Below are 57,671 nucleotides of genomic sequence, written 5' to 3'. Positions count from 1 at the left end.
CGATGTGCCCGTTCATCGCGGTCCAGTCCCAGTTGCCCGCAAGGCCCTGCGCGAGGATCATCGTGTCGCTGTCGGCCTGGTAGATGATGCGCGTCACGGGCGCCACGCTGCTCGGCACGGCCGTCGTCACCGGCTTGCCCCATGAAGGCTTGCCGGTCGCGTCGAAGCCCGTCATCGGGTAGCGCGTGATCACGTTGGAGCCGTTCAGTCCGGCCCACACGTCGCCGTTGCCGTCGATGTCGAAACCGGCCGTCACCTGCAGCGTCGTGTTGAACGGCTTGCCGGGCAGCGAGCCGGCCGGAATCGCGATATAGCCGCTCGCGGGGTTGAAGTAATAGAAGTTGAAGTTGCCCGGGTTCTGGCCCGACGCGACGAGGATCCGGTTGCCGCCGACCGTCACGAGCTGGCCGAAGTGCTGGCCGCGCTGATAGTCGTTCATGTCGAGGCGCGGGTCCTTCGGATAGCTGAACGGATCGACCGTGTTCGCGACGAACGTGCCGCCCGCGGTGCCCGTATAGACGTTGTTGCCGCTGAAGAACAACGTGCCGTCGGTCGCGGGGTCGGGCGCGGCGATGCCCTCGAAGTTCAGCGCCTGCAGCTTCCATTGCAGCGTGCCGATCGGGCTGTACGAATGCAGATCGGTACTGCCGTTGCGGCCGAGATCCCAGCCGCCGCCCCATGCGTTGTTCAGCACGTACAGGTTGCCGGCGGCATCCTTGCCGAGCGCCGCGACGCGCGTGAAGCGCTTGTCGCCCACCTGCCCCTTGATGCCCGTCGTCGTGTCGAGATAGCCGCCCTGCACGCCGAACGTGCCGATCTGCACCGGTAGCCCGGGCAGCCCGCCATACACCTTGATGTTCATGTCGGGCCCTTCGTCGCCCACCATCAGCCTGCCCATCGACGCATCGAAGTACAGCGACGCCGGCCGCGCGCCGGCCGCCATCTGCAGCGTGTTCATCGCCGCGCCGGTCGCGCTGAATTGCGCGACGACGCCCGCGCTCTTGCGCGCGACCCACAGGTTGCCGGCCGCGTCGAGCGCCAGCGCGCCGGGGCCCTGCACGCCGATGTCGCGCTGCCATACGCCGTCGGTCGTATAGACGCGTACGCGGTTGCCGTAGAAGTCGCTTACGTACAGCAGGTTGCCGCCCGTCGCGAGGCCCGTGATCACGTCCGCATACTGGATGCCCGTCCACGTGCTGACCGGAATGCGCAGGTCGCGCTGGTTCGTGCTCCGGTTGTAGCGGCCCACCGAGCCGCTGCCGAACGTGCGGTTGTAGCCGAGCGCGACGAACAGCGACGTCGAATTGCCGGTGATCGCGCCGCCCTGGAATTCGTCGTGGATGCCGATCGTGCCGAGCGGCTGGCCGTTCTGGTAGATCGCGACGCCGCCCGCGTTCTCGTCCCAGCGCGACGCCGTATAGATCACGCCTTCGGGCGCAACCCACATCGAGCGCGCGCCGTTGCCGACGTGCGAGGCCAGCGTGCCGTACGTGTTCGCGAGCCAGTCGGTCGTGTATTGCGCCTGCGCATGGCTTGCCGGCGCCAGCATCGCCATGCACATTCCCAGCAATGCCGCGCGAATTTGTTTCATTGACATGAATAATGCTCCCAGACGAACAATGGTCGACACTGTAAATCGCGGCGCATGAAATATTGGTGATTCCGGCAATGCGCATTCGCCGTTACTCCGAATTATTCACTCCGCGCCTTTTGCCGTCCGGCGCTTTTTCGTCAACGATCGCAAAATCTGCGAACCCGCATCCCGACGGCCTGCCAGCCGCGCGGTTTCGGCGCATTTCCCGGCATTTTCTTCCGGGTCGTCGAATGCAAGCACGTCATTTTTTCTGACATGACTGCATTCCTTTTCATTCGCCGGAAGCCGTTCGATTATTACAAATCGAAATTTAAATGAAAGAGAAAAAATATTAATCCGGCGCGATCCGCTGTTTTTGCGATTTCGCGCACGGCGGGGAAAGCGGGAGGGAAAGGAGAATGTGGCGGAAAAATGCGCGCCGGCCGTACCGCGCGCGGCGCCGATCGTTCAGTTCGTCGGGTCGAACGTCGGGCCGTCCCAGCCGTCGACGTATTTCGGCAGGGCATCGACGACGTCGATCACGCGTTGCCGGTAGAACAGGTGCATCGTCGGCTGCAGGTCGCCGGGCAATTGCCCGCCATGCGCACGCGCAGTCAGGCTGTTCGGCACGACGCGCATGCCGAGCCGGTTCGTCCCGAACACGATCTCGCCGCACGACGCGCACCACGCGCGCGACATCGACTTCGACGGATGCGGGAACGTCGCGTGGCCGCCGTCGATCGTCACCTGCTCCGGCGGCCATGCGGTTGCGGACAGCATCGGCGTGCCATAGAAATCGCGGCAGGTCGCGCAATGGCAATTCGCACGCGCCGCCGGCTCGCCGCACAGCGTGACGGTCACGGCGCCGCACAGGCAGCGCGCGGAAAATGTTCGGGTCATGTCGTCTCCTCGAAAAGGGAGGCGACAGTACAGGAGCCTGCACACGACGGAGCCCGCAGCGTAGCGGCAGCGGGCCCCGTTGCATGCGCAACGATCGCTGCGTCAGAACTTCTGGCGCAGCCCCAGGCTCACGATTGCCTGCGACCGCGAATCGGACGAATGGCCGTTCGCCTTGTCCGACACCGACGCGGTCGCGGCCACCGGCCGGCCGAGCGCGTCGAGCGTCGTGCCGGACGCATGCTGATACGCGCCGAGCAGGTACACGCTGGTGCGCTTCGACAGGTCGTAGACGGCGCCGAGCGTGACGTTGTGATACTGCGCGCGGTTGTCGATGCCGTCGACGTCGCTGCCGCGCGTGTAGCTGTAGCCGGCGAACAGCTGCGTCTGCGGCTGAACGTTCCAGCGCGTGAACACGCCCGCGACGTTGAAGGTCGCGTGGCCGCTGAACAGCGACTGCGCGCCGCCGCGGTACTGCACGTTGCTGTAGTTCACGCCGACGACGGCCGGGCCGAAGTCGTACGTCGCGCCCGTCGCGATCACCTGCTGCGACTGCGCGCTCGCGTAGCCTTCGTTGATCGACGAATTGAACAGGCCGTCGTCGGTGCTCTGCCACTTGCCCGCCGTCGGATCGGTCGCGCCCGTCTTGCTGTTGTCCGAGCGCTCGTAGCCGACGCCCACGCGCAGCGGGCCGGCCGCGTACGCGGCGCCGACGCTCCACGTGTTGCGCTGCTTCATGCTGCCCGGCTGGCCGCCGAAGCCGTACAGCGCGCCGAACGTGAAGCCCGAGTAGTTCGCGCTCGTGTACTTGATCGCGCTGTCGACGCGCGCGGTCTGGTCGAGATCGTCGATGTCGCCCGGGTGCGCACCGAAGCCGCCGATGAACGACGACGGGCCGACCGGGCTCACGAAATCGTCGAGCGACGTGTACTGGCGGCCGAGCGTGATCGTGCCGTAGCGATCGCTGCCGACGCCGACGAACGCCTGCCGGCCGAACTGGCGGCCGCCCTGGCCCGACGTGCCGTTGGTGATGTCGAAGCCGTTCTCGAGGACGAACAGCGCGCGCATCCCGCCGCCGAGATCCTCGGAACCCTTGATGCCCCAGCGGCTGCCGGACAGGTTGCCGGTCGTGAGCCCGACGCTCGAATGCCCGGTGTATGCGCCCGCGGAGCCGACGCGTTCGTTGCTGCGATAGGTCACGCCCGCATCGACGATGCCGTACAGCGTGACGGAGCTTTGCGCGGCGGCGATACCCGCGAGCGAGAGCAGCAGCGGGGCTGCGATCAGTTGCTTGTTCATGGTTTCATGTCTCCGGGCGGTGAACCCGTTGTTCTGGCTATGGCGAGTAGCGCGCGGGCGCCGACATCCGCCGGCGGTGCGAGGCCGGTGACGTTCGCGCGCGACGAAGCGGCGGGCATGCCCGCTGCGGCCGGTATGGTAGTTGGAACCGGTTCCGTTCCAAAGCGGAATAATGACAACAGTTTCTTGTCAAAATTGAGATAGTCGGATGCGCGGCCGGGCGTGCGGCCGTCGCGCCTGTACAGCGCGGGGCGACGCGGACGATAATCGGCTGCGCGCCTTCCACCGGGAGCTTCTTCATGCATGAAACGACCCTGCTGATCTTCGCCGCCGTCGCGTTCGTCGGCATCGCGACACCCGGCCCGACCGTGCTACTCGCGCTGACCAACGGCTCGCGTTACGGCGTGCGCCGCGCGGCCTACGGTTTCGCGGGCGCGATGCTGTCGGACTTCGTGCTGATCGTCGCGGTCGCGCTCGGCCTCGGCGCGCTGCTGATGGCGTCGGCGTTCTGGTTCTCGGTCGTGAAATGGCTCGGCGCCGCCTACCTCGCCTATGTCGGCATCCGGCTGCTGATGTCGAAGGGATCGCTCGACGTCGCGGCCGCGCAAGACGGCACGGCCTCCGGACACCACGCGTCGATCTTCGCGAAAAGCTTCCTGACCGCGGTGACGAACCCGAAGGGCTATCTGTTCTTCTCCGCGTTCCTGCCGCAGTTCCTCGATCCGCAGGCGCCGCTCGCGCCGCAATACGTCGCGCTCGCGGTCACGTTCGCGCTGCTCGACGGCGTCGTGATGTTCGGCTACGCGCTGCTCGGCGCACGCGCGGTGCGACTGCTGAAGCGCTCGGGCGCGCTGTGGCTCGAACGCACGTGCGGCGCGATGCTCGTCGCGCTCGCCGGGTCGCTGGCGCTGTACCGACGCCATGCCGCGTAGGCGCCGTCCGATGAGAATCGCCGCACCGCCCCGCTCCGGATTCCCCGGCCTGTCGCTCCGGCAACTCGAACGCGCGGACCTCGACGCGTGGTACGCGTATCTGTCGAATCCCGACGTCGTCCGTCACACGAGCTGGAACCTGCGCTCGCCCGACGATCTGCTGCCGCTGTTCGACGACATCGAATCGGCCGATCCGGATTCGGTCCGGCGTCTCGCGATCGTCGACACGGCGTCGGGCGCGCTCGCAGGGACGATCGGGCTGCATACGGTGTCCACCGTGAACCGCTCCGCGGAGATCGCGTACGACCTCGCGCCGTCGCACTGGGGGCGCGGCATCGCGAGCGCGGTATGCGAAGCCGTCACCGCGTGGGCGTTCGCGCACGGCGGCTTCATCCGCATGCAGGCCGTCGTGCTGACCGGCAACGCGGGCTCCGCGCGCGTGCTGCAGAAGTGCGGCTACCGCTACGAAGGGCTGCTGCGCGCCTACAAGATGGTGCGCGGCACGCCGGGCGATTTCGCGATGTACGCACGGCTCGCGACCGACTGACGCGCCGCCCGCGGCCTCGCGCGCCGACGCCGCGACGCGATTGGACGGCCCGCGCCGAATTGCGCGACAATCGCCGCTCCCCTCATCGACGCCCCGCCATGAAAATCGCCGCGCTGTCCGACATCCACGGCAATCTCGCCGCGCTCGACGCGGTGCTCGACGACGTCCGCCGCCGCGGCGCCGACGTGATCGTCAATCTCGGCGACATCGTGTCGGGCGCGCTCCATCCGGCCGAGACGGCCGACCGCCTGATCGCGCTCGGCCTGCCGACCGTCAAGGGCAATCACGAACGGCAGTTGCTCACCTACGATCGCGACGCGATGCGGCTGTCCGATCGCTGGGCGCACGACACACTGCGCGCCGACCAGCTCGACTGGATCGCCGCGCTGCCCGAACGCCTGATGCTCGACGGCGACGTGCTGATGGTGCACGGCACGCCGGCCAGCGATCTCGTCTATTTCCTCGAAACGGTCACGCCCGACGGCTGCCGCGCGGCCACGCCCGACGAGGTCGCGCAGCGCGCGGGCGACACGGCGGCGTCGCTGATCCTGTGCGGCCACACGCACGTGCCGCGTACCGCGAAGCTCGACGACGGCCGGCTGATCGTCAATCCGGGCAGCGTCGGGCTGCAGGCGTACGCGGACGACCTGCCGCATCCGCACCGGATCGAGACCGGCTCGCCCCATGCGCGCTACGCGATGGTGTCGCGCACGGCGGCCGGCTGGACCGTCGAATTCCATGCGGTCGAATACGACTGGCACACGGCCGCCGCCGTCGCGGCTTCGCGCGGCCGCGACGACTGGACCGTCGCGCTGCGCACCGGCCGCTGCTGACGCGCATCCGCAACGCGTACGACGTCGCACACATCGCACACGTCACACGCATCGGCCCGCGACCGAAACCGCGACGCTCGCGCACCGCGTCGCGTCATCCCGCGCTTCTCAGCGTCAGCCTCGCTTCGAGCCCGCCGCCGTCGGGCCGGTTGTTCAGCGTGAGCGTGCCGCCCATCGCAAGCGCGAGTTGCCGCGCGATCGCGAGGCCGAGCCCCGTGCCGCCCGTATCGCGATTGCGCGAGGTCTCCACGCGCCGGAACGGCTCGAACACCGCGTCGAGCTGATCGTCCGGAATGCCGGGCCCGCGATCGAGCACCGCGATCACCGCGCCGCCGTCCGGCGCCGCCTGCACGTCGATCTCGGCCGCGCCCGCGAACTTCAGCGCGTTGTCGACCAGGTTGCCGACGATGCGGCGCAGCGCCTTCGGCCGCGTGACGAGCGCGAGCGGCGCGCGGCTGTGCAGCGCGACGTCCTGCCCGGCATCCGTGTAGTCGTACACGATGCTGTCGAGCAGCGCGTCGAGATCGATGCGGCGCGCGGCTTCCTCGGTACCGTGCAGCGTTCGCGCGTACGCGACGCCCTCCTTCACCAGATGCTCCATCTCCAGCAGGTCCTGGCGCAGCTTGGCACCCTGCGTGTCGTCGTCCATCACGTCGACGCGCAGCCGCATCCGCGTGATCGGCGTCTGCAGATCGTGCGAGATCGACGCGAGGATCTGCATGCGCTCGGCCATGTACTGCGCGATGCGGTCCTGCATCGCGTTGAATGCCCGCGCGGCGCGCGCGACTTCCGACGGCCCCTCTTCGCTCAGCCGCTCGCCTTTCAGATCGGGGCCGAGCGCGTCGGCGGCCTGCGCGAGCTGCTTGAGCGGCCGCGTGGCGAGCCGCACCGCGAGCCAGCAGCACGCGGCCAGCACCGCGAGCTGCACCACGAGCACGGCCGGCAGCCAGCCCGACAGCGGCACCGTCGACATCGGGTGGATGTCGATCGTCAGCGGCGATCCGTCGGTCAGCCGCAGATGCACCTGCAGATGTTCGCGGTCGCCGGGGATCGAATTCGCGGTCAGCGGGTAGTCGCCGCCGATGCCGTCCGAAATCGAGCGCTCGACGCGCGCCGACAGCCGCGCCTCCGGCGGCGTGCCGGTTTGGCCGGGCCCGAGGATGAACGCATAGCTGCGCCGCGCAAGGCGCGGCAGCCACGCGGTGCGCTCGGCCGGCGGCAGATGGTCGAGCAGCGCGACCGAGCTCGCGACCTCGCGCTCGATGTAGCCCATCATCAGGTTCGTGGTCGCCTGGTCGCGCTCGGTCACGGTGAGCCAGAACGACAGCGTCTGCGCGAGCGCGAGGCCCACGCACAGGATCAGCGCGAGCCGCGCGAACAGCGAGCGCGGCCAGCGCCACGGCATGCGCGCGCTCATGGCGTACCGCCGACGGCGGTCACGGCCGACGAGAACACGTAGCCCTCGTTGCGCAGCGTCTTGATGTAGCGCGGTTCGCGCGCGCCGTCGCGCAGGCGCTGGCGCAGCCGGCTCACGAGCAGGTCGATCGAGCGGTCGAACGGGTCGGACTGGCGCCCTTGCGTGAGGTTGAGCAACTGGTCACGCGTCAGCACGCGCTGCGGGTTGTCGAGGAACACGCGCAGCAGCCGGTATTCGGCGCCGCTCAGCGCGACCAGCGTGCCGTCGGCGTCGAGCAGGTGGCGCCCGGTCGTGTCGAGCTGCCATTCGCCGAACGCGAGCAGCGCGGCCGTTTCCGTCACCTGCATGCCGGGCGGCAGCATGCGCGCGCGGCGCAGCACCGAGCGGATCCGCGCGAGCAGCTCGCGCACCGCGAACGGCTTGGCCAGGTAATCGTCGGCGCCCATCTCGAGGCCGATGATGCGGTCGGTTTCCTCGCCGCGTGCGGTCAGCATCAGCACCGGCACCGTGCGGAACTTGCCGGCGCGCAGGTCGCGGCACAGCGTCAGGCCGTCCTCGCCGGGCAGCATCAGGTCGAGCACGATCAGGTCGGGCGCGCCGTCGTCGAGCACGTTGCGCATCTCGCGGCCGTTCGCGGCCAGCGACACGCGCATGCCGTTCTTCTCCAGGTAGTCCGCGATCAGTTCGCGGATCGCGCGATCGTCGTCGACGATCAGCACGTGGTCGATCTTTTCCATGAGTCGTTGTCGGTATCGGTGTCGGGTTCGTTCGGGCGGGCGATGTCCGCTTTTATACCGCACGGCGGCCGCGCGTTTGTATCCCAATGTATCGCGCCGCCGCAGCGACACACAACATTGCACATGCGCGGCCGGCCGGACACATCGCAGATACGTCGGCGCCGCCTAATGGGGCCTGTCGAAACCCGTCCCGGCCGCCGCCATCGCGCCGCGGCCCCCAAAGATCAGGAGAACGCCATGCTGCCCCGACTCAAGACCGCCGCCCTCGTCATCGCCCTCGCCGCCACGGCCGGGCTCGCCGCCTTCGCCGGCACCCGCGACGACGCGGGCGTGCAGGCGTCGCCGGCCGGCACGACGGCACCCGGTTTCACCGGCATCGACCGCTGGCACAACAGCCCGCCGCTGACGCTCGACCAGTTGCGCGGCAAGGTCGTGCTCGTCGATTTCTGGACATACTCGTGCATCAACTGCATTCATACGATCCCGTACGTGAACGACTGGTATCGGAAGTATCGCGACCAGGGGCTCGTCGTGGTCGGCGTGCATACGCCGGAATATCCGTTCGAACGCGACGCGAAGAACGTCGCCGATGCGATCAAGCGCTTCGACATCCGGTATCCGGTCGCGCAGGACAACCGCTACGACACGTGGCGCGCGTACGGCAACCAGTACTGGCCCGCGCTGTACCTGATCGACGCGAACGGCAAGATCGTCTATACGCGGTATGGCGAAGGCGGGTACGACAAGACGGAGGCCGCGATTCGGGGGGCGCTTGCGCAGGCGGGAGAAGGTCGAGCACGACAGCAATAGATGGTATGCAGCCGCGGGGAAACTAATTCGGAAACGTCAAACCCACCCACCTGGGATGCATGAGTCGCAGTGGGTGTGTTTCCTCCTGACAATTACCGCTTTAAACGTGCGTGGTTCAAGGAACCCTATCAATATCGAGATGCGCTATTGCGCGACACGGCTACGATGACGGCTTTCCGAGAGGGCCGATCAATGAAAAGAAGAATTGCAGTCGTGGGCGATAGTCTTTCAAGCGGTGGGACGGTTAACGCATACGACGGCCCGCCGTTTCTTGTACACGGGCATCAAGCCGCCCTGATCGGGGGTAACGCATTCTGTACCGTGTGCCAAAAAGTCGGCACCATCGCAAAAGCCGGCGGCCCATACCGGATCAAGCTTCGGGGAGAGGTCGCGCTGGATAACGACGTCGTCCTGTGCGACTGCGCTACTCCACCGCACATCGTTGCATTGCTTGCCGGCGAAGCTTGGTGCAATGACGGGATAAAAGGTCTCGGGGAAGTCATTTCGTGCCGCACGCTGACAGGCGGAATCACATCGATCAGGAAAGGCGCTTTCGACGAGCGGGTAAGGGCGACCAAGGAGGTAACGGAAGGATTGCCCTACTATATCGAAACGTCTGACGGTCGTATGCATTTCGGGCGTCTTGATTCAAGCGGAAAACTTCCCCGCATCCATACCGGTAACGAGGCAAGCGATTACACCGTCTACTGGGGTGATGACGCGCTGTCAAAGCGAAACGGGGAGTAACCGATGCCACACACCGAGCCCACGAAAATCCGGACTACCGACACGAAAGATTCTGAGAAAGAGGTGCCATTAGCAGGAGTCGCCTTCAAAGAGCTTTGGGATAACTTCCCGGCCGGCAATCCGTACCGCGATCCGACGTATGCCAATCAATGCGCCATTCGCCTTAGCGTAACTCTGCACCGTGTCGGTATCGGAATGAAGTCGTTCAATGCAAGGAACGTCAAACCGATGTCGGGCGCAAAGACGATCGGCCGTATCTTGCTTGACGGGAAGCCCACCGCAACACGTGCTGATGAGCTGGGTGCATGGTTGCAGCTACAGCCGTTCGCAGGTCTTCCTAAAGCCGAAAACATTACTGGGAAGGATTGGGAGTCGAAGGTCAAAGGCCGCACCGGCATCATCCACTTCTCAAGATACTGGACGCGCAGTGGCGAATCGGCCGAGAACGCGAGTGGTGGCCATATAGATTTATGGAGCGGATCACGACTGACCGTCAGCAGCATACCCGGTGTTGTAGCAACGTTTGGCCGGGCCTTCGGTTTTCAGGCGTTCTTGCCTGGAACAGATTTTGGTTGGTCCGACCTCCGCAACGCTAAACAGATCCATTTTTGGGAAATCAAATGATGCGACGCTTTCTCGCCGCAGTCGCTTTCGCTATCTCTGGCTTTATCAGCGTCGTTGTATGGGCGGCGATAGACGCGCGCATATGCGCCAGTTTTGCACGATTTTGTGCACCTCACCCTGGCGAATGCGGTGGTGGTGTTGACGCATGCGCCCCCACCCTTCATTCGACTCTCTTGCTGTTTATCCATGTGTTCGGACCACCCGCCATCTTTGCAGCATTGGGTTTCGGCCTGTTCGCTCGCCGCCGTCGCCCGGAAGTCATCTTCGGATATTTTGCAATCGCCGTCTCAATACATTGGCTTTTGACATTCCTGAGCGTACGCATACTGCATATCTGATCTCAGCGACGGCCGCCCTCATCTGGCGGCCGCCCAGTTATTCGTTCTTGTAGTCGGCTTCCGCCAGCATCGCCTTCCCGATCGCGAGATTGCCGTTCGCGACCAGCGCTTCGCCCGCGCCGCGAATATCGGCCTCGGGCTTGTTCTGCCCGAGCTTGCGCTTGCCGATGAGCTGCGTGATCTTGATCTGCAGCCCGACAATCGATTGCAGCATCCCGTCCATGAAGTCCTGCGGCGCGTCGCCCATTTTCCACGGCACCGGCTGCGACGCTTCGTGCGTGCGCGTCAGCCGCGCGACCACGCCGCGCACGAACTTCTCGTCGTCGCGCGCCGTGACGCGGCCGTGCGCATGCACGACCCGGTAGTTCCACGTCGGCACCTCCCGGTGCGTCGCCTGCTTGCTCGGATACCAGCCCGGCGAGATGTATGCGTCGCCGGCACGGAAGATCGCGAGCACCTCGTCGCCGTCCGCGACGTCCTGCCAGACCGGATTCGCACGCGCGACGTGTGCGTGCAGTTCGCCGAGCCCGCCGTCCTCGTCGGGCATCAGCACGAACGGAATATGGATCGCGTCGAGCCCGTTCTTGCCGTGCGTGATCAGGCTGCCGAACGGATGCTGCACGATCAGCTCGCGCAGCGCGTCGGGGTTGGGCTCGTTGTAATCGGCAGGAATGTACATGTCGGCTCCACGGTCGTACGGGGTGGGAAATGGCGCGGGGGCTGGCCCGTCATGGTTCGATTGTGGCTGCAAACTGGTTTATCCTGTAGAGCCGGTTTAAAACAATTTCAGCAGACCAGAATCATGGCAAGAACGGCCCGGATCGTCGAAATCCCGTCGCTCGGCGCGCTCGACCGCGCAGCCGGCGACCTGAGCCGCCAGCTCGCGCAGGCGCTGCGCGACGCGGTGCGCCGCGGCGACGTCCGGCCCGGCGACGCGCTGCCTTCCACGCGGCTGCTGGCCGCGTCGCTGCAGGTGGCGCGCGGCACCGTCGTCGACGCGTATGCGCAGCTCGTCGCCGAAGGCTTTCTCGAATCGCGCGGCGGCGCGGGCACGCGGGTCGCGAACGCGCTCGCGGAGGCGGCGCCCGGCACCGAGCCCGAGCCGCCCGCCCGGCGTCGGCGCCCGGTGCGCGACGGCCTGCCCGAGCCCGCCGCCACCTTCGCGCGAATCGCCCACGAATTCAGTCCGCTGCCGGCCATGCCGTTCGCGATCTCGGTGCCGGTCGGCCTCACCGCGCCCGACGACATCTGGCGCCGGCTCGGCAATCGCCTGCGCGCCCGCGGCGCCGGCGCGCCGTCCGGCTATGCCGATCCGCAAGGCGCGCTGCCGCTGCGCGAGGCGATCGCCGACTACGTGCGCCGGTCGCGCTCGGTGCGCTGCGATGCCGGCCAGGTCGTGATCACGAGCGGCACGCAGCAGGGGCTGCATCTCGCGAGCCAGGTGCTGCTCGGCGAGAACGATCGTGCGTGGGTCGAGAATCCGGCCTATCGCGGCATCACCGCGCTGCTCGAAAGCACCGGGCGGCGCGACGCGATGGTGCGCGTGCCGGTCGACGCCGACGGCCTCGACGTCGACGCGGGCGTGCGTCTCGCGCCCGATGCGCGCGCCGCGTTCGTCACGCCGTCGCACCAGTACCCGCTCGGCATGCCGCTGAGCATGGCGCGGCGCAATGCGCTGCTCGCATGGGCGGGCGCGCACCGCGCATGGGTCGTCGAAGACGACTACGACAGCGAATTGCGCTACGAAGGCTATCCGTTCCCGTCGCTGCAGGGCCTCGCGCCCGACCGCGTGATCTATCTCGGCACCTTCAGCAAGATCCTGTTTCCGTCGCTGCGGCTCGGCTACGTGATCGCACCCGACGATCTCGTGCCCGCGTTCTGCGGCGCGCGCGCGCTGATGGACCGCCACGCGCCGACCGCCGACCAGCACGTGCTCGCCGCGTTCATCGCCGAAGGCCATCTCGATCGCCACATCCGCCGCGTGCGCGGCGTCTATGCAGAACAGCGCGCGCTGCTGATCGACACGCTCGGCGCGCGGCTGCCGCGCGAGCGCGCGTGGGTACAGCCGGGCGACCAGGGGATGCACGTCGTGCTGTGGCTCGCGGCGGGCATCGACGATCTCGACGTGGTCGCGCGCGCCGCCCGGGCCGGCGTCGCGGTGCGTGCGGTGTCGCCGATGTTCGCACCCGGCACGGCGCGCCCCGGGCTCGTGCTCGGCTTCGGCGGATTCGGCCGCGCGCAGATGGAAGCGGCCGCGCAGCGGCTCGCGGACGTGGTTTCGTCGGTGGAATCGCGGCCCCGCGCGCGATAAAAGGTTGGCGGCGGGCAACAAACGTAATCGTCTGTAAATCCTGCAAGCAAACGGCCGTTTCGGCGGCCGGCGCGCGGGTTCCGTTTGCTAGGATCGCGCGTCTTCGTTCCGCGCCCCTGCCGCCTTGAATCGCTTCGTGCCGTTTCTCCGAGATGCGTGGCTCCGTTGCCGCGCCCGTGTCGCGCCGCTCGCCGCCGCGTGCCGCACGCGCGTGCGCGCACTGTGCGCCGGCGCGCTGCATCGCCTGCGCCATCCGACCCGGCGCGGCGTGGCGCTGACGCTCGCCGCGATTCCCGTGCTGGGCCTGCTGGTCCTGCTCGCGTTCGTTCCGTTCACGCCGAGCATCGGCGACATCCGCAAGGCGCGCATCGACCGCCCCGCGCGTGTGCTGTCGGCCGACGGCCAGCTGATCGCCGAATTCCGGCCCGTGAACCGCGAATGGGTGCCGCTCAAGCAGATCTCGCCGCACATGGTCGACGCGCTGATCGCGACCGAGGATCACCGCTTCTATGCACATCACGGCATCGACTGGCGCCGCACGCTCGCGGCCGGGCTGCAGACGTTCTCGGGCAACCGCCAGGGCGGCTCGACGATCACGCAGCAGCTCGCACGCAATCTGTACCCCGACGAAGTCGGCCGCGCGCCGACGCTCACGCGCAAGATGAAGGAGCTGATCACCGCGTTCAAGATCGAATCGGTGTACAGCAAGGACGAGATTCTCGAAACCTACCTGAATACCGTGCCGTTCCTGTACAACGCTTACGGCGTCGAAATGGCCGCGCGCACCTACTTCGGCAAGTCGGCGGACCAGCTCGACATCGCGGAAAGCGCGACGCTCGTCGGGATGCTGAAGGGCAACAGTTACTACAATCCGGTGCTGAATCCGGAACGCGCGGTCCAGCGGCGCAACATCGTGCTCGGCCGGATGGCGCAGATGGGCATGCTGTCGCCGCGGCAACTCGCGAAACTGCAGCACCAGCCGCTGCGCGTCGACTTCGAGCCGCAGACGGCGCAGCCGGGCCTCGCGCCGCATTTCGCGGTGCAACTGCGCAAGTGGCTGATCGCGTGGGCCGACCGCAACGACCACGATCTCTACTCGGACGGCCTCGTCGTGCACACGACGCTCGACGCGCGACTGCAGGATATGGCCACGCAGGCGCTGACGCGGCAGACCGAACGGCTGCAGGCGATCGCCGACGGCGCGTGGCGCGGGCCGGCCGGCTGCGGGCTGCGCAACGATCTGTTCCGCGGCTTCATGCGCCAGACGCCCGAGTATCGGCAGGCACGCGACACCGGGCTCGCCGACGGAGTTGCGCTGCAGCAGCTCGGCGCGAATCGCGCATTCATGCGGGCGCTGTGCGAGCGCAAGACGCAGGTACAGGCCGGCTTCGTCGCGATCGATCCGCGCAACGGCGCGATCCGCGCATGGGTCGGCAGCCCCGATTTCGGCAGCGCGCCGTTCGATCACGTCGCGCAGGCGCGGCGCCAGCCGGGTTCGACCTTCAAGCCGTTCGTCTATGCGGCCGCGTTCGCAGACGGGATGCGGCCGGGCGACACGTTCGTCGACCGCCCCGTCGCGATCCCGATCGATGCGCACTCGGTGTGGCGTCCGACCGATGCGGAGCCGCCGACCGGCGAGCCGATGACGCTGCGCGACGGGCTGGCGCTGTCGCGCAACCGCATCACCGCGCAGGTCATGCAGCACGAAGGCGCCGCGAAAGTCGCGCAGCTCGCGCGCGCGATGGGTGTGCGCGACAGCCCGCTCGACGCGGTGCCGTCGCTCGCGCTCGGCACGAGCCCTGTCACGCTGAAGGAAATGGTGTCCGCGTACGGCACGATCGCGAACCGCGGCGTGTACGTCGCGCCGCAGATGATCACGCGCATCGAGGATCGCGACGGCAAGGTGCTCGCCGCGTTCGGCAGTGCGCCGCCCGAGCGTGCGTTACCGGTGGCCGCGGCACAGACGCTCGTCGACGCGATGCGCGGCGTCGTGGATTACGGCACCGGCGCCGACATCCGCTCGCGCTACGGAATTCGGATCGACGTCGCGGGCAAGACCGGCACGACGCAGGACAACACGGATGGCTGGTTCATCCTGATGCATCCGCAACTGGTGGCCGGCGCGTGGGTCGGCTTCGACGACGGCAGCGTGACGCTGCGCAGCGACTACTGGGGCGCGGGCGCGCACAGCGCGCTGCCGATCGTCGGATCGTTCTACGATGCGGCGCTGCGCGCGCATGCGATCGATCCGCACGTGCAGTTCTCGCCGGACTTCCGGCCGCGCAGCGCACCGGCGCCGAGGCGGCGTGCGGCGCAGCATCCAGGCCTGTTCGACTGGCTGCGGTTCTTCCGTTGATCGTGCCGGCGAAGGGCTGAGCCAGGAAACGCGTTCAACCCGCCGCGAGCGCTGCAGCGAGCGCATCGAACTCCGGGGACCACGCGGCACGCCACGCAGCCTTCGTTGCATCGTCGACCCACGCGCCGTCGATCCCGTTCAGCATGAACTGCTTCAAGTCGGCCACGGTGAAGCCGAAATGACTGAACATCAGTTCCCACGCCTCGCTCGGATCGACCTTGTGCAACGTCGGATCGTCCGTGTTCGGATGAATCTTCAACCCGAGGCCAGGCATCTTGCGCATCGGATGCCGCTCGGCCCACTGCTCCGGCGGCAGCGTGCGCAGATAGTACGAATTCGTCGGCACAACGGTAAACACGATCCCGCGCTCCGCGTAGCGCGCGCACAGCTCGGGATTGTCGACGATCGTATAGCCGTGATCGACACGGTCGACCTGCAGCAGATCGACGGCCGTCTCGACGTTACGCCACGGCATCCCGAATTCGCCCGCATGCGCGGTCGTGCGAAAGCCGGCCGCGCGTGCATTGCGGTACGCCTTCCAGAACAGCTCGGGCGGCCGGTCGTTCTCGCGATAGTCGATGCCGAGCCCCGCGACTTCGTCCGCGCGATTCGCCTTCATCCATTCGACGACCGCAACCGCTTCGTCGGGATCCTGCTCGCGATCGATGCTCGGAATCAGGCGCGCGCCGATTCGAAAATCGCGCGCGGCATCGCGGATCGCGGTCACGATCGCGGCCTGCGCGTCCGCATACGCGATGCCCGATACCCGCACCGTTCCCGTCGGATTCCAGAAGAACTCCGCGTGCCGCACGTTGTGCGCGGCCGCGTCTTCCAGATACTCGTATGCGATTCGTCGCAGGTCGTCGGGTTGCGTCAGCAGATACCGGTCGAGCGCGCGCAGCACGTGCAGCACGCCGACCGGCTTCTCGCCGCGCGCGTAGAACGCGTCGATCTCCGCACGCTCGATCGGCGCGCCGCTGCGTTCGGCCAGCGCGACGAACGTATCGTGCCGCACCGCGCCGAGCAGGTGGCAATGCAGCTCGACCTTCGGCAACGCGTGGAAGAAGGCCCGATGGGCCGGCGTGATCTCGATGCCCGTGCGCGCGGCCGGGACGTTGCCTGGTGTTCCCTTCATGTCAGTCTCTTTTGCGGTAGTGCGATGCGTCGCGCAAGCCGTCTCTCAGTGCGGCTTCACGACGGTCCAGAAGTAATAGCCGAGCGGGATCGCGAGTACGACGAGCCCCCACGACACGTCGCGCCAGCGGCCGGCCAGCAGCTTGACGAGCACGTAGCACAGCAGCCCGCCGGCAATGCCGGTGCCGAAGCTGTTCGACATCAGCGTGAGCAGTACCATCGACATCACGGGCAGCGTATCGGTGAAGTCGTCGAAATGCGTATGACGGATCGTCGCGAACATCGACAGCCCGATCAGGATCAGCGCCGGCGCGGTCGCCTCCTTCGGGATCGCGAGCGCGGCCGGCACGAACAGCAACATCGCGGCGAACAGCACAGCCGCCGCCAGCGACGACAGCCCGCTGCGGCCGCCGGCTTCGACGCCTGCAGCCGATTCGATCAGCGCGGTCAGCGCCGGAATGCCGAACACGGGCCCGAGCGTCGCGGCGAGCGAATCGACGAGGAACGGCCGGTTGATGTTCGGCAGGTTGCCCTGTTCGTCGAGCAGGTTCGCCTTCGCGCCGACCGCGAGCGCGGTGCCGAGCGTCGAGAAGAATTCCGCCGCGAAGAACGCGAACAGGTACGGCGCGGCGGCCAGGCTCAACGCGCTGCCGATATCGAGCTTGAACGCGATCGGCGCGATGCTGTGCGGCAGCGACACGAACGACGCCGGCAGATGCGTGACGCCGAGCGGCACGCCGGCCGCGGCCGCGACGAGGATCGCGATCAGGATCGCACCGGGCACCTTGCGCGCCTGCAGCACGATCGCCGTCGCGAGACCGATCAGCGCGACGAGCGCGCCCGGCCGCGAGAAGTCGCCGAGCGCGAACGCGTTGGTCTTCGCGTTCGCGACGACCATCCCCGCATTGCGCAGCCCGAGCATCGTGACGAACAGCCCGATCGACGCGCCGAGGCCGAGCTTGATCTGCACCGGAATCAGCCGCACCACGACGCCGCGCGCGCCGAGGATCGTCAGCAGAAAGAACAGCACGCCCGACACGCACGCGATGCCGAGGCCCGTCTGCCAGCCGACGTGCTCGGTCGTCGCGAGCGTCACGCCGATGATCACCGAGCCGCCGATGCCGGGGCCGACGAGGAACGGCAGGTTCGCGTACAGCCCCATCAGCGTGGTGAACAGCACGAACACGACGATCGTCGCGGTCGTCGCCGCGCCGCGCTCCATCCCGCCCGTCGCCAGCAGCGACGGGATCACGACGAGCAGGTACGCGGCCGCGAGGAACGACGTGACGCCCGCGATCGTCTCGGTGCGCACGCTCGTGCCGCGCGCGGCGAGCGCGAAGCGGCGTTCGAGCCAGTTGGCCGGCGCGCGCGCCGGCATCGTGTCAGTCGCTGACATGGTGGTTCTCCTGTGATTCCGAATATTGTCCCGTGTCGGTTCGTGCAGCGCGGCCTTATACTGCCGCGTACCGCATCCCGACCGTTATTGCCCGATGTCCGACCGCTCGTCGCTGCTCCCCGCGCTCACGCTGCGGCAGGTCCAGCACTTCGTCGTCCTTGCGCATGCACGCAGCTTCACTCAAGCCGCGCAGGCGCTGTCGCTCACGCAGCCGGCGCTCACCGCGTCGATCCGCCAGATCGAGTTCCTGCTCGGCGGCCGCCTGTTCGCACGCACCGCCCATCGACTCACGCTGACCACTGCCGGCGAAGCCGTGCTACCGCTCGCCGAACGCCTGCTCAACCAGGCGCGCGGCACCTTCGACGACATGACGCGGCTCATCGGCGAACGCATCCAGACCGTGCGCATCGCGTTCATTCCGTCGGTCGCGGGCCGCCTGCTGCCCGCGCTCAACGCATTGCGCGGCACGCATCCGACGTTGCGCTTCACGCTCACCGATTTGCCGAACAGCGCGCTCGTCGAAGCGGTGCGCGACGGCGTCGCGGATCTCGGCATCGGCGTGCGCGAACCGGACACCGACGACGGCACGCTGCGCTACCGGCAGCTGTTCGAGGACGAGATCGTGATCGTCGTGCGGCACGACGATCCGCTCGCCCGCGCGAAGAGCGTCACGTGGGCGAAGCTCGTCGATCGCGAACTCGCGGTGTTCGTGCGCGGCAGCGTCAGCGAATCGCTGCATCGCACCGGCGGCGCCGGGAAGCTGCGCCTGAACGTCACGTACCGGATGGAATACACCGAGCCGCTCTATGCGCTCGCGCGCAACGGCCTCGCGATCGCCGTGCTGCCGAGCCTCTACACGATGCATCTGCACGATCCCGAACTCGTCGCACTACGCGTCGACAAACCGCGCGTCACGCGCGCGATCTCGCTGATCTCGCTCGCTGCCGACGATCGCGGCCCGCACGTGCGCGCGTGCCGCGAATGGATTGCGAAGCACATCTGATGCCGCGTTCGCCGCGCTTGCCGAGCGCGCTCAGGGCAGCTTCGCGATGCGCTCGACGAGCGTCGCGTAGAAGCGGTCCGCGTCGACCTCGTTGATCCACGTCGCGTTCGCCGCACGGCCGCTGCGCCCGTTCCAGTCGACGATCGTCTCGCCGAGCGTCCACTGCCCGGTCGTCTCGACCACCACGTTCACCTTGCGTCCGCCGAACAGCGTCGGATCGACGAGATAGCCGACGGCCGTCGGGTCGTACATCGGCGCGTCGTCGATCCCGCGCCGCTTCCTGTTGTATGCGAGCTCCGCCTCCATGATGTCCGCGACGATCGCGCCGCAGCGGTTGCCGAGCGCGCGGAACGGTGCGACGCGCGCCGGCGTGATCGGCGCCTTCACCGCGACGTCGCGCGGCAGCACGACGATCGGCACGCCGCTGCCGAACACGACGTCGGCCGCCTGCGGATCGACGTAGACGTTGAACTCGGCGGCCGGCGTGATGTTGCCGCGCTCGAAGAACGCGCCGCCCATCAGCACGATATCGCGCAGCGCGGCGCGAATCTGCGGCGCTTCGACCAGCGCGGTCGCGATGTTCGTCAGCGGGCCGAGCGCGCACAGCGTCACGCTGTTGGGCGCCGCGCGGCTCAGCGTATCGACGAGGTACGACACCGCGTGACCGGCGGCGAGCGGTGCGCGCGGCGCGTGCAGTTCGACGCCTTCGAGCCCCGTCTTGCCGTGCACGTTCGCGGCCGTCACGAGCTCGCGAACGAGCGGGCGCGGGCAGCCCGCATACACCGGCAGCGTCGTCGTGCGGCCGGCCCAGTCGCGGACGATCCGCGCATTGCGTTCGGTCAGGTCGAGCGGCACGTTGCCCGCCACGGCCGTCAGCGCGCGCACGTCGAGCCGGTCCTGCGCGCCGAGCGCGAACAGGATCGCGATGGCGTCGTCCTGCCCCGGATCGGTATCGATGATCACCGTGCGGCGCGCGGCAGCGTCGCCGGCCGCGAATGCGCCCGTTTCGGGCAGCAGCGCGGTGCCGGCCAGCGCGGCGGACAGTTTCAGGAAGGTGCGGCGGGATGCGATCGGATGGCTCATGGTCGGGTGCTCAGAAGACGTGCCGGACGCCGAGCGTCGCCATCATCTGGCGCGTGCCGGTCGAACGCGCATACGCGAAGATCTGCGCATGATCCGCGTCGCCGGCCGCCTGTTGCGCGATCACCGTCAGCGCGACGTCGGTGCGTTTGGACAGGAAGTAGTCGGCCTGCAGGTTCACCTGATGCCATTTCGGACGCTTGTCGATCACGTCGTACTTGCCGTTCGTGAACGCATACGCGGCGCCCAGAAAGAGCTGCGGCGTCATCGTGTAGACGACGTTCACGCCGAGGTTCTGCAGGTGCAGGTGCGAATTGTCGAGGTAATCGTAGCGCACGTCGGTGAACATCGCGGCGAACTGCGCGCGGCCGATCGTGTAGAAGCCGCCCGTGCCTGCGATCCGCTGCCGGCTCGCATACGCGGCGGGCGTCATCGCGCTCTTGCTGAAGATCAGCAGCGGCGACGCGTAGTCGTTCGCAATCGCGCCGTCCTGGTTCGTCGCGCTGTAAGGATGGTTGTACTGCGCATAGACCGCGCTCCAGCGCAGCGGGCCGCGTTCGTAGCCGAGCCCGAAGCTGTACGCGCTGTTGTTCGCGAAACCGGTCGCATTGCTGAAGCCGTACAGCGCGGTGAACTTCAGCCCGTAGTAGACGGGGCTCACGTACTTCACCGAGTTCTGCACGCGAATGTCGTTGTAGCCGTTGTCGTTGTCGCCGATGTTCACGCCGTTGCTCGCGATGATCACGGGCCCGATGTAGTCGTGGATCGCGTCGTACTGGCGACCGAAGGTCAGCGAGCCGTAAGTGCGATCGGCCAGGCCGACGTACGCCATGCGCCCGAACTCGCGGCCATTCTGCGCGGCCGTGCCCGTCATCACGTTGAAGCCGTTCTCGAGTTGGAACACCGCGGACAGCCCTTGCCCGAGATCCTCCTTGCCCTTCAGTCCCCAGCGCGGGTTCTGGTTCGTGCCGGACAGCGCCTGCCACGCGTTCTTGCCGCCCTGGTTCGTCGCGAACCCGACACCGGCCGAGATGAGACCGTACAGTGTGATGCTGCTTTGCGCACAGGCATGGGTCGCGAAGGCGCCGAGCATCGCGAGCGGAGCGAGCTTGTAGAGAGTTTTCATGCGGGTCGTGTGGTCGGTGGTGGTCCAGGCGCGGCAGGGTTCCGCGAAACTGGCCTCGACTATACGAACCCGGATCGGATAATAAAAGTTTGCTTTCTTTATATCTCGATAAAACGGATTTATTCTCATCCTCGCGCCACCCGCGTTCGGCGCACCGGCGCTCAATCCGCCGTATCGCCACCCTTCGGCAGCTTCGACCATGCGCCGCGCCCCGGCATCGGCGACCACGCCGGGCGGGTCTTGCGGGCGCTGTCGATCACGACCAGATAGCGGCCCGCGATCGGCGTGACGTCGCGATCGCGACGCAGCACCCACAGCGACTTGCCGGCCTCCACGCGAGCCTGGTAATCGTCGTCGAGCAGGCCGTGCCGGTCGAGGAACGTGTTCAGCGACGCGGGAATCCGCACGCACCCCTTCGAGTGCCGGATGCCGAGCAGCGCCTCGAGCCGGTCGGGATCGGTCGCATGCATCTGGAAGCGCATCGGCGACACGCCGCCCTTGCCCCAGCCGCGCTCGCCGTCCACCCAGCCGAAGTCGTAGATGCGCATGTCGCGGCGCCCGTAGCCGCGAATGCCGTTCTCGTTCGTCGTCCCTTCCGCGCGAAAATCCATCGTGTCGGGCGAGTGATGAAACACGCCGAGCGGTGTCAGGAAATGGTCGTACTGGCCCGGCAACCCGGTGCCGACCGGCGATGCGCCGATCATCAGCCACGCATTGGCCGGCGTCGCGCGGAAATAGATGAACAGCGCCTGCACGTTCGGCGCACGGTCGACCATCGCGACGTATTCGCCGGCGAGATCGCCGAGATCCGCATCGGCGAGCGCTTGCTGGAGCCGCTCGCCATACGCGCGCTGCTCGCTCGCCGGCACGTTCAGGCGTCGCGTGACTTCCTGCGCGAAACGCTTGCGCATGTCGAGCGCGCGCGTCGTCGCGTTCTGCGCCTCCTCGGCCGACAACGGCGGATGCCGGCGCGGCGGAGTGGGTGGAGCCGGCTCGGCCTCGCTGGCCGGCGTGCCGGATGCGGCCGACGCAGGCGCGGTGGCCGACGCGGCGGATGCAGCCGACGCACCCGATGCCGCGCTCGCGGGTTCCGCGCGATTCACGTGATTCGCTTGTGACGCGGTGGATGTCGGCGCGGCGGCCGGTGCGCCCGACGCTGCCTGCGCGGACGAAGCGGGATGCGTGAGAGAGGCCGCCGATGCAGGCGACGCACCGGATGACGATTGCACGGCCGACGACGGCGCGTCGGGCGCGGCAAAGGCAGGCCGTTCGGCGAGAACGGAAATCGACACCGTCGCAGCGAGCCACACATATGCGGCGACTGCGCGGTGACGGCAACGCGGCTTTGCAAATTGCCGCGCCAGGTGGGCAAGAATCATACGTTCGAAGCCATCGGCCGATCCGGCCGCCGCAGCGTGCTGTTGCGAGCGGCGCATCTTCCGCGCAAGCCATCGACACGTCCGGCGCATCGCGTGCGCCCGGCGCCGACGCCTCTTCGCGGCGGAGCCGTTCGCCGATGCAACGCGGGCGCTCCGATGGCGGCTAATGAGTCGTCAGGCCCTTCATTTTACTCGTCCATATGCGAATCGGCTGCGATGGAAATCGCGATTTCACGGCGAAATTGCGCTTCGTCACGCTTTGTTTCAACTCGTTGCCGCTTGCGTATTCGTAGCGTGGCAAGCTCGTGTGTTGACGTTTCGTCTGCGGCCGAGCGCGTGCGAGATCGAGCCGGTTCGATCGCACTTCCCGGTTGATTCGCACAACAAAGTAACTTGGCGACCGGACGGCCCAAACCGGAAACCTGTGACCGCCTCGCACGCATGCCGCAACGAACCGTGCGACACGCGTGCGCACCTGCCCACTACTTCGAGATGGTTTCGAGCGCGATGCCCTTCGTGCGCGGCCCCATCCAACCGATTGCCGCCATCACGATCACCATCGCGCCCGCGATGAACGCGAACACGCCGAACGTGCCGAAACCGCGCAGCACGGCCGCGATCACGAACGACGAGAAGATCGCCGAGAAGCGGCTCCACGAATAGACGAAGCCGACGGCGCGCGCGCGAATCGACGTCGGGAACAACTCGGCCTGGTACGCGTGGAAGCTGTACGACATGATGTTGCTCGCCAGCGTGAGGCCGATGCCGAGCACGATCAGGAAAGCACCCACCTTCGTCTGGCTGAACAGCAGCCCGCAGACGACGATCGCCGCCGCCATCGCGACGATCACCGACTTGCGCTCGAAGCGGTCGGCGATCGCGAGACCGATCAGCGGGCCGATCGGCGCCGCGAGCGCGATCACGCTCGAATACATCAGGCTCGACGTGATCGTGATGCCCTGCTTGATCAGCAGCGTCGGCACCCAGTTCGCGAAGCCGTAGAAGCCGACCGTCTGGAACACGTTGAAGATCGTCATCATGATCGTGCGGCTGCGATACGGCGGCACCCACATGTCGCGGAAGCTGCCGCGCGGCGGGACGGGTTCGGCTGGTGCCGGCGGCGGCAGCGGCCGGCCGTATTCGGCTTCGACCTTCGCCTCGAGCACGCGCATGATGCGGTCGGCTTCGTCGACCCGGCCCTGCTGCGCGAGCCAGCGCGGGCTTTCCGGCAGTTCGCGGCGAATCCACCACACGAACAGCGCGCCATGCGCGCCGATCAGCACGACCCAGCGCCAGCCGTCGAGGCCGAACGGTGCGTGCGGCACGAGCAGGTAAGCGAGGAACGCGACCACCGGCACCGCGACGAACCCCACCGCCTGCTCGCACGCGAACGCGCGGCCGCGAATCTGCTTCGGCACGAGTTCGGAGATGTACGTGCCGATCGTCACCATCTCGACGCCGAGGCCGAGACCGACGACGAAGCGCCAGAAGTTCAGCCCCGCCGCGGTGTCCTGGAACGCCATCACGATGTTGGCGGCCGTATACCACAGCAGCGACCACGTGAAGATCGCGCGGCGGCCGAAGCGGTCGGCGAGAAAGCCGCACGCGATCGTGCCGATGAAGAGCCCGGAAAACAGCGCGGCGATGAAGCTCGCGACGCCGGTGGTGCCGAACAGGCCGTGCGTGGTCGCGGAAAGGATGCCGCTTTTCACGAGGCCCGGCGCGATGTAGCCGCTGTACAGCAGGTCGTAGAGTTCGAAGAAGAAGCCGAGGCTCAGCAGCACCACGAGCTTCCAGACGCTGCGCGTCGCCGGCAGGCGGTCGAGGCGGGCCGAAATGGAACCGGGGTCGATGGAGGGGGATTGGGCAGGTGCCTGGTAAAGGCTGTCCGTTGAGGCCATCTTGGGCGCGTCTCCTGATCGTGTCGTGTTGTGCGTCGTCCGCCGAACCGCCGCCGGGCGGATCGCTGCATTGTACCGGCACGCCCGTTTGACGCATGGGCAAGGCAGCCGGCCGGACGCGTTCCAGGCGCCGAAACAATCCGATGCCCCATTTTCCCGCCTGATAATGTGTAACTTGCGTAACCGTGTGTCGGGCACGGAAAGCGCGTCCGCGCGGCGCTCCGGTGCCATCGGCCGCGCGCGCGGGCCGGTAACGACGGGGTTGCCGCGCTGTTTCGCGCAGGCACGCGCCGCCGATATCGCTGCGGACGACGAGACGCAATCGGTACAACCACGCGCTCCGCGCCCCGGTAACATGCTAGCGGGCCAACTACCGGCTTCCGGCTGCCTTTCGGCAACCGGCATTGTCGGCAAATCGTAAGCATTCCATGTCCATACAACGACTATCCACGTACGCCCGCCGGATCGCGCTGATCGCGCTGCTGCAGTTCGCGGCCATTGCGACCGCGTCGGCATTCCCGGCCGCCGCTTCCGCTCCCGTCGCGAGCGGCGTCGGCGCATCCGTGCCGGCCATCTCGCTGCCCGACGCCGTCGCCCAGCTCAAACAGATGCAGGCGGAGCTGGACCGCATCAAGCAGCAGACCTCGACCACGTCCAACAGCAAGGAGCTGGACGCGCTCGACGATTCGGCGCAGGAACTGAGCGCCGATGTCGCGAAACTGCAGAGCGATCTCACGCCGCAACGCGCGCAGGTCCAGGCGCAACTCGACGTGCTCGGCCCGCCGCCGGCCGAGGGCGCCGCACCGGAAACGCCTGCCGTCGCGAAGCAGCGGGCCGCGCTCGACGCGCGCAAGACGCAGATCGATGCCGCGCTGAAGCAGGCCGCCGACCAGAAGGCGAGCCTCGCGAACCTGACCGAGCAGTTCGCGAAGCTGCACCGCAGCCTGCTGAAGAACCAGCTCGCGTTCCGTTCGGGCAGCATCTTCAGCGCGCAGTTCTGGCTGCCGCTGTTCCACCTGGCGCCGGACGATCGCCAGCGGCTCGATGATTTCAACGGCGAACTGCTGGATATGCTGCATTCGTCGTGGGTGCCCGGGCAACGGGCGATCACCACGCTGCTACTGATCACCGCATTCGCCGCATGGCTCGGCGGCCGCCGGCTCATCGAGCGCGGGCTCGCGTGGATCGCGCTGAACCGTCTGCCGCCCACCCGCTTGCGCCGCAGTGCGCTCGCGCTGTCGACCGCGCTGTCGACCTTCCTCGCGACGGCCATCGCGATTCAGATTTTCTACCTCGCCGTCGCGCGCCACTACGAACTCACGCCGTCGCTGACCGATCTGTGGGACCAGTTCGCGAAACTCGCCGCAACTTGCGCGTTGATCGCCGGGCTCGGCCGCGCCCTGCTCTGCACGAAGCATCCGTCGTGGCGACTGCCTGCGCTCGCCGACCCGGTCGCGCTCGCGATGAAGCCGTTCCCCAGCATCCTGGCCGCGCTGCTGCTGGTGTCGGGCACGCTCGAATCGATCAACCGGATCGTCGATACCAGCCTGTCGGTCACGCTGCTCGGCCGCGGCATCGTATCGCTCGTCGTCGCGCTGACGGTCGGCGCATCGCTGTTGCGCGCGAACCGCGCGCGCAGCGCACTCGCGGCGGCAGGCGAGGCACCCGAGCAACGCTCGACGCTCGCCGGCCTGATCCATGCCGGCGTCACGCTCGCGATCGTCGCTTCGTTGATCGCACTCCTGATCGGTTACATCACGGTCGCGCGCTTCATCACGTACGAGCTCGTGTGGTTCGAGATCGTGCTGTGCGCGACCTACATCCTGATTCAGTTGACGCGCGACGCGAGCGAAAGCCTGTTCTCGTCGAGCCTGTCGTCGGGCCAGCAGATCAAGCATCTGTTCGCGCTCGAAGACCGCCACCTCGACCAGGCACGCACGGTCCTGTCCGGCTTCGGCACGAGCCTGCTGATGCTGATCGCGGCGATCGCGCTGCTGACCGGCGGCTTCGGCACCACGCCGAGCGACCTGCTCGACAGCGCGGTCGCGATGATCGGCAGCCAGCGGCTGCAGAGCCTGAACATCATGCCCGACCGGATCATGAACGCCGTGATCGGCTTCGCGATCGGCTTGTACCTGCTGCGCTCGCTGCGCCGCTGGCTCGACGGCGAGTTCATGCCCGCGCTCGGCATGGATACGGGCATGCGCGTGTCGCTGATCACGCTGTTCACCAACGTCGGCTACGTGTTGCTCGTGCTGATGACGCTCGGGCTGCTCGGCGTCAGGTGGAACAATCTCGCGTGGATCGTCAGCGCGTTGTCGGTGGGGATCGGCTTCGGCCTGCAGGAAATCGTGAAGAACTTCGTGTCGGGGCTGATCCTGCTGACCGAGCGCCCGGTGAAGGTAGGCGACATGGTCAGCATCGCGGGCGTCGAGGGCGATATTCGCCGCATCAACGTGCGCGCGACCGAGATCCAGCTGAGCGACCGCTCGACCGTGATCGTGCCGAACTCGCAGCTGATCTCGCAGAACGTGCGCAACGTGACGATGGGCAACAGCACGCAGGGCGTCGCGACGCTGGTGCTGACGTTCCCGCTGAACACCGATCCCGAGCAGGTGCGCGACCTGCTGCTCGATGCGTATCGCGAGCACCAGGCGATTCTCGAGAAGCCGGCGCCGTCGGTGACGTTCAGTCAGCTCACGCCGGACGGGATCACGCTGAGCGTGACGGGTTACGTGTCGAGCCCGCGAATCGCGAGTTCGACGAAGAGCGATCTGCTGTTCGAGATCCTCAAGCAGTTGCGGGCGGCGGGGATTACGTTGTCGAGCCCGCAGATGCTGGTGGTGCAGAACATGCCGGCGAACGATGGTTCCACGCGGCACGAATCGTAAGTCGACCATCGAGCGGGTACGCTCGCGATCGATCGGCGCGCCGCGCGCCACGCAGTAAGCGAAATGGGCCGGTTACCGCTTCCACGGCAACCGGCCCATTTCATTCAACCGTCGAAGCGCCCAAGCAGGGCGCCTGCACTTATACGTCGAACTTCACCCCCTGCGCCAACGGCAACTGCCGGCTGTAATTGATCGTATTCGTCGCGCGACGCATATAAGCCTTCCACGCATCCGAACCCGACTCGCGCCCGCCGCCCGTTTCCTTCTCGCCGCCGAACGCGCCGCCGATTTCCGCGCCGCTCGTGCCGATGTTCACGTTGACGATCCCGCAATCGCTGCCGGCTGCCGACATGAACTGCTCGGCTTCACGCATGTCGTTGGTAAAGATCGCCGACGACAGCCCCTGCGGCACCGCGTTGTGCACGGCAATCGCGTCGTCGAAATCGTCGTAGACCATCACATAGAGAATCGGCGCGAACGTCTCGCGCTCGACCACCGCCGTTTGCTTCGGCATCCGCACGATGGCCGGACGCACGTAGTACGCATCCGCGTGACCGACGTCCACGCGCTCGCCGCCCTTCACTTCGCCGCCCTGCTCGCGCGCGTCGGCCAGCGCCTTCTGCATCGCGTCGAACGACGCACGATCGACCAGCGGGCCGACCAGCGTGCCTTCCTCGAGCGGGTTGCCGACCTTCACCGACGCATACGCCTTCTCGATGCGCGGCAGCAGTTGCTCGACGAGGCTGCGATGCACGATCAGGCGGCGCAGCGTCGTGCAGCGCTGGCCGGCCGTACCGACCGCCGCGAACGTGACCGCGCGCACGACGAGGTCGAGATCCGCGCTCGGCGCGACGATCATCCCGTTGTTGCCGCCGAGTTCGAGGATGCCGCGTGCAAGGCGCTGGCTCAGCACCTTCGCGACTTCCTGGCCCATCCGCACGCTGCCCGTCGCGCTGACGACCGGCACCTTCTTCGACGCCGTCAGCACCTCGCCGACATCGCGCATGCCGAGCACCAGTTGGCTCAACTCGGCCGGTGCGACGCCCGGATGCGTCTTCTCGAACTCGCGCAGCGCCTTCTGAAGCAGCACGTGACACGCGATCGCGGTGAGCGGCGTCTTCTCGGACGGCTTCCACACGACCGAATCGCCGCACACGAACGCGAGCGCCGCATTCCACGCCCACACCGCGACCGGGAAGTTGAACGCCGAAATCACGCCGCACACGCCGATCGGATGCCACGTTTCCATCATCCGGTGGCCCGGACGCTCGGACGCGATCGTGAGGCCGTAAAGCTGGCGCGACAGGCCGACCGCGAAATCGCAGATGTCGATCATTTCCTGCACTTCGCCGAGGCCTTCCGACGTGATCTTGCCGGCTTCGAGCGTGACGAGGCGGCCGAGCTCGGCCTTGTGCTCGCGCAGCACGTTGCCGAACACGCGCACGAGTTCGCCGCGCACCGGCGCCGGCACCGTGCGCCACTTGAGGAATGCGTCGTGCGCGGCGTCGATCTTGCGTTCTGCGTCGGCGGGCGTGTCGACGGCCAGCGTCGCGAGCGTCGCGCCGTCGAGCGGCGAACGCGCGGTCAGCGCGTTGCCCTTCCACTGGGCGAGATCGATGTCGAGCGCGGCAAGAATGTCGTTGAATTGCATCACTTCCTCTTCAGGGACAGATTGATCGGTGCGGCGGCAGCGCCGCCCGCGTGATTCGATTGGAGCGCGTTCGAGCGCCTTGTGCAAGCGGATGCGCCGCGCGGCGGGCCCGGTGCGCCATCCTGCGCATCGCGCTGCGCCGTCGCCGGAAAGCCGGGCCGGACGGCACGCCCCAGCCTCGCGAGGCACGATCCATGAAACGCATTGTCGATGGCCACAAGTCGGGCCGCTATTGATATTAACTCACGACTTCATTCCAAAAACGCAAGAAGTAAGCAGGCCCGCCACCCCCGTTTCCGTGCCGATATGGGACGCTTCACAAGCCCGTAACCGGGCGCTCGGATGTGTCTCGACACGACACAAGTTGATGACCATCTCGCATCACCCTGTTCGGAAATATCGTTTGCCGCCGGTGCACCGGGCACACACAATCGGTGCGACGTCGAGGTGCAACGCACCCGGCGCGCCGCCGGCCGCCACCACGGCAGCCGGACGACCGACGAAGGCGACACGCACCACGGCCCGGCTCAGCGGGCCCGTTCCGCACCGCATCACCGCTACCCGGCCGCGGCCGGCAACGCGTCGCGCTTCGTCACCGAAAAAACAATCCCGGAGACAGCGCCCAGCGCACGCCATGCATTCAGATGCCCGCCCCGATTCGTCCCGTCCGTCCGGCTCGCCGCCCGCGAAGCCGTCCCTCCACCGCGCGTTGCAGGCCCGCCATCTACGGATGATCGCGATCGGCGGCTCGATCGGCACGGGGCTGTTCGTCGCATCCGGCGCGTCGATCTCGCAGGCCGGCCCCGGCGGCGCGATGCTCGCGTACATGGTGATCGGCCTGATGGTCTACTTCCTGATGACGAGCCTCGGCGAAATGGCCGCGTTCATGCCGGTGTCCGGGTCGTTCGCGACCTACGGCGCGAAGTTCGTCGACGAAGGCTTCGGCTTCGCGCTCGGCTGGAACTACTGGTACAGCTGGGCCGTGACGCTGGCCGTGGAGCTCGTCGCCGCGCAGCTCGTGATGCACTACTGGTTTCCGGACGTGCCGGGCGTGTGGTGGAGCGCACTGTTCCTCACGCTGATCTTCACGCTCAACGCGCTGTCGGTACGCGGCTTCGGCGAAGCCGAATACTGGTTCGCGTTGGTCAAGGTGCTGACGGTGCTCGCGTTCGTCGGCGTCGGCCTGCTGATGATCTTCGGGATCATGCAGGGCGGCCCGAGCGCCGGCTGGGGCAACTTCACGATCGGCGACGCGCCGTTCGTCGGCGGCTGGGCCACGATGCTCGGCGTCGCGATGATCGCGGGCTTCTCGTTCCAGGGCACCGAAATGATCGGCGTCGCGGCCGGCGAATCGGAAAATCCGCGCACGACGATTCCGCGCGCGGTGCGCCAGATCTTCTGGCGAATCCTGCTGTTCTACGTGTTCGCGATCTTCGTGATCGGCGTGCTGGTTCCGTACACCGATCCGAGCCTGCTGAAGAGCGACGTGACCGATATCGGTGTGAGCCCGTTTACGCTCGTGTTCCGCCACGCGGGCCTCGCGTTCGCGGCCGGCGTGATGAACGCGGTGATCCTGACGGCCGTGCTGTCGGCCGGCAACTCGGGCATGTATGCGTCGACACGGATGCTCTACAACCTCGCGGTCGAAGGCCGCGCGCCGAAGTTGTTCGCGAAGCTGTCGCCGGGCGGCGTGCCGCGCAACGCGCTGTATGCGACCACCGCCGTCGGCGCGCTGTGCTTCCTCACGTCGCTGTACGGCGACAAGACCGTCTACCTGTGGCTGCTGAACACGTCGGGCATGGCCGGCTTCATCACGTGGCTCGGCATCGCGGTCAGCCACTACCGGTTCCGCAAGGGCTTCCTGAAACAGGGCTACCGGCTCGACCAGTTGCCGTATCGCTCGAAGTGGTTCCCGTTCGGTCCGCTGTTCGCGTTCGCCCTGTGCGCGGTCGTCGCGCTCGGCCAGGACTACCGCGCGTTCCTCGCCGACAGGATCGACTGGACGGGCGTCGCCGCGACCTACATCGGCCTGCCGTTCTTCCTCGCGATCTGGCTCGGCTACGCGCTGGTGCGTAAGTGCCGTCTGGTGCGCTACGAGGACATGGAAATCGCGCCGTGGATCGACCGCAACGCGACACCCGACGCCACCGAAAAGGCCGACGCCGGCTATCCGGCCTACGTCGCCCGGCCGGTCAACCCGACGCCGGGCGCCTGAAGCCCGGTGACGCGCAGGCGGCCGCCCGATCGCGGCGGCCGCTGCGCTGAAAACCCCATTCGACGCGGCGCGCGCGTTCAGGCAAGATCGACGCCCGCCGTCCGTTTTTCCGCCGCCACGAATCACCGAAAACGCATGCAGAACTTCTACGAAGCCACCGTTACCCGCCAGCCCTACCCGCAACTGACCGGCACGACCGATACGCAGGTCTGCATCGTCGGCGGCGGCCTCGCCGGCCTGTGCACGGCGCTCGGCCTAGTCGAGCGCGGCGTGCGCGACGTCGTCGTGCTCGACAGCGAACGGGTCGGCTTCGGCGCGTCGGGCCGCAACGGCGGCTTCGTGTTCGGCGGCTACAGTCTCGACAACGCCGACCTGCTGCGCACGCTCGGCCGCGACGAAGGGCGCCGGCTGTACCGGCTCACCGTCGATGCGGTCGACCTGATCCGCGCGCGCATCGCCCGCTACGGGATCGACTGCGACATCGTCGACGAAGGCGTGATGCTCGCGAACTGGTTCGACGATCCGTCGCGGCTCGACGGTGTGCGCGCGCTGATGAAAAACGAGCTCGGCGTCGAGTGGGAACCCGTCCCGACCGGCGCGCTGCGCGAGCGGCTGAAGACGCAGCGCTATTACGGCGGCCTGTTCGAGCCGAACGCGTTCCACTTCCACCCGCTCAAGTACGTGCTCGGCGTCGCGGCGGCCGCCTCGCGCGGCGGTGCGCGCGTGTACGAGCGTTCGGCCGCGCTGGGCATCGCGCGCGACGGCGCCGGGTACGTCGTGCGCACGGCGCAGGGCGCGGTACGCGCAAAGGACGTCGTGTTCGCCGGCGGCGGCTACGCGCGCGGCGTGTCGCCGCGCATCGAGCGCGCGGTGCTGCCGATCGCGACCTACGTGATCGCGACCGAACCGCTCGGCACGCGCCTGCCCGACGCGATCGACGCGCCGTACGCGATCTACGACACGCGTTTCGCGTTCGACTACTACCGTCCGCTGAAGGACACGCGGATCCTGTGGGGCGGCCGGATCTCCGTGCTCGACCGCGGCCCCGACGCGATCGCGCGCCTGCTGCGGCGCGACCTGCTGCGCGTGTATCCGCAACTGGAAGGCGTGAAGGTCGACTATGCGTGGGGCGGGTTGATGAGCTACGCACGGCACAAGATGCCGCAGATCGGCCGCGACGCGGACGGCGTGTGGCACGCGATCGCTTTCGGCGGCCACGGGATGGCGCCGACCACGGTGGCCGGCGAGGCGCTCGCCGCCGCGCTGGCCGAAGGCCGGCCCGTGCCGGAGGGCTTCGCCGCGTTCGGGCTCACGCGCACGTTCGGCCTGGCCGGCCTCGCCGCCGCGCAGCTCACGTATACGGCGTACCAGGCCCGCGACGCGCTCGCGTCCTGCCGCCGCTGAGCGCCCGCGGCCGCCTTGCCGATTAGAGCGGAAGGTCGGCCGGGCGGGCATTTCCCACATGCTAGAATGGCTTTTCCAAGCCGCCGCGAACCACAACAAAGTCACATGAAAGCAGGAAGCAAGGCCGCCACGTCCGACACCCGCGCGCTTGCGTCCGACGCGCGGCGCAAATACGATCCCGAGCAAACCAAGCGCAACATCCTCGACGTCGCCACGCAGGAATTCTCCGCGATGGGCCTCGCCGGTGCGCGCGTCGACGCGATCGCGGAGCGGACGAACACGACGAAGCGGATGCTCTACTACTACTTCGAAAGCAAGGAAGGCCTGTACGAGGCCGTGCTGGAGAAGGTGTACGGCGACATCCGCGCGCTCGAGCAGGAACTGCACGTCGGCGACATGGAGCCGCGCGAAGGCATGCGCCGTCTCGTCGAATTCACGTTCGACTATCACGACAAGCATCGCGATTTCGTCCGTCTCGTGTCGATCGAGAACATCCACGGCGCGAAATACGTCGAACAGCTCAAGTCGTTCAAGAACCGCAACGTCAGCATCATCAAGACGCTCGAGGAACTGCTCGAGCGCGGCGCAGCCAGCGGCGCGTTCCGCAAGGACATCGACGCGTTCGATCTGCACCTGCTGATCAGCTCGTTCTGCTTCCATCGCGTGTCGAACCGCTACACGTTCGGTGCCGCGTTCGGCCGCGATCCGTCGGCGCCGCGCCTACGCGCGCGGCATCGCGACACGATCGCCGACGCGGTGCTCCGCTACGTCGCCGCGTAAGCGGCGGCATCAGCCGACCGGGGCGCGACACGTCCGCGCCGTTGGCACTGCAACGTTTCGGCGCATCAGTCCGTCGGCTCGGTCGACGCCAGCGCGATCCGCGCCTTCTGTTCGGGGCTGCCTGCCACGTAATACTTCTTCGCCCAGCTCGAATCGGGCGCGAGCGCGAGCCGCGCATGCGCGCCCGTGCCCCGCTGCTTCGCATTGATCGCCAATGCGCGTGCGCGGTAGTGCTCGTAAAGCCGCAGGAATTCCGCGAGATACATCGCCGCGATCCGCTTGTCGCGGATCTCGAGCAGGTTCTCGTCGTTGTACTGCTCGGAGTTGCGGCTCATGTTCGCCGAGCCCGTATAAACGACCGGATTCGCGCCTTCCGCATCGATCACGATGAACTTGTGATGGATCACGACGGGCGGAAAGGCCGGCGCCGGCTCGCCCGGGAAGAGCCGCAGCTCCGGCTCGAAGCCTTGCGGCACCGTGGCCGGCGAAAAATACGACGCGTCGATCACGTCATGGTTGTCGCGGCTGCGGTGGTACAGCTCGAGGTTCGCGAGCGTCGCCGCATCGAGCGACTGGCCGCCCTGCTGCGCGGCATCGGCCTTCGTCGCGCTGCCCGCGTTGATCCGGTTCACGAGGCCGAACATCATCAGCCCGCGGTCGCCGGCCGCGAAACACGCATCGCGCAGCGCCGCGTCGGTCGGCATGAACAGGCAGAACGACACCGAATGCTTCGCGGCCGCGATCGCGGCGACGATCGTATCGATCTCGGTACGCTGCCCCGACGGCTCCGGCGAGTACGCGACGCGTACCTGCGCGCTGCCGATCGTCATCGGCGCCGACCAGCCCGGCGACAGCCGGGCGGTCTCCGCAATCGACGGATTCCCGGCCAGCGCGTGGGCGCGTTCGTTGTACAGCGCGGCGAGCGCGGGCGAATCGAACGCGTGCAGCACGTTGGCCTGCTCGGTCAGCCCCTCGGTCGTGAAGTTTGCGGAACCGGTCAGCACGCGTGCGGGCGCCGGGCTGGACGGCGCATCGGTCACGATGAACTTGTCGTGCATGATGTGCGTCCGGTCGCGCGGCGCGAGCGTCGCGAGGCCCTGCAGCGCATCGACGGCCGGCTGGTTCGGCGACGGCAGCGGCGGCTTGCCCTTGCGCGCCGTCGTATGCGCGTCGTAGACGATCGCGAGCGACGCTTCGCCGTGCCGGCGGCCGAACGCCTCGAACGCGGGCAGCGCCCACAGCGTGTCGGTCAGGTGATAGACGGCCGACACCGCGCGCGACGCAGGATCGAGCATCTCCGCGAACACCTGTTCCATGTCGTTCGCGAGCCACGTGCGCAGCTTCAGCGCCTGCTCGGCGCTCGGCGCCTCGTTCGGCGCGAGGCCCAGCGCCGCGACCTGCTTCGCGAACGCCTGCGAGCTGACCACCGCGCGGTTGAACCACGTGCCGATGCCGTCCTCGACGTGCGCGGGCAGCACGACGTCGCACACACCGGCTTGCGCGTCGAGCACCTGCAGGTTCGCCGGCGTGCCGACGACCGGATAGACGTCGTAGCGGAACGACGCACCGCGGTCCTGCGGATCGATGCGCGCGTCCCACCACATGAATTTCTGAATCGGCGCCTGATCGGTCGGCGCATCGCCCTGCGTGTCGGCGGCCGGGCCGTCGAACGTCAGGCGATTGGGCAGCCAGCTGTCCGGCGCACGCGTCTTGCCGTCGGCCGACCAGAAGCCGGGCGTGCGCCGGATCGCGAAGCCGAGGAAATCGGACCGCGTCGCCGCATCGGGCCAGTCGAAAGCCAGCAGGACCAGGGTGGGGGAAAGATAGCTGCGCACGCTGACGGTCATTCGTTGCTCCCTGGCCCGGCGGCCGATCGAGATGAATGGGTCAGTCTTGACGACGGTTCTTCCCGCACGATGACCGTTCGATGAACCTTGTATGTCGGACGCGCGTCAGTCGCACACGAGCAGCTCGATCCCGCGCGCCGTCAGCGCGCGCCGCACGGCCTTGTCGGGCGCGCGCTCGGTCACCAGATAGCGGGCGGCGGCCGCGCCGTTGATCCGCACCGGCGTCACGCGGCCGAATTTCGAGTGGTCGGCGACGATGATCGCCGTACCCGCCGCCGCGATCATCCGGCTGCGCACTTCGGCCGCGAGCCGGGAGTAGTCGGTGCACTCGCCGTCGGGCGTGATGCCGCCCGCGCCGACGAACGCGAAATCGACGTGGTATTGCGCGAGCTGATGGATCGTGTCGAGACCGAACGTGGCGTCCTCGTCGTCGGACAGCTCGCCGCCGAGCAACGTCACGCGGTTGCCGTTGCGCCGCGCGAGCACGAACGCGGTACGCCAGTCGTTCGTGTAGATCGACAGCCGGTGCCGATCGGCGAGCGCCAGCGCGACCGCGTGCGGTGTGCTGCCCGAATCGATCAGCACCGATGCATCGTCGGGCACGAATTCGGCCGCGCGCCGCCCGATCGTGCGCTTCGCGTCGGCGTTCGCGGCTTCGCGCTCGGACAGGCTCGGCTCGCGGCGATCCGCGGCCAGCGCGCCGCCGTGCGTCATCACGAGCAGGCCGCGCGCGGCCAGCGCGTTCAGGTCGCGCCGCACGGTTTCGCGCGATACGTCGAGCGAACGCACGAGTTCCGCGACCGACAACGCGCCCGACCGTCCGAGCTCCGACAGGATGTATTGATGACGTTGTTCCGCCAGCATCGCGTGTACGCCCGAGGCGACTGGTAATGGGTAAGCCGGCCATTGTATTACGGACGTTTGACGACCATTTGACCGCGCCGGGTAATGCAACCGGGCGGCGGCCGGGCGCGCCTCCCGAAAGCGAAATTCTGTATTGTCTGGCGCGCGCGAATCCGCGCGGCGCCGGTTGCTACACTTTGCGCTTCGCCGAACGAACGACCGACAAAGGGGCTCGCGCCATGTATCGCAAAGGCAGTGTGATCGAAATCCAGTTCCCGCCGGAACGCCTCAACGACGCGGCAGGCGATCCGTACTGGATCGACCTGACGCTCGACGAAGCGCGCCGGCTCTACGAACAGCTCGCCGCGCGCTTCGCGACCGACGCGCGCGCCAACCAGCCGCTCGACACGTTCTCGATCGACTGACCGTCGCCGCGGCGCGCCCCGTCCGCGCCGCGCCGTGCGGCGGCTGCTCGTCCCCGCCGCCCCGCCGCCCCGCACACCGGCGCGATGACCGCCGGCACGACGGCACGCCGCGCGGCCCGAGTGCAGGATTCGACAAGACGCCGGCGCCGCTTCGGCCGATACTGGCCGGCTTCCCGGTTCCGTCCGGCCGCCTCGCGGCCCGTCACGCATGCTTACCTCGATCGTCGCCGCCGCTTTCGTCGCGCTCTGGTCCACCGGCTTCATCGTTGCCCGGGCGATCAAGCCTTACGCCGATCCGAACCTGTTCCTGCTCGCGCGCTTCGCGGGCACGGCCGCGCTGTTCGGCGTGGTGGCGCTCGTCGCGCGCGCGCCGTGGCCGGCCCGCCGCGAATGGCCGCGCCACCTGATCGCCGGGGCGCTGCTGCAAGGCGTCTATCTCGGTGCGAGCTACTGGGCCGTCGCGCAAGGGCTGAATGCGGGCGTGATGGCGCTGCTCGGCGCGCTGCAGCCGCTTGCCACGGCCGTGCTCGCGGTCCCGCTGTTCAACGAACGCCTGCCCGCACGCGGCTGGCTCGGCATGGCGCTCGGGCTGGCCGGCGTCGCGCTCGTGCTCGCGCCGAAAGTCACGGGCGGCGTCGCGCCGCCGCCTGGCGCGGCGCCTGAGTGGCTCGTCGTCACCGTGTCGGTTCTGGCGGTCGGATCGATCACCGCCGGCTCGCTGTACCAGAAAGGCAAGCTCGCGCAGAGCGATCTACGCACGGCGGTCGCCGTGCAGAACTTCGGCGCGGCGATCGTCGCGGCCGCCTTCGTCGTGCTGCTCCATGAAACCCGCTGGATCGGCGCGCCGGCGCTGTGGATATCGCTCGTGTGGGGCGTCGTGTTCCTGTCCGGCGGCGCGGTCACGATGCTGATGTGGATGCTGCGGCGCGGCAACGCGGCGCGCGCGACGTCGCTGCTGTTTCTCGCGCCGCCGCTGGCCGCGCTGCAGGGTTACGGGCTGTTCGGCGAAACGCTCGCGACGATCCAGCTCGCCGGCTTCGCGCTCGCGCTGGTGGGCGTCGTGCTCGCGCGGCGCTGACCCGGCCATCGGGCGCCGCCCGGACGCCCTTCGCGCCGCATCCCGCCCCCGCCCGGCGCACCGCGCACCGCGGCTGCACCGCGTCTCGCCGAAGCAACGCGAAACCGCCGGATCGCAGGCCCGGCGCGGCGGCACGCCACGATTGCGCTTATGATGTGCGCCTTGCATTTCGTTCCGGAACTTCACTCATGACATCCGCCGATTACGCCAGCCGCCAACGCGCGATCATTGCCGAACTGAACGTCGCGCCGCACTTCGACGCCGAAGCCGAAATCGATCGCCGCGTCGATTTCCTCGCGCAGTACCTTCGTTCGACCGGCCTGCGGACCTACGTGCTCGGCATCAGCGGCGGCGTCGATTCGTCGACGGCCGGCCGGCTTGCGCAACTGTCGGTCGAGCGCCTGCGCGCCGAAGGCTACGATGCGCGCTTCATCGCGATGCGCTTGCCGAACGGCGTGCAAAACGACGAAGACGATGCGCAGCGCGCGCTCGCGTTCGTGCGCGCGGACGAGGTATTGACGGTCGACGTGAAGCCGGCCGCCGATGCGATGCTCCGTTCGCTGGTCGCGTCCGGCCACGCGTTCGACACGCCCGCGCAGCAGGATTTCGTGCACGGCAACATCAAGGCGCGCGAGCGCATGATCGCGCAGTACGCGGTGGCCGGCGCACGGCGCGGCATCGTGATCGGCACCGACCACGCGGCCGAATCGCTGATGGGTTTCTTCACGAAGTTCGGCGACGGCGGCGCGGACATCCTGCCGCTCGCGGGCCTGAGCAAGCGTCGCGTGCGCGGCGTGGCGCGCGCGCTCGGCGGCGACGAGCTGATCGTGATGAAGGTGCCGACGGCCGACCTCGAGGAGCTGCGCCCGCTGCGCCCCGACGAGCACGCGTATGGCGTGACCTACGACGAGATCGACGATTTCCTCGAAGGCAAGCCGGTCGCCGACCGCGTCTACGAAACGGTCCTGCGCTTCTACGACGGCTCGCGCCACAAGCGCGCACTGCCGTACACGATGTTCGACTGGCCGGTCGCGCAACCCGGCCACTGCGGCTGATCAACGCCGCGGCGCCACTGCGCCGCGCAAACCCGAACGGTTTCGCGCGGCACGGGCGCGACCGGCAGCGCTACGCGTTGCCACCCGTCTTCTTCGCCTGCAGCGCACGAATCCGCATCCGCGCGCCCGTATCGCTGACCGTTGCGTCATACATCGTCGCGAGATCGCGCTTGAGCGCGGTGCGCGAACCACCGTCGAGATACACCATGTGCCCCGACGGATAGAACCGCGCGGACAGGTTCTGCCGCACCTTCTGGTCCTCCAGCGGCATCTGCTGGAGATCGATCACGGTCTGGTAGAACGGCGTGACGAAGTCGTAGAGGCCGTTCGCCGACAGCACCTTCAGGTCGACGTTCAGCGCCATCACCGCGGCGAGGTCGCCGGCCGTGTAGAGGATCACGTTCCCCTTCGCGTCGATGCCCTGCTGCGCGCCGGTCGGGTCGATGTGGCTGAAGTCCCAGTTCTGGAACGCCTGATCGTTCAGGTCCGTGAACGCGGAATTCGACGTGAACTTCAACTGCTCGTTCAGGTAACTGTTCCACATCGCCGTATAGACACCCGTCACGGCCGTCATCGTCGGATCGTTGCCTCCCGAATTCGGGTCGATCTTGCCGGCGATGCCCGACGAGATCCCCGTCACGCGGCCGTCGTACGAACCGAGCGCGAGCCCCTGCGCATGCAGCAGCGTCGTCAGGAACAGCGAGTTGCCACGCGTGTCGTAGCCCGCGATATCGAGCCCCCACGATTGCAGCGTCGCCGTATCGATGCCCGTGTATTGCGACAGTTTCTGCACGGTGGCCGGGTTCGCGTGCGGCGCCGCGCGCAGCGCGGCTAGGTAGTCGGTGCGCGCGAACTGCGCGACTTCCTCGACGAACGCGCCGAGATCGCTCGGCGGCGGCTTGATGCCGAGTTTCTTGTGATACCACGCGTCGGCCGCGGCGGTCGGCAGCGCGCCGACCGGGTTGCCGGCCTGCCGGTAATCGAGGATCGACGATTGCAGCGTGACGCCGTTCAGGTCGACGCCATCCTCGTGCAGCTTGTACGCGAGCACGCAACTGCGCGCAGTGCCGTACGATTCGCCGAATAGATATTTCGGCGAATTCCAGCGGTTGTTCTTCGTCAGGTAGCGCTTGATGAACTGCTTCAGCGAATTCGCATCCTGGTCGACGCCCCAGAAATCGCGGTTCTTGTGCGGCGCGACGGCCGCCGAATAGCCGGTGCCGACCGGGTTGATGAACACCAGGTCGCTGTGGTCGATCATGCTGTCCGGGTTGTCTTCGATCTGGTACGGCGCAGGCGGCGTGAAACCCGGCATCGACGTCTTGATGCGCTTCGGCGCGAACGAGCCGAGCAACACGAACACCGACGACGAACCGGGCCCGCCGTTATAGAAGAACGTCACGGGCCGCGTTTCTTCCTTCGCGCCATCGGCCGTGAACGCGACGTAGAAGATCTTCGCGGCCGGCTGCGAGCTGCTCGGATCGACCGTCACGAGATGGCCGACCGTCGCCGTGTACGCGATGCGCTTTCCGTCGATCAGGATCGTGTGGTGCGTGATCGCGGCCGCTTCGGTCGTGTCGGTCACCGAGTCGTCCGGGCCGTTGCCGTACGCGACCGGATCGAAGAACGGCTGGTCGCGGCCGTGGCTCAGCGCGACCGGGTTGATGGTCGGCGGCACGCCATGCGAATTGTGGTCGCCGTGATGCAGCGGATACACGCCGCCGGAAGATGCGGAATCGATGCCCATCGTGCTGCTCCTGGAGGTGAAAAAAGACGCGGGCAGACCACCCGCGTCGAACGGAAAGACGTGCGCCGGCGCGTCAGCTCGACGGCTTGCGCGCGAGGATCGCGGCGAGCTGCGCGCCGTTCGGGCTGCCGAGGCCCGTGCACGCATCCCAGCCCGACGCGGCCGCATACGTGCCGTTCGATCCTTTCGTGATGTCGCGCAGCGCGCCCGGGTTCTTGTACAGCGTCGGATTGATCCAGCCGGCCGATGCGCCGGCCGCCGCGTTGATCCGCGCGATCAGCGCGGCCCACAACGGCGCGACCGCGCTCGTGCCGCCCATCACCGCCGGGGTGCCGGCAATCGATACCTCGTAGCCCGTCTGCGGCGACGCGTCGCCGGCCACGTCCGGCACGCCGCGCTTCGCGAGCGGTGCGCTGCTGCCGTCGGCGTGCGCAACCGAGAGCCCCTGCTGCCATGCCGGCAGGTCGAACAGCGAACTGACGCCGCCGCCGCCCGCACCGCCGCCGGACGCCTCGTCGTTCCACGTGACTTCGCTGCGAATGCCCTGCCCGGGCAGCGCGTCGAGCTGCGTGCCGCCGCAGCCGAGCACGTACGGGCTCGACGCGGGGAAATCGACGTGATCGGCGCCATCCTGCAGCCCGTCGCCCGAGCCGCTGTCGCCCGACGCCGCACAGACGGTGATCCCCTGCGCCGCGGCCGCCTGCAGCACGCGGTTGAATGCGTGTGCCGACTGCGCCTGCCAGATCGCTTCCGGGCCGCCCCAACTGATCGAGATCACGGAAGGCCGGTTGGTCTTGTCGGTGACGGCCGCGTTGACCGCCTGGATGAAGCCCGCGTCGCTGTTCGGCGCGAAGTACACCGCAAGCTTCGCGGCCGGTGCGATCGCGCCGGCGATTTCGATGTCGAGCGCGACTTCGCCGTCCGGGCCGTTCGGCTCGCCGGTCGGCGCGTTGCGGCCGGTGCCGACGTTTACGTCGACGAGCGTCGGCGGCGTCGCGATCCCGAGCCCGCGGAAATACTGCTGGATGTCGGCCGCGCGATAGCCGCCGCCGAGCTCGACGATCGCGATGCATTGCCCGGCGCCGTCGCCGGCCGGGAAGTCGTACAGCGACGCAAGCTGGAGCGGCGTGAACGTGACGGCCGCCGCGCCGCGCGCCGGCCTGAACGGCGGCCGGATCCGAAAGTGCGGCCGCGCCTGCGGCCGGCTGTCGAGGCCGAGCACGGCCGTCACCGCATCGCCGAGCTCGTCGGGCAGCGCGATTGGGCCCGAGCGGCCGCGATACTGACCGATCGCCCGATGCTCGAAACGCTCGAGCTTCACGCTGAACGCGGTTTCGAACTGCCGGATCGTGCCGGACAGCACGACGACGCTTTCGACCGGGTCGACACGATCGACCGTCAGTTGATGACGATGCGCGAATTCCTCGGTCTTGCGGATATCGTCGGGATTGGCGGAGAAGCGCTGCGCGAATGCATCGCGCGACAGCGGTTTTGCGTGCGCGTCGCCGGTGGCGAGCTGGTGAACCAATGCATCGAGTTGCCCCTCTTCCTGCCGCCGCAACATGATCGTGACGTGGATGCGTTCTGCCGGATCGCACTGGCCGAGACACTTGGACTCGGCGACGATGCGGGGTTCACGGTCGGCTTGAAGATGCCTTGCCATGTTCAGACCCTCCTTGGTACCGCGTTGCACGGAACAGCCAGGAAATCGGACATAGCCTGCGGAAGACGGTTCCGTTCGGTCAGTCGGTTCGCGCCGACGCGTTGGCGACGGCGCGTTGGCGACGGCGCGTTCGCGATCGCGCGAAGCTAGAGGAAGTTTAGAACAGTCAGACGATTTGCGCGCACGCCCTTCTGCGGCAACGCGCACGAGCGCGAGCCGGCATCGCGCGCGGCCGGCGTCGATCGTCGCTTGGCCGCCGCCACGTCGGTCGACCCGCGCGGTGGCCATGCGAAGGCCACGCTCAGTCCATCGACAGCCGCAGTGCGAAACCGATCAACGCCGCGGAAAAGGTCCAGCGCTGCACCGTCTGCGCCAGCGGATGCGCCCGCATCCATGCCGCGATGCGCGACGCGCCGAACACGCATGCGAGGTCGAAGCACACGCCGGCCGCCACCAGCAGCGCGCCGAGCTCGAACATCTGCCAGACGACCGGCCCGGCCTCGGGCCGCACGAACTGCGGCAGCAGCACCGAGCAGAACAGCAGCGCCTTCGGGTTCAGCAAGTTGGTCAGCAGTCCCTTCACGAACGACTGCCGCAGTTCGCCCGCCGCCGCATCGCCGTCGCCGAGCGCGAACACCGGCGAGCGGAACACCTGGATCGCGACATACGCGAGATAGAGCGCGCCGCCGTAGCGGATCGCCTCGTACAGCCACGGCGCGCTGCGGATCAGCGCCGCGACGCCGCACGCCGACAGTGTCACGTGCACGGTGCGCGCGAGCGACAGGCCGGCCGCCGCCGCCATCCCCGGCCGCACGCCGCGGCCGATGCTGGTCTGCAGCACGAGCGCCATGTCGGGCCCCGGCACCGCATAAATGGCCGCCAGCGCGGCAAGATAAATCAACAGCAAATGCGTGGAAATCATGGTCTGCCCCGTCCTCCAATGACGATATGTTGCCGTTGAAGGACGAGGGATTATTGGCCATCTTTGGCGAATAATTGGCGATTCGTAGGGGAATCCGCCACAATTCCGAGATCGAAATAAGGATTCCGCCAACATGATCGACCTCGATAAAACCGACCGCGCGATCCTCGCTGCGGTGCAACGCGACGGCCGCCTGCCGATCGCGCGGCTCGCCGAATCCGTCGGGCTGTCCGAGACGCCTTGCGCTCGTCGCCTGAAACGCCTCGAAACCGACGGCTACATCGAACGCTACCGCGCGCAGCTGTCGCGCCAGGCGCTCGGCTTCGGCGTGGTCGCGTTCGTGCTCGTGCGGTTCGCGACGCACGACCGCAAGGTCGCCGACCGGTTCGAACGGGAAGTGCTCGGCATCGAGCGGATCCTGGCCTGCCACAACGTCGCGGGCACGGCCGACTACCTGCTGCAGGTGGTCGCGCGCGACCTGGACGACTACGGCACGTTCCTGCGCGATTCGCTGCGGATGTTGCCGGGCGTGACGTCGATCGAATCGGCGCTGTCGCTGCGCGAGGTGAAGCACGACGCGGGGTTGCCCGTGCCGTGATGCGCGCCGGAGCGGCAATCTGCCCCGGTGCAACGCTCGTTCACATTGTTGGCGGCCCCGCCGTCATGCGAAGTCGGATGACTGATGCGCGCGCTCGAGATCCTCGAGAAACGCCTCCACGAGCGGATTCCCGCGGCCGTTGCGCGCGACGACCATGTGGAACGTCACGTCGTAGCGCAGTTGCTCCGGATTGAGCGGCGCGAGCAGCCCCTGCGCGACGTACGGCGCCGCGAAATGCTGCGGCAGGTAACCGAGATGGTGGCCGGACAGGATCAGCAGCGCGACGGCTTCCATGTTGTCGGCGGTCGCGGTCACGCGGTCGGGCGTCGTCGACAGTTGCGCCTCGGGCAGCGGATACGAGCGCCACGCCCATTCGAAGCCGGCGACGTCGGCCGGCGTCAGCGCGCCCGCGCCGTCGAACAGCGGATGGCCGCGGCCGCAATACGCGACCTGACGCTCGACGAACAGCGGCGTGTAGTGCAGCGACGGCACGCGATGCCAGAAGTAGCCGACCGCGATCTGGATCTCGTCACTCAGCAGCTTCTCCTCGAGATCGCCGGGCGCACGCACCGATATCGAAAAGCGCACGGCCTCGTCGCGGGTACGGAACGCGGCGATCGCCTCGGCGATCCGCGCATTCTGGCTCACCGGCGTATGGCCGATCAGGCCGATGTTCAGCGTGCCGACCAACTGGCGGTCCATATGCCGCGCGGCCATCCCGAATTCGTCGAGCGCCGCCAGCAGCTTGCGGCTCATCGCGTGGAACCGCTCGCCCTTCGGCGTGAGCCGGAAGCCGCTGCGGCCACGTTCGCAGAGCCGATAGCCGAGCCGCGTCTCGAGCGACGACAACTGCGCGCTGATCGTGGACTGGCCGACGTTCAGCACGGCCTGCGCGGCCGACACGCCGCCCGCGTCCGTGACCGCGAGAAACACGCGGATCAACCGCAGATCGAGGGTCGACAGATTCCCCAGCACGTTCATCCCCTTCCATACATCGACGACGATCGATGTTTACGTCGATATCTTCGCATTCTTCTTTCCCGACGGAGCGCGTAAAACTGTGCGCCAGACCGCGTCGCATGATACGGCAACCCCACCCCGGAAGAGACACCCCATGAACGACCACACCCATTTCCAGCCGCTCGGCGGCAATGAAATGCCGCGTTGCGGCGGCATCGCGACGATGATGCGCCTGCCGCACGTGGCCAGCGCCGAAGGCCTCGACGCGTGTTTCGTCGGCGTGCCGTTCGATCTCGGCACGTCCAACCGCACGGGCGCGCGCTTCGGCCCGCGCCAGATCCGCACCGAATCCGTGCTGCTGCGCCCGTACAACATGGCCACGCGCGCCGCCCCCTTCGATTCGCTGCAGGTCGCCGACATCGGCGACGTCGCGATCAATCCGTACAACCTGCACGATTCGATCGCCCGCATCGAGGCCGCGTACGACGCGATTCTCGAGCACGACTGCAAGCCGATCACGCTCGGCGGCGACCATACGATCGCGCTGCCGATCCTGCGCGCGATCCACCGCAAGCACGGCAAGGTTGCATTGATCCACGTCGATGCACACGCCGACGTGAACGATACGATGATGGGCGAAAAGATCGCGCACGGCACGCCGTTCCGTCGCGCGGTCGAGGAAGGCCTGCTGCACGGCGACAAGGTCACGCAGATCGGCCTGCGCGGCACCGGCTACGCGGCCGAGGATTTCGACTGGTGCCGCGAGCAGGGCTTCCGCGTCGTCCAGGCCGAGGAATGCTGGAACAAGTCGCTCGCGCCGCTGATGGAGGAAGTGCGCGCGCGCGTCGGCGATACGCCCGTCTACATCAGCTTCGACATCGATGGCATCGATCCGGCCTACGCGCCGGGCACCGGCACGCCGGAAATCGCGGGCCTCACGGTGCCGCAGGCGCTCGAGATCATCCGCGGCGCGAAGGGGCTGAACATCGTCGGGTGCGATCTCGTCGAAGTCGCGCCGCCGTACGACCCGTTCGGCACTACGGCCCTGCTCGGTGCGAACCTCGCGTACGAGCTGCTGTGCGTGCTGCCGGGCGTCGCGTACCGCGACTGATCCCCGCACCGCCACTATTCCAAATCAGAGGATTCCAGAGGAGCACGCATCAAGATGGGGACTTCCGTCAAACAACCGAAGCGGGCGGCGCTCGCTTCGTTCGTCGGCACCACGATCGAGTGGTATGACTTCTACAGTTACGCGACCGCCGCCGCCATCGTGTTCGGGCCGCTGTTCTTTCCCGGCGAAAACCGCTTCATCAGCCTGCTCGCGTCGTTCGGCTCGTTCGCAGTCGGCTTCTTCGCGCGGCCACTTGGCGGCGTGATGTTCGGCTACCTCGGCGACCGCTTCGGCCGCAAGCGTTCGCTGCTCGCGACGCTGATGCTGATGGCCGTGTCGACGGTCGCGATCGGCCTGCTGCCGACCCATGCGCAAGCCGGCGTGATCGCCCCGATCCTGCTCGTGCTGATGCGCGTGCTGCAAGGGATCGCGGTCGGCGGCGAATGGGGCGGCGCGGTGCTGCTGGCCGGCGAGCATGCGCCCGAAGGCAAGCGTACGTTCTTCGCGTCGTTCGCGCAGCTCGGCAGCGCGAGCGGCCTGATCCTGTCGATGCTCGCGTTCGGCGCGATCAGCACGCTGTCGAAGGACGACATGATGAGCTGGGGCTGGCGCGTGCCGTTCCTCGCGAGTTCGGTGCTCCTGATCGTTGGCTTCGTGATCCGTGCGAGCGTGTCGGAGTCACCCGAGTTCGAGGAAGTGAAGCAGAGCGGCAACATCGCGCAAAAACCGCTGCGCGAAGCACTCAAGTACTGGCCGCTGCTGCTGCTCGCGATCGGCGCGAACGTGTACGGGATCGCCGGCGTGTATTTCAGCAACATCTTCATGATCAGCTATGCGACGCAGTTCCTGTCGCTCGACCGGTCGATGGTGCTGCATTGCATGACGATCGTCGCGGTACTGCAGTTCGTCGTACAGCTTGCGGCCGCGTTCCTCGCGCAGCGCTTCGGCACCACGCGCGTGCTGCTGATCGCAGGCGCCTGGGCGATGATCGTCCCGTTCGTGATGCTGCCGCTCGTGCACCTGGGCACGCCGGTGTCGATCACGGTCGGCGTCGGCCTCGCGACGCTCGCGGAATCGGGCTACTACTCGGTGGTGGCGGGCTTCGTCAGCGGCATCTTCGTCGCGCGGATCCGCTATACGGCGATCTCGATCGCCTATCAGGTGTGCGGCGCGCTCGCCGGCGGCCTCACGCCGCTCGTCGCGACGCTGATCGCGCAGAACACGGCCCCGCAATGGTGGCCGCTCGCGATCCAGTACACGAGCGCCGCCGCACTGTCGTCGCTGTGCGTGTGGCTGATCGCGCGCCGCGTCGGCATCGACGATGCGGGTGCGCCCGGCAAGACGAACGACGCGCTGCCGCGCGGCACACGCACCGCGTAGCGCGACGCGGTACGCAAATGCATGCGTGACGAAAATCGGCCCGCTTCTTCCGCGGGCCGATTTTTTTCCGTCCGATCGTCGATCGCGACGGCGCCGCCCAGCGCCCGCTGCGTGGTTAGCGCATCTGATTGCGCAGCGTCTTCGCGGCGGCGACCATGTTCGTCAGCGCCGGAATCACTTCCGCCCATTGGCGCGTCTTCAGCCCGCAATCCGGGTTCACCCACAGGCGTTCCGCCGGAATCCGCTCGGCCGCCTTCCTCATCAGCCCGACGATGTGATCCTGCGTCGGGATGTTCGGCGAATGGATGTCGTACACGCCCGGCCCGATCTCGTTCGGATACTTGAAGTCGTCGAACGCATCGAGCAGCTCCATGTCCGAGCGCGACGTCTCGATCGTGATCACGTCCGCGTCCATGTCGGCGATCGACGCGATGATGTCGTTGAACTCCGAATAGCACATGTGCGTGTGGATCTGCGTATCGTCCTGCACGCCGTTCGCGGCGATGCGGAACGACTCGACCGCCCACCGCAGGTATTCGTTCCATTGCGCGCGGCGCAGCGGCAGCCCTTCGCGCAGCGCCGCTTCGTCGATCTGGATCACGCGCACGCCGGCCTTCTCGAGATCGAGCACTTCATCGCGGATCGCCAGCGCAAGCTGGTAGCACGATACCGAGCGCGGCTGGTCGTCGCGCACGAACGACCAGTTCAGGATCGTCACGGGGCCCGTGAGCATGCCCTTCATCGGCTTGTCCGTCAGCGACTGCGCATAGGCGATCCATTCGACCGTCATCGCCTTCGGGCGGCTGATGTCGCCGAACAGGATCGGCGGCTTCACGCAGCGCGAACCGTACGACTGCACCCAGCCGAACTGGCTGAATGCGTAGCCGTCGAGTTGTTCGCCGAAGTATTCGACCATGTCGTTGCGCTCGGCTTCGCCATGCACGAGCACGTCGAGTTCGAGCGACTCCTGTTCGCGGACACTGCGCTCGATCTCGGCCCGCATCGCCGTGCGATAGCCTGCTTCGTCCAGCGCGCCGGCCTTGAACCGGCTGCGCGCCTGGCGGATTTCGGCGGTCTGCGGGAACGAGCCGATCGTCGTCGTCGGGAACGCCGGCAGGTTCAGGCGCGCCGACTGCTTCGAAACACGCTGCGTATAGGGGCTCGCGCGGTTGCCGAGCTGCGCGTCGATGCGGGCGATCGCAGCCTTCACCGCCGGGTTGTTCACGCGCGGCGAGCGGCGGCGCGAATCGATCGCGGCGGCATTCGCGACGAGCGCGTCGACCACCTTGTCGCGACCTTCGTTCAGTGCGGTCGCGAGCACCTTCAGCTCGTCGAGCTTCTGCAGCGCGAACGCGAGCCACGAGCGGATTTCCGCGTCGAGCCTCTCCTCGCTCGCGAGATCGACCGGCACGTGCAGCAGCGAGCACGACGGCGCGAGCCACAGCCGGTCGCCCAGTTGCTTCGCGAGCGGCTCGAGCCAATCCAGCGTCGCGTTCAGGTCCGTCTTCCAGATGTTGCGGCCGTTGATCGCGCCGACCGACAGCACGCGATCGGCCGGCAGTTCACGCACCAGCGCGTCGACTTCGTCGCGTGCATTGATCGCGTCGATATGCAAGCCGTCGACCGGCAGCGACGCCGCGAGCGTCAGGTTGTCCTGGAGCTGTCCGAAGTACGTGGCGAGCAGCAGCTTGATGCGGCGAGTTTCCAGCGCCGCGTACGCGGTACGGAACGCGTGGCGCCATTCGGCATCGAGCTCGGTGACGAGAATCGGCTCGTCGATCTGCACCCATTCGACGCCTTGCGCGGTCAGCGTGTCGATCAGCGCACCGTACACCGGCAGCAGCTTCGGCAACAGCGCGAGACGATCGGAATCGTCCTTCGCCTTGCCGAGCCACAAGTACGTGACCGGGCCGAGAATCACCGGCTTCGCGTGCACGCCCTGCGCGTTCGCTTCGGCCAGTTGCTGCAGCAGACGCGACGGATCGAGCGAGAAGTTCGTGTCCGCATGGAACTCCGGCACGATGTAGTGGTAGTTCGTGTCGAACCACTTCGTCATTTCGCCGGCCGCGACACCGCCGCAGCACGCGGCGTGCTCCTGAGCCGACCGCGCCGAACGGCCGCGCGCGACGCGGAAATAGTTGTCGAGCGCATCGCCGTGGAAATCCTGCACGCGTTTCGGCAAGTTGCCGAGCGTGAAGCTCATGTCGAGCACTTGGTCGTAGAACGCGAAGTCGCCGATCGGCGCGAGATCGAGATCGCGCTGATCGTGCCAGTGACGCCTGCGCAGTTCGGCGCCGAGTGCCGTCAGTTCGTCGCGCGACGATTCGCCGTTCCAGTAGCGTTCGAGACCGAACTTGAGTTCGCGCTTCGCGCCGATGCGCGGAAAACCGAGGTTGTGTGTCGTGACCATGAAGCTGCCGTCCAGAGAAAAGGTGAAGATCCGGCAGCCATCATAGGGATTTCAAACCATGAAATAAAATGGCATTATTTCATTCATCCATTAATATTTCTCATGCATTGGCTGCATGAGCGCGATCCATGCTGGAACGATTCCATCTCGTCGTCATTCGCGAAGTCGAGCGCCAGGGCTCGCTGACCGCGGCGGCCAATGCGCTGCACCTCACGCAATCGGCGCTCAGCCATACCGTCAGGAAAATCGAGCAGCAGCTCGGCACGCCGATCTGGGACCGGGAAGGCCGCGGCCTGCGGCTCACGCAGGGCGGGCAGTATCTGTTGAAGCTGGCAAACCGGCTGCTGCCGCAGTTCGAACTCGCCGAGGAACGGATGAAGCAGTACGCGAAGGGCGAGCGCGGCACGCTGCGCATCGGGATGGAGTGCCACCCGTGCTACCAGTGGCTGCTGAAGGTCGTATCGCCGTACCTGTCGTGCTGGCCCGACGTCGACGTGGACGTGAAGCAGCGCTTCCAGTTCGGCGGCATCGGCGCGCTGTTCGGTTACGACATCGACGTGCTCGTGACGCCCGATCCGCTGAACAAGCCGGGGCTGCGCTTCGATCCCGTGTTCGACTACGAACAGGTGCTGGTGGTCGCGGATTCGCACCGGTTCGCGAATGTCGACTACGTGAGCCCCGAGCAACTGACGGACGAGATCCTGATCACGTACCCGGTCGAAACCGACCGGCTCGACATCTACAACCAGTTTCTGACGCCGGCCGGCATCGTGCCGCGGCGGCACAAGTCGATCGAGACGACCGACATCATGTTGCAGATGGTCGCGAGCGGGCGCGGCGTGGCCGCGCTGCCGCGATGGCTCGCCGACGAGTACGCGGACCGGATGCCGGTCGTGCCGCTCAAGCTCGGCAAGCAGGGCATCGCGAAGCAGATCTTCCTCGGCATCCGCGAAGCGGACGCATCGATCGACTATCTGGCCGCATTCGTCGCACTGGCGCGCGAATCGACGTGGAGCGCGCCGCGCATGCTGCGCTAGGCGCGTCCGGTTGTCCCCGCGTCAGGCGGCGCGCATGCCCGCGCGTTCGCCGCGCTCGACCCACGCGCCGAACAGCAAGCCGATCGTCGTCCACATGATCACCTGCATGCCGATGGCCGCCACGCGGAATTTCCACAGCAAGGCCGCAGGGAAATCGGCCGGCAGTTCGCTGACCGACGGCAGCCCGATCTGCACGGCCGCGATGATCGCGACGAACACGAGCCCCGCGACGATCGACGCGTTCCACTGGCCAAGCTTCGCCAGCAGATGGCGGCGCACGCCGACCGAGAACACCATCGTCGCGACCGAGATCGCGATCATCAGGAAGAACAGGCCGGTGCGATAGCCGATCGTGTCGGGGTCGCCGACCGACGGCGGGTTGGCCGGGTACTTGAGGTTCGGCACGATCACGAGCGCGACGAACGCCGCCAGCGCGAGCCACGCGGCCAGCGGCCGTGCCGGCAGGCGACTGCCTCGTCCGTATGCATACGCGAAGACCAGCGAAAACAGCCCGCCGAATGCCGCGCCGTAGGTCACGACACCCGTCAGCAACCCGAGGCCGGCCTGCGTGTGACGGCTGACCAGCTCGGGTTCCGGCGCCTCGCCTTGAGCGGCGGCGGTTTTTTCCTCTAGGGAGATCGCCTGATCGACTTGCGGTTCGCCGACCATTTTCGCGAAACCGAACGTGAGGAGGCCCGCGGCGATGCCTGCGAGCATCCCGCGCATGAGCAGCTTTCCGACCATCTTTTTACTCCGCGTCAGTGGCAGGGAAAGCCGAGCAGATGGCGGCCGTCGTGGACGAATTCGTGAACGTACATGCCCGGCACGAGCGACGTCGCGCCCTGTTCCGCACCGACGAAATAGAGTGCGAGCAGCAGGATCAGGCCGACGAACACGGCCCACGGCAACAGTTCACGGACGGGAATGGGCGCCGGCACGACCGCCGGCTTCAGCACTGCTTCGCTCATGGATGCACCTCAGGGGAATCGCGCCCCGACAAATGATGGATGGGTACGAAGGCAGGTCTGGCTTCCGGGATCGTCGATTCCCCGGTTACAGTGGCGCGACCGCGCCGGAATTGCACCGGCTTCCGCGCTTCGTATCGGGCGAATTGTACGCGCGAACGTTCGCGTATTGAAGCGATGACATCCGGCAAGTGCGCACCACTCCCGATCGTCCGACAACCGACATGACCATGCATGCCTCGCTGCGCCTGATCGCACACGCCTCGACCCGCGCAATGCGCGCCGGCACGTTTCCCGACGACGATCCGCTCGACGCGCACGGGCTGGCCGAAGCCACTGCGCTGCGCGGCCGCTGGACGGGCGGTGCCGGCTCGCTCGTGCTGTGCAGTCCGGCGCGCTGCGCAAGGCAGACCGCCGACGCACTCGGACTGCAGGCCGATATCGACGATGCGCTGCGCGACATCGATTACGGCGATTGGTGCGGCAAGCGGCTGCACGATCTCGCGCGCGACGTGCCTGACGAACTGGCGGCGTGGATCGGCACGCCGTCCGCGTCGCCGCATCGCGGCGAATCGTTCGACGCCGCCGCGCATCGCGTCGGCACATGGTTGAGCGCACTGCCGCCCGATCGCGACGTCGTCGCGATCACGCATGCGCCGATCGTCCGCGCAGCCATCGCGCATGTGCTGCGGATGGGTACCGGGGCGGCCACACGCCTCGACGTCGCGCCGCTGTCGTGCACGACGTTCGTCGCGTCACCGGCCGGCTGGACCTTGGCCACGGCGGACGATGACCCGCGCGACACCGGCGCGTAAGCCGCTGACGTGTTCACTATGTGAGCGGACGATGCGCCCCCGACGCTTCGCATGCCGCCGCTCGCCTTACATCCCGTAAGACACACCGTTCGTCATCCCGACTGTCATCAAACTGACTGCTAGCCGCAGCTAGGATCGAACGAGGTTCCCTTACGAGATGTCGTCATGAATCAACCTGCTTCGTCCGCCCCGAACAATTCGGCCTCCGTCGCGCGCACCCGGCAGATCGGCTATACCGTCTTCCTGCTGGTGCTCGTGCTTGGCGCCGTCTATATCGCCACGCACCTGGTCGACGATCTGTCGCCGGTCCGCGAAGGGTCGATGTTCCCGTACCTGCTGCTCGGCGCAGCACTGCTGATCGCCCTCGGCTTCGAGTTCGTCAACGGCTTCCACGACACCGCGAATGCGGTCGCGACCGTGATCTATACGCACTCGCTCACGCCGAACGTCGCGGTGATCTGGTCGGGCATGTGGAACTTCCTCGGCGTGATGGTCTCGAGCGGAGCCGTCGCGTTCGGCATCCTTCAGTTGCTGCCGGTCGAGCTGATCCTGCAGGTCGGCAGCGGCTCGGGCTTCGCGATGGTGTTCGCGCTGCTGATCGCCGCGATCGTCTGGAACCTCGCGACCTGGTATTTCGGGTTGCCGTCGTCGAGCTCGCATACGCTGATCGGGTCGATCATCGGCGTCGGACTGATGAACCAGTTGATGCACGGGCCGTCCGGCACGAGCGGCGTCGACTGGGGCCAGGCGCTCGGCGTCGGCAAGTCGCTGCTGCTCTCGCCCATCGTCGGCTTCCTGTGTGCGTCGCTGTTGCTGCTCCTGCTGAAGGCCGTCGTGCGGATTCCCGAGCTGTACAAGGAACCGCCGAAGGACCAGCCGCCGCCGTTCTGGATTCGTTGCCTGCTGATCCTCACCTGCACCGGCGTGTCGTTCGCACACGGGTCGAACGACGGACAGAAAGGGATGGGCCTCATCATGCTGATCCTGATCGGCACGGTGCCAACCGCGTATGCACTGAACAAGGCCGTCACGCCCGCCGAATCGCAGACCTTCGTGGCGGTCGCGAACCAGGCGGCTGCGACGTTCGGGAAGTACACGAACGGCGTCGCGCCTTCCTCGAATCCGCGCGCCGATGTCGAACACTACGTGCAGCATCGTGAACTGACGCCCGCCGTGCTGCCGGCCGTGGCGCAGTTGTCCACGTCGCTCGCGACCGCCGTCGGCGCGTCGGGCTCGATGGCGGCCGTGCCGCAGCGCGACGTCGACAACGTGCGCAACACGATGTATCTAGTATCCGAAGCCATTCGCCTGATCGAGAAATCGGGCCAGCCCGCATTCGCCACCGACGACAAGCTCGCGATCGACAACTATCGCAAACAGCTCGACCACGCGACCAAGTTCATTCCGACGTGGGTGAAGGTCGCTGTCGCGATCGCGCTGGGTCTCGGCACGATGGTCGGCTGGAAGCGGATCGTCGTGACCGTCGGCGAAAAAATCGGCAAGCAGCATTTGACGTACGGACAGGGGGCATCGGCCGAACTCGTCGCAATGCTGACGATCGGCGCCGCCGACATGTACGGGCTGCCCGTGTCGACGACACACGTGCTGTCGTCGGGCGTCGCGGGCACGATGGCAGCAAACGGCTCCGGGCTGCAATGGAGCACGGTGCGCAGCCTCGTCCTCGCTTGGGTGCTGACGCTGCCGGCATCGATCGCGCTGGCGGCAGGGCTTTACTGGTTGTTCCGGTCGCTGGCTTGATCGGCGATGCGGCGGGTGGCGAGCGATAGCCGGCCATCCGCCGCGGCAGGTCGGATCTGTCGCTTCTCCGCTTCTCCGCCTCTCCGCCTCTCCGCCTCTCCGCCTCTCCGCCTCTCCGCCTCTCCGCCTCTCCGCCTCTCCGCCTCTCCGTCACGTCACGTCACGTCACGTCACGTCACGTCACGTCACGTCACTGCATTTAGTGTGTCGATGCCGTGCCTACAACGTTTTCCCATCCGAATTAAAGCGCAAGATCTGGAGCGTACCGGCACACGGACACCGCTAGACTGGGTTCGTCAACTTTCGTGAATTCGACCGTGCGCGATCGCACGGCGCCACACTGCCGATACCCCGAGGTATGCCCGTGAACATTGCCGATCTGCAACCTGCCGTCGAACCGCTGGACATCGCACAACGCGTCGGCACCCTCGACTGGCCGGGCGTCGAGGCGGAACTCGATCGCTACGGATGCGCGCGCGTACCGGGCCTGATGTCGGCGAGTGAGTGCGATGCACTCGCGTCGCTCTATCCGCGCGATGCACTCTATCGTTCACGTGTCGTGATGGCGCGGCACGGCTTTGGCCGCGGCGAGTACAAGTATTTCGCGTATCCGCTGCCAGCCGTCATCGCCGAACTGCGCGCGACGATCTATCCGCATCTCGCGCCGGTCGCGAATCGCTGGAACCAGGCGCTCGGAATCGACGTCCGTTATCCGAAAGACCATGCGACGTTCCTCGATCGCTGCCACGCGGCGGGGCAGACGCGACCGACGCCGCTGATCCTGCAATACGGCGCCGACGATTACAACTGCCTCCACCAGGACCTGTATGGCGACCACGTGTTTCCGCTGCAGGTCGCGATCCTGCTGTCGGCGCCAGGCCGCGATTTCAGTGGCGGGGAGTTCGTGTTGACGGAACAGCGACCACGCATGCAGTCGCGTGCGGAAGTGGTGCCGCTGACGCAAGGTGATGCAGTGATCTTCGCGGTACACGGCCGGCCTGTGCAGGGAACCCGCGGCGTCTACCGCGTCAACCTGCGTCATGGCGTCAGCCGGATTCGAAGCGGCCACCGCCACACGGTCGGCATCATCTTTCATGACGCGCAGTAGAGAGAATCGAAACAGCTGCGCTGCTGCCGCGCCGCTCATTGCGCATCGCATTCACGCTCGTCCCTGCATCGCACGTCGTCGTTCGGAACACGAACCGACCAAGCATGGCCGGCCGGAAGGCCGACTCGCCCGAGTGACGGAAGACCGGTTGCGCCGACCGTCGAGCGAACGCGGCCGCCACGCATCAGCGCTTCCGGTGAACGCCGAAAAATACGCGCCCTCCCCCGTCTCCCCGCCAATACGATTTGCAGTCCGGCCTATCCGCGCGCCACGTTGGCCCGCAGCCGATCGCCGGCATCGGAAGCCAGCCGGGCGTAGCCCGGCAACGTCAGCAGCGCGAGCACGCCCGCCGCAACGAACGCCCAGCGGAAATCGTCGAGCACGTAGTGCATGCCGGCCCCATCGCCGCGCCCCCATGCCGCGAGCCGCAGCGACAATGCACCGAACGCGATCCCCATCCCGATCGTCATCTGCTGCGCGGCGCTCCACAGCGTGCTGGCCGCGCTCGTCTGCTGAGCCGGGATATCCGCATAAGCCAGCGTCGCGAGCGTCGTGAACTGCATCGACCGCGTGAGTCCGTAGACGAATACGACGAACAGCGTGATCGCCAGCGGTGTCGACGCGGTCAGCCAGCCGCATGCGATCGTGAAGATGCCGACGATCGTCACGTCGACGAGCGCAACGCGCCGAAAGCCGTAACGGTCGAGGATCCACGATGTGCCTGCCTTCATCCCGAGATTGCCGAGCGCGCTGGCGAGCAACAACAGCCCCGACTGGAACGGCGACAGCCCGAAGCCGATCTGGAACAGCAGCGGCAGCAGGTATGGGACGGCGTTGATCGCCATCCGCGTGATCGAGCCGGTGATCACCGTCACCGAGAACGTCGGCACTTTCAGCGTCGTGAAATCGAGCAGCGGATGTGCGCAGCGTCGCGCATGCAACCATGCGGCGATGCCGAACAGCACGCTTGCCCCCACCAGGACGCCCGCGCGCGTGAAGTCGACATCCTGCTGGCCGGCTGCTTCGGTGCCGATCAGCAGGCAGGTCAATGCGCCGCCGGCCAGCACGAAACCGACCCAGTCGAGCGGCCGTTGCTCGTCGGCCCGCGTATTCCGGACGATCAGCCAGGTACAAACGAGCGCAGCAACGCCGAACGGGACGTTCAACAGGAAGATCCATCGCCACGATGCATAGGTCGTGATGAAGCCACCGACCGGCGGCCCGACGACGGGCGCGACGATGCCCGGCCACGTGATCGTCGCGATCGCACGCATCAGCCTCGCCTTCTCGGTACTCCGCACGACGATCATTCGCCCGACCGGCACCATCATCGCCCCTCCGACGCCCTGTAGCAGCCGGGCAGCCGTGAACGACATCACGCCTTCGGATAGCCCGCACAGCACCGACGCGCCGGTAAAGACGACAATCGCGCTCGCGAAGACTGTCCGCGAGCCATAGCGATCCGCGATCCAACCGCTGATCGGAATGAACACCGCCAGCGCCAACATGTAAGCCGTCATCCCGAGGCTCAGTGCGTTCGGCCCAACGCCGAACGAGCTGGCCATTTGCGGCAGCGCGGTCGCGATCACGGTCGTGTCGAGATACTCCATGAAGAACGTCGCGGCGACGAGATATGGCAAGAAGTCGGTCGTCCGACCACTTTGGGCGGGGCTGTCAGTCATGAACGATGCAGGAGACGGAATGCAAAAGAAGACGCCGACCGCCGGCGGATGCAGACAAGCACCGTGAGATCGGGACGAACGGCGATATTACCCCGAAGGAGTTGCTCCTCGCTCTGCCGAGCATGTCCCGTGAACGAACTTTATGCGCATAGATTTCTTGTGACGATTTTGCGCTGCGTTCGCTGCGTGATGCCCGGGACGCGGTGCATCGAAGAGCGGCCAGACAAAGTGGGATTTTTTTCGTCAGAAAGCAGCATTTACTGATCATCGTTGATCAACATCGCCTATCGTCGACCATCACAACACCGTGGCCGGACGGGCAGTATTGGCCGGACGGTCCGAAGACGGACGGTACGACTAGCGGAGGGAAGTTGCGATCTTGATCGAAGATGCGATCAATAATCGCTTGAATCGCTGGAGATAGGGGCGATTGAGGGGATTTGATGTTGCGATTGATGCGGTAGTGATTTCCGTCGCACAAATGCAAAAACCCCCGCCTGATCGGGCGGGGGTTTCTGTCTTGAGGGGAGCCTGACGATTACCTACTTTCACACGGGAATCCGCACTATCATCGGCGTAGAGTCGTTTCACGGTCCTGTTCGGGATGGGAAGGGGTGGGACCGACTCGCTATGGTCATCAGGCAAAGAGGGTTGTTGCGTTGCTTCGCAGCGCAACCAATCTTGGAAGAAGCAGTAATTTTGGGTTGTGAGCTGTATCTCACACGTATGCGGTACTTCAACCGTCGTACGTCGAGTGCCTTGCACTCGACGCTCGATGTCCGTAAGCGCTAAAGCGCTAACGGGCATCGAGACAGACTTGTTATAGGATCAAGCCTTACGGGCAATTAGTATCGGTTAGCTGAACGCATTACTGCGCTTACACACC

Annotated in this window: 48 protein-coding genes, 1 rRNA gene and 1 riboswitch (1 of these 50 running past the window's edge); of the genes, 24 read left to right on the top strand and 25 right to left on the bottom strand. The window is 67.1% G+C overall.

Features of this window, described 5'->3' with window-relative positions:
* From WS61_RS11270 to WS61_RS11260, 4 genes are all read right to left on the bottom strand, one after another.
* Positions 1-1,597, bottom strand: partial view of a hypothetical protein gene (locus WS61_RS11270; protein ID WP_059500562.1) — the 5' portion only. Its footprint begins 329 nt before the window's first position; the window shows 1,597 of its 1,926 coding nt (coding positions 1-1,597); it begins with the start codon at positions 1,595-1,597; its stop codon lies beyond the left edge, outside the window.
* A gap of 99 nt (positions 1,598-1,696) precedes the next feature.
* Positions 1,697-1,834, bottom strand: a complete 138-nt coding sequence (locus WS61_RS33145) for a hypothetical protein (protein WP_179949756.1) — start codon at positions 1,832-1,834, stop codon at positions 1,697-1,699.
* Positions 1,835-2,041: 207 nt separating this feature from the next.
* A complete protein-coding gene (locus WS61_RS11265) occupies positions 2,042-2,473 on the bottom strand; it encodes a GFA family protein (RefSeq protein WP_059500561.1) in 432 nt (143 codons plus the stop codon).
* A gap of 102 nt (positions 2,474-2,575) precedes the next feature.
* Entirely contained in the window at positions 2,576-3,769 is a 1,194-nt protein-coding gene (locus WS61_RS11260) for a porin (RefSeq protein WP_059500560.1), read from the bottom strand.
* A 299-nt stretch (positions 3,770-4,068) separates the two neighbouring features.
* Here WS61_RS11260 and WS61_RS11255 point away from each other — a divergent pair, with 299 nt between their 5' ends.
* The 3 genes from WS61_RS11255 to WS61_RS11245 all read left to right on the top strand — a co-directional run bounded on the left by WS61_RS11255 (position 4,069) and on the right by WS61_RS11245 (position 6,081).
* Complete coding sequence (locus tag WS61_RS11255) at positions 4,069-4,701, top strand: LysE family translocator (protein ID WP_059500559.1); 633 nt, start codon at positions 4,069-4,071, stop codon at positions 4,699-4,701.
* 10 nt (positions 4,702-4,711) lie between these two features.
* Complete coding sequence (locus WS61_RS11250) at positions 4,712-5,248, top strand: GNAT family N-acetyltransferase (RefSeq protein WP_059500558.1); 537 nt, start codon at positions 4,712-4,714, stop codon at positions 5,246-5,248.
* Positions 5,249-5,346: 98 nt separating this feature from the next.
* Positions 5,347-6,081, top strand: coding sequence for a metallophosphoesterase (locus WS61_RS11245; RefSeq protein ID WP_059500557.1), 735 nt, complete (start codon positions 5,347-5,349; stop codon positions 6,079-6,081).
* 94 nt (positions 6,082-6,175) lie between these two features.
* Here the strand turns inward: WS61_RS11245 and WS61_RS11240 are convergent, their stop codons facing one another.
* The gene (locus WS61_RS11240; protein ID WP_059500556.1) at positions 6,176-7,498 is read right to left on the bottom strand and encodes an ATP-binding protein; all 1,323 of its coding nucleotides are present in this window, start codon (positions 7,496-7,498) and stop codon (positions 6,176-6,178) included.
* The gene (locus WS61_RS11235) at positions 7,495-8,235 is read right to left on the bottom strand and encodes a response regulator (RefSeq protein WP_059500555.1); all 741 of its coding nucleotides are present in this window, start codon (positions 8,233-8,235) and stop codon (positions 7,495-7,497) included. The genes WS61_RS11240 and WS61_RS11235 overlap by 4 nt, the downstream gene beginning before the upstream one ends.
* Before the next feature lie 237 nt (positions 8,236-8,472).
* On the opposite strand from WS61_RS11235, the gene WS61_RS11230 reads away from it, so the two are divergent.
* The 4 genes from WS61_RS11230 to WS61_RS33120 all read left to right on the top strand — a co-directional run bounded on the left by WS61_RS11230 (position 8,473) and on the right by WS61_RS33120 (position 10,754).
* Complete coding sequence (locus tag WS61_RS11230; RefSeq protein ID WP_059500554.1) at positions 8,473-9,045, top strand: thioredoxin family protein; 573 nt, start codon at positions 8,473-8,475, stop codon at positions 9,043-9,045.
* Between the two features lie 69 nt (positions 9,046-9,114).
* On the top strand, positions 9,115-9,792 hold the full coding sequence (locus WS61_RS33130; RefSeq protein ID WP_373557117.1) for a PAAR domain-containing protein: 678 nt from the start codon (positions 9,115-9,117) through the stop codon (positions 9,790-9,792).
* Positions 9,793-9,795: 3 nt separating this feature from the next.
* Positions 9,796-10,416 carry a type VI secretion system amidase effector protein Tae4 gene (locus WS61_RS33125; RefSeq protein ID WP_095211689.1) on the top strand — a complete coding sequence of 207 codons (621 nt, stop codon included), beginning with the start codon at positions 9,796-9,798 and terminating at the stop codon, positions 10,414-10,416.
* Entirely contained in the window at positions 10,413-10,754 is a 342-nt protein-coding gene (locus WS61_RS33120; RefSeq protein WP_257127246.1) for a hypothetical protein, read from the top strand. The genes WS61_RS33125 and WS61_RS33120 overlap by 4 nt, the downstream gene beginning before the upstream one ends.
* Before the next feature lie 37 nt (positions 10,755-10,791).
* On the opposite strand, the gene WS61_RS11225 is transcribed toward WS61_RS33120, so the two are convergent.
* Positions 10,792-11,433 carry an FMN-binding negative transcriptional regulator gene (locus WS61_RS11225; RefSeq protein WP_059500553.1) on the bottom strand — a complete coding sequence of 214 codons (642 nt, stop codon included), beginning with the start codon at positions 11,431-11,433 and terminating at the stop codon, positions 10,792-10,794.
* 123 nt (positions 11,434-11,556) lie between these two features.
* Between WS61_RS11225 and WS61_RS11220 the strand changes: the two genes are divergently transcribed.
* Together WS61_RS11220 and WS61_RS11215 are read left to right on the top strand one after the other, a co-directional pair.
* On the top strand, positions 11,557-13,065 hold the full coding sequence (locus WS61_RS11220) for a PLP-dependent aminotransferase family protein (protein WP_059500552.1): 1,509 nt from the start codon (positions 11,557-11,559) through the stop codon (positions 13,063-13,065).
* Between the two features lie 124 nt (positions 13,066-13,189).
* Positions 13,190-15,421: a penicillin-binding protein 1A gene (locus tag WS61_RS11215; protein ID WP_059500551.1), complete on the top strand. Its 2,232-nt coding sequence runs from the start codon at positions 13,190-13,192 to the stop codon at positions 15,419-15,421.
* Positions 15,422-15,455: 34 nt separating this feature from the next.
* On the opposite strand, the gene add is transcribed toward WS61_RS11215, so the two are convergent.
* Positions 15,456-16,556 (bottom strand): adenosine deaminase, encoded by a 1,101-nt coding sequence (add, locus tag WS61_RS11210; protein WP_059500550.1) that lies wholly within the window; start codon positions 16,554-16,556, stop codon positions 15,456-15,458.
* A gap of 45 nt (positions 16,557-16,601) precedes the next feature.
* Positions 16,602-17,951, bottom strand: a complete 1,350-nt coding sequence (locus tag WS61_RS11205; protein WP_059500549.1) for an NCS2 family permease — start codon at positions 17,949-17,951, stop codon at positions 16,602-16,604.
* 94 nt (positions 17,952-18,045) lie between these two features.
* Between WS61_RS11205 and WS61_RS11200 the strand changes: the two genes are divergently transcribed.
* Positions 18,046-18,954 carry a LysR family transcriptional regulator gene (locus WS61_RS11200; protein ID WP_059500548.1) on the top strand — a complete coding sequence of 303 codons (909 nt, stop codon included), beginning with the start codon at positions 18,046-18,048 and terminating at the stop codon, positions 18,952-18,954.
* A 30-nt stretch (positions 18,955-18,984) separates the two neighbouring features.
* On the opposite strand, the gene WS61_RS11195 is transcribed toward WS61_RS11200, so the two are convergent.
* The 4 genes from WS61_RS11195 to WS61_RS11180 all read right to left on the bottom strand — a co-directional run bounded on the left by WS61_RS11195 (position 18,985) and on the right by WS61_RS11180 (position 24,440).
* Positions 18,985-20,037, bottom strand: coding sequence for a nucleoside hydrolase (locus WS61_RS11195; protein WP_059500547.1), 1,053 nt, complete (start codon positions 20,035-20,037; stop codon positions 18,985-18,987).
* Positions 20,038-20,047: 10 nt separating this feature from the next.
* Positions 20,048-21,160 carry a porin gene (locus WS61_RS11190; protein ID WP_059500546.1) on the bottom strand — a complete coding sequence of 371 codons (1,113 nt, stop codon included), beginning with the start codon at positions 21,158-21,160 and terminating at the stop codon, positions 20,048-20,050.
* A 161-nt stretch (positions 21,161-21,321) separates the two neighbouring features.
* A complete protein-coding gene (locus tag WS61_RS11185; protein ID WP_095211688.1) occupies positions 21,322-22,629 on the bottom strand; it encodes a hypothetical protein in 1,308 nt (435 codons plus the stop codon).
* Positions 22,630-23,021: 392 nt separating this feature from the next.
* The gene (locus WS61_RS11180) at positions 23,022-24,440 is read right to left on the bottom strand and encodes an MFS transporter (protein ID WP_059500544.1); all 1,419 of its coding nucleotides are present in this window, start codon (positions 24,438-24,440) and stop codon (positions 23,022-23,024) included.
* A 428-nt stretch (positions 24,441-24,868) separates the two neighbouring features.
* Between WS61_RS11180 and WS61_RS11175 the strand changes: the two genes are divergently transcribed.
* Positions 24,869-27,331: a DUF3772 domain-containing protein gene (locus WS61_RS11175; protein ID WP_059500543.1), complete on the top strand. Its 2,463-nt coding sequence runs from the start codon at positions 24,869-24,871 to the stop codon at positions 27,329-27,331.
* A 139-nt stretch (positions 27,332-27,470) separates the two neighbouring features.
* Here the strand turns inward: WS61_RS11175 and WS61_RS11170 are convergent, their stop codons facing one another.
* Positions 27,471-28,982, bottom strand: coding sequence for an aldehyde dehydrogenase family protein (locus WS61_RS11170; RefSeq protein ID WP_059500542.1), 1,512 nt, complete (start codon positions 28,980-28,982; stop codon positions 27,471-27,473).
* A gap of 634 nt (positions 28,983-29,616) precedes the next feature.
* Between WS61_RS11170 and WS61_RS11160 the strand changes: the two genes are divergently transcribed.
* The 3 genes from WS61_RS11160 to WS61_RS11150 all read left to right on the top strand — a co-directional run bounded on the left by WS61_RS11160 (position 29,617) and on the right by WS61_RS11150 (position 33,381).
* Positions 29,617-31,197 (top strand): amino acid permease, encoded by a 1,581-nt coding sequence (locus WS61_RS11160; RefSeq protein ID WP_059500540.1) that lies wholly within the window; start codon positions 29,617-29,619, stop codon positions 31,195-31,197.
* 135 nt (positions 31,198-31,332) lie between these two features.
* On the top strand, positions 31,333-32,601 hold the full coding sequence (locus WS61_RS11155) for an FAD-binding oxidoreductase (RefSeq protein WP_059500539.1): 1,269 nt from the start codon (positions 31,333-31,335) through the stop codon (positions 32,599-32,601).
* 105 nt (positions 32,602-32,706) lie between these two features.
* Positions 32,707-33,381, top strand: coding sequence for a TetR family transcriptional regulator (locus WS61_RS11150; protein WP_034204121.1), 675 nt, complete (start codon positions 32,707-32,709; stop codon positions 33,379-33,381).
* 65 nt (positions 33,382-33,446) lie between these two features.
* Here the strand turns inward: WS61_RS11150 and WS61_RS11145 are convergent, their stop codons facing one another.
* A complete protein-coding gene (locus tag WS61_RS11145) occupies positions 33,447-35,228 on the bottom strand; it encodes a phospholipase D-like domain-containing protein (RefSeq protein ID WP_059500538.1) in 1,782 nt (593 codons plus the stop codon).
* A 105-nt stretch (positions 35,229-35,333) separates the two neighbouring features.
* Entirely contained in the window at positions 35,334-36,092 is a 759-nt protein-coding gene (locus WS61_RS11140; RefSeq protein ID WP_006491117.1) for a DeoR/GlpR family DNA-binding transcription regulator, read from the bottom strand.
* A gap of 218 nt (positions 36,093-36,310) precedes the next feature.
* Between WS61_RS11140 and WS61_RS11135 the strand changes: the two genes are divergently transcribed.
* From WS61_RS11135 to nadE, 3 genes are all read left to right on the top strand, one after another.
* Complete coding sequence (locus WS61_RS11135; RefSeq protein WP_006480515.1) at positions 36,311-36,496, top strand: hypothetical protein; 186 nt, start codon at positions 36,311-36,313, stop codon at positions 36,494-36,496.
* A 208-nt stretch (positions 36,497-36,704) separates the two neighbouring features.
* Entirely contained in the window at positions 36,705-37,574 is an 870-nt protein-coding gene (locus WS61_RS11130; RefSeq protein WP_059500537.1) for a DMT family transporter, read from the top strand.
* Positions 37,575-37,762: 188 nt separating this feature from the next.
* On the top strand, positions 37,763-38,629 hold the full coding sequence (gene nadE, locus WS61_RS11125; RefSeq protein WP_059500536.1) for an ammonia-dependent NAD(+) synthetase: 867 nt from the start codon (positions 37,763-37,765) through the stop codon (positions 38,627-38,629).
* Between the two features lie 70 nt (positions 38,630-38,699).
* Here nadE and WS61_RS11120 read toward each other — a convergent pair whose 3' ends face one another.
* From WS61_RS11120 to WS61_RS11110, 3 genes are all read right to left on the bottom strand, one after another.
* The gene (locus WS61_RS11120; protein WP_059500535.1) at positions 38,700-40,376 is read right to left on the bottom strand and encodes a S10 family peptidase; all 1,677 of its coding nucleotides are present in this window, start codon (positions 40,374-40,376) and stop codon (positions 38,700-38,702) included.
* Positions 40,377-40,449: 73 nt separating this feature from the next.
* Complete coding sequence (locus tag WS61_RS11115) at positions 40,450-42,039, bottom strand: protease pro-enzyme activation domain-containing protein (RefSeq protein ID WP_059500534.1); 1,590 nt, start codon at positions 42,037-42,039, stop codon at positions 40,450-40,452.
* Positions 42,040-42,340: 301 nt separating this feature from the next.
* Positions 42,341-42,961, bottom strand: a complete 621-nt coding sequence (locus WS61_RS11110) for a LysE family translocator (protein ID WP_059500533.1) — start codon at positions 42,959-42,961, stop codon at positions 42,341-42,343.
* 133 nt (positions 42,962-43,094) lie between these two features.
* Here WS61_RS11110 and WS61_RS11105 point away from each other — a divergent pair, with 133 nt between their 5' ends.
* The gene (locus tag WS61_RS11105; RefSeq protein ID WP_059500532.1) at positions 43,095-43,559 is read left to right on the top strand and encodes an Lrp/AsnC family transcriptional regulator; all 465 of its coding nucleotides are present in this window, start codon (positions 43,095-43,097) and stop codon (positions 43,557-43,559) included.
* Between the two features lie 63 nt (positions 43,560-43,622).
* Here the strand turns inward: WS61_RS11105 and WS61_RS11100 are convergent, their stop codons facing one another.
* Positions 43,623-44,534 carry a LysR family transcriptional regulator gene (locus WS61_RS11100; protein WP_059500577.1) on the bottom strand — a complete coding sequence of 304 codons (912 nt, stop codon included), beginning with the start codon at positions 44,532-44,534 and terminating at the stop codon, positions 43,623-43,625.
* A gap of 139 nt (positions 44,535-44,673) precedes the next feature.
* Between WS61_RS11100 and speB the strand changes: the two genes are divergently transcribed.
* Complete coding sequence (gene speB / locus WS61_RS11095; RefSeq protein WP_059500531.1) at positions 44,674-45,630, top strand: agmatinase; 957 nt, start codon at positions 44,674-44,676, stop codon at positions 45,628-45,630.
* Positions 45,631-45,684: 54 nt separating this feature from the next.
* A complete protein-coding gene (locus WS61_RS11090; protein WP_059500530.1) occupies positions 45,685-47,010 on the top strand; it encodes an MFS transporter in 1,326 nt (441 codons plus the stop codon).
* 115 nt (positions 47,011-47,125) lie between these two features.
* Here WS61_RS11090 and metE read toward each other — a convergent pair whose 3' ends face one another.
* Complete coding sequence (gene metE / locus WS61_RS11085; RefSeq protein ID WP_059500529.1) at positions 47,126-49,420, bottom strand: 5-methyltetrahydropteroyltriglutamate--homocysteine S-methyltransferase; 2,295 nt, start codon at positions 49,418-49,420, stop codon at positions 47,126-47,128.
* A 128-nt stretch (positions 49,421-49,548) separates the two neighbouring features.
* On the opposite strand from metE, the gene WS61_RS11080 reads away from it, so the two are divergent.
* On the top strand, positions 49,549-50,457 hold the full coding sequence (locus WS61_RS11080; protein ID WP_059500528.1) for a LysR family transcriptional regulator: 909 nt from the start codon (positions 49,549-49,551) through the stop codon (positions 50,455-50,457).
* A gap of 21 nt (positions 50,458-50,478) precedes the next feature.
* Here WS61_RS11080 and WS61_RS11075 read toward each other — a convergent pair whose 3' ends face one another.
* Together WS61_RS11075 and WS61_RS11070 are read right to left on the bottom strand one after the other, a co-directional pair.
* A complete protein-coding gene (locus WS61_RS11075; RefSeq protein ID WP_034204110.1) occupies positions 50,479-51,201 on the bottom strand; it encodes a CbtA family protein in 723 nt (240 codons plus the stop codon).
* A 14-nt stretch (positions 51,202-51,215) separates the two neighbouring features.
* Positions 51,216-51,425, bottom strand: a complete 210-nt coding sequence (locus WS61_RS11070; protein ID WP_006488502.1) for a CbtB-domain containing protein — start codon at positions 51,423-51,425, stop codon at positions 51,216-51,218.
* 32 nt (positions 51,426-51,457) lie between these two features.
* Positions 51,458-51,601: riboswitch (cobalamin riboswitch) on the bottom strand.
* A 45-nt stretch (positions 51,602-51,646) separates the two neighbouring features.
* On the opposite strand from WS61_RS11070, the gene WS61_RS11065 reads away from it, so the two are divergent.
* From WS61_RS11065 to WS61_RS11055, 3 genes are all read left to right on the top strand, one after another.
* Entirely contained in the window at positions 51,647-52,237 is a 591-nt protein-coding gene (locus WS61_RS11065; protein WP_059500527.1) for a histidine phosphatase family protein, read from the top strand.
* Positions 52,238-52,402: 165 nt separating this feature from the next.
* Positions 52,403-53,995 (top strand): inorganic phosphate transporter, encoded by a 1,593-nt coding sequence (locus tag WS61_RS11060; protein ID WP_059500526.1) that lies wholly within the window; start codon positions 52,403-52,405, stop codon positions 53,993-53,995.
* Positions 53,996-54,359: 364 nt separating this feature from the next.
* Positions 54,360-55,103, top strand: a complete 744-nt coding sequence (locus WS61_RS11055) for a 2OG-Fe(II) oxygenase (protein WP_179949673.1) — start codon at positions 54,360-54,362, stop codon at positions 55,101-55,103.
* Positions 55,104-55,360: 257 nt separating this feature from the next.
* Here the strand turns inward: WS61_RS11055 and WS61_RS11050 are convergent, their stop codons facing one another.
* Together WS61_RS11050 and rrf are read right to left on the bottom strand one after the other, a co-directional pair.
* Positions 55,361-56,785 (bottom strand): DHA2 family efflux MFS transporter permease subunit, encoded by a 1,425-nt coding sequence (locus WS61_RS11050; RefSeq protein ID WP_059500524.1) that lies wholly within the window; start codon positions 56,783-56,785, stop codon positions 55,361-55,363.
* 529 nt (positions 56,786-57,314) lie between these two features.
* A 5S ribosomal RNA gene (gene rrf, locus WS61_RS11045) occupies positions 57,315-57,427 on the bottom strand.
* Positions 57,428-57,671: the final 244 nt, after the last annotated feature.

The organism is Burkholderia sp. ABCPW 11 (genome assembly GCF_001523445.1).
In the GTDB taxonomy this organism is placed as follows: Bacteria; Pseudomonadota; Gammaproteobacteria; order Burkholderiales; family Burkholderiaceae; genus Burkholderia.
The sequence above is the reverse complement of the archived record's forward strand: the minus strand, read 5'-3'. Positions and strand labels throughout refer to the sequence as shown.

What these genes read in the sequence shown, in the direction of transcription:
- WS61_RS11150 (WP_034204121.1), top strand. Translation starts at nt 32,707, where the DNA reads ATGAAAGCAGGAAGCAAGGCCGCCACGTCCGACACCCGCGCGCTTGCG.
- WS61_RS11260 (WP_059500560.1), bottom strand. Translation starts at nt 3,769, where the DNA reads ATGAACAAGCAACTGATCGCAGCCCCGCTGCTGCTCTCGCTCGCGGGT.
- nadE (WP_059500536.1), top strand. Translation starts at nt 37,763, where the DNA reads ATGACATCCGCCGATTACGCCAGCCGCCAACGCGCGATCATTGCCGAA.
- WS61_RS11240 (WP_059500556.1), bottom strand. Translation starts at nt 7,498, where the DNA reads ATGAGCGCGCGCATGCCGTGGCGCTGGCCGCGCTCGCTGTTCGCGCGG.
- WS61_RS11120 (WP_059500535.1), bottom strand. Translation starts at nt 40,376, where the DNA reads ATGGGCATCGATTCCGCATCTTCCGGCGGCGTGTATCCGCTGCATCAC.
- WS61_RS11235 (WP_059500555.1), bottom strand. Translation starts at nt 8,235, where the DNA reads ATGGAAAAGATCGACCACGTGCTGATCGTCGACGACGATCGCGCGATC.
- WS61_RS11105 (WP_059500532.1), top strand. Translation starts at nt 43,095, where the DNA reads ATGATCGACCTCGATAAAACCGACCGCGCGATCCTCGCTGCGGTGCAA.
- WS61_RS11250 (WP_059500558.1), top strand. Translation starts at nt 4,712, where the DNA reads ATGAGAATCGCCGCACCGCCCCGCTCCGGATTCCCCGGCCTGTCGCTC.
- WS61_RS11070 (WP_006488502.1), bottom strand. Translation starts at nt 51,425, where the DNA reads ATGAGCGAAGCAGTGCTGAAGCCGGCGGTCGTGCCGGCGCCCATTCCC.
- WS61_RS11155 (WP_059500539.1), top strand. Translation starts at nt 31,333, where the DNA reads ATGCAGAACTTCTACGAAGCCACCGTTACCCGCCAGCCCTACCCGCAA.
- WS61_RS11265 (WP_059500561.1), bottom strand. Translation starts at nt 2,473, where the DNA reads ATGACCCGAACATTTTCCGCGCGCTGCCTGTGCGGCGCCGTGACCGTC.
- WS61_RS11050 (WP_059500524.1), bottom strand. Translation starts at nt 56,785, where the DNA reads ATGACTGACAGCCCCGCCCAAAGTGGTCGGACGACCGACTTCTTGCCA.
- WS61_RS11135 (WP_006480515.1), top strand. Translation starts at nt 36,311, where the DNA reads ATGTATCGCAAAGGCAGTGTGATCGAAATCCAGTTCCCGCCGGAACGC.
- WS61_RS11180 (WP_059500544.1), bottom strand. Translation starts at nt 24,440, where the DNA reads ATGGCCTCAACGGACAGCCTTTACCAGGCACCTGCCCAATCCCCCTCC.
- WS61_RS11205 (WP_059500549.1), bottom strand. Translation starts at nt 17,951, where the DNA reads ATGTCAGCGACTGACACGATGCCGGCGCGCGCGCCGGCCAACTGGCTC.
- WS61_RS11060 (WP_059500526.1), top strand. Translation starts at nt 52,403, where the DNA reads ATGAATCAACCTGCTTCGTCCGCCCCGAACAATTCGGCCTCCGTCGCG.
- WS61_RS11110 (WP_059500533.1), bottom strand. Translation starts at nt 42,961, where the DNA reads ATGATTTCCACGCATTTGCTGTTGATTTATCTTGCCGCGCTGGCGGCC.
- WS61_RS11065 (WP_059500527.1), top strand. Translation starts at nt 51,647, where the DNA reads ATGACCATGCATGCCTCGCTGCGCCTGATCGCACACGCCTCGACCCGC.
- metE (WP_059500529.1), bottom strand. Translation starts at nt 49,420, where the DNA reads ATGGTCACGACACACAACCTCGGTTTTCCGCGCATCGGCGCGAAGCGC.
- WS61_RS33125 (WP_095211689.1), top strand. Translation starts at nt 9,796, where the DNA reads ATGCCACACACCGAGCCCACGAAAATCCGGACTACCGACACGAAAGAT.
- WS61_RS11220 (WP_059500552.1), top strand. Translation starts at nt 11,557, where the DNA reads ATGGCAAGAACGGCCCGGATCGTCGAAATCCCGTCGCTCGGCGCGCTC.
- WS61_RS11245 (WP_059500557.1), top strand. Translation starts at nt 5,347, where the DNA reads ATGAAAATCGCCGCGCTGTCCGACATCCACGGCAATCTCGCCGCGCTC.
- WS61_RS11115 (WP_059500534.1), bottom strand. Translation starts at nt 42,039, where the DNA reads ATGGCAAGGCATCTTCAAGCCGACCGTGAACCCCGCATCGTCGCCGAG.
- WS61_RS11090 (WP_059500530.1), top strand. Translation starts at nt 45,685, where the DNA reads ATGGGGACTTCCGTCAAACAACCGAAGCGGGCGGCGCTCGCTTCGTTC.
- WS61_RS11140 (WP_006491117.1), bottom strand. Translation starts at nt 36,092, where the DNA reads ATGCTGGCGGAACAACGTCATCAATACATCCTGTCGGAGCTCGGACGG.
- WS61_RS11160 (WP_059500540.1), top strand. Translation starts at nt 29,617, where the DNA reads ATGCATTCAGATGCCCGCCCCGATTCGTCCCGTCCGTCCGGCTCGCCG.
- WS61_RS11130 (WP_059500537.1), top strand. Translation starts at nt 36,705, where the DNA reads ATGCTTACCTCGATCGTCGCCGCCGCTTTCGTCGCGCTCTGGTCCACC.
- WS61_RS11230 (WP_059500554.1), top strand. Translation starts at nt 8,473, where the DNA reads ATGCTGCCCCGACTCAAGACCGCCGCCCTCGTCATCGCCCTCGCCGCC.
- WS61_RS33120 (WP_257127246.1), top strand. Translation starts at nt 10,413, where the DNA reads ATGATGCGACGCTTTCTCGCCGCAGTCGCTTTCGCTATCTCTGGCTTT.
- WS61_RS11145 (WP_059500538.1), bottom strand. Translation starts at nt 35,228, where the DNA reads ATGACCGTCAGCGTGCGCAGCTATCTTTCCCCCACCCTGGTCCTGCTG.
- WS61_RS11200 (WP_059500548.1), top strand. Translation starts at nt 18,046, where the DNA reads ATGTCCGACCGCTCGTCGCTGCTCCCCGCGCTCACGCTGCGGCAGGTC.
- WS61_RS11075 (WP_034204110.1), bottom strand. Translation starts at nt 51,201, where the DNA reads ATGGTCGGAAAGCTGCTCATGCGCGGGATGCTCGCAGGCATCGCCGCG.
- WS61_RS11225 (WP_059500553.1), bottom strand. Translation starts at nt 11,433, where the DNA reads ATGTACATTCCTGCCGATTACAACGAGCCCAACCCCGACGCGCTGCGC.
- WS61_RS11255 (WP_059500559.1), top strand. Translation starts at nt 4,069, where the DNA reads ATGCATGAAACGACCCTGCTGATCTTCGCCGCCGTCGCGTTCGTCGGC.
- WS61_RS11080 (WP_059500528.1), top strand. Translation starts at nt 49,549, where the DNA reads ATGCTGGAACGATTCCATCTCGTCGTCATTCGCGAAGTCGAGCGCCAG.
- add (WP_059500550.1), bottom strand. Translation starts at nt 16,556, where the DNA reads ATGAAGGGAACACCAGGCAACGTCCCGGCCGCGCGCACGGGCATCGAG.
- WS61_RS11185 (WP_095211688.1), bottom strand. Translation starts at nt 22,629, where the DNA reads ATGCGCCGGACGTGTCGATGGCTTGCGCGGAAGATGCGCCGCTCGCAA.
- WS61_RS11170 (WP_059500542.1), bottom strand. Translation starts at nt 28,982, where the DNA reads ATGCAATTCAACGACATTCTTGCCGCGCTCGACATCGATCTCGCCCAG.
- WS61_RS11175 (WP_059500543.1), top strand. Translation starts at nt 24,869, where the DNA reads ATGTCCATACAACGACTATCCACGTACGCCCGCCGGATCGCGCTGATC.
- speB (WP_059500531.1), top strand. Translation starts at nt 44,674, where the DNA reads ATGAACGACCACACCCATTTCCAGCCGCTCGGCGGCAATGAAATGCCG.
- WS61_RS11195 (WP_059500547.1), bottom strand. Translation starts at nt 20,037, where the DNA reads ATGAGCCATCCGATCGCATCCCGCCGCACCTTCCTGAAACTGTCCGCC.
- WS61_RS11190 (WP_059500546.1), bottom strand. Translation starts at nt 21,160, where the DNA reads ATGAAAACTCTCTACAAGCTCGCTCCGCTCGCGATGCTCGGCGCCTTC.